The organism is Brucella sp. 22210, assembly GCF_052045675.1.
Taxonomy (GTDB): Bacteria; Pseudomonadota; Alphaproteobacteria; order Rhizobiales; family Rhizobiaceae; genus Brucella.
In genome coordinates this window covers 1-41,411 of the sequence record NZ_JBQEPD010000029.1, presented here as the reverse complement: position 1 = coordinate 41,411, position 41,411 = coordinate 1, and the positions used below count along the sequence as shown (strand labels likewise).

Genomic DNA, 41,411 nt, shown 5'->3' with positions numbered 1-41,411 from the left:
GCGGTGGCAACCAAGGCACCCTGCGATGCAAGCTTGCGCCACGCGAACAGCTGGTTAGGCGCAATGCCATGACGACGGGCGACCAGACTGACCGTCGCGCCCCCCTCGTAGGTTTCGTGGACAATCGCAAGCTTCTCCGCTGTACTCCAGCGTCGACGCCGCTCAGGGCCGGAAAGAATTTCCATCTTAATGCTATTACCAGTCATAATGTGAACAGTAGTCCTATCACTTATTTAAGTGGCAGAAACTGTCCGGGCAATTAGGGGGCTATTCCACGGTGGCAATGCAGGCTCCCATCTTATTTGAAATGCCTCGTAAGAGGAGTGAGCGATGTCTATACGGCACGCCCAAAGTAGACGAGTTTATAGCAAAACAATATTCAGGACCTGGCAGATATCTTCCGGGTCCTGAAAAGCACTCAAATTAGTTGGCCAACATCGATGCGGTTACCATCCGGATCCTCAAATACAAAGGCCCGCAAGCCATAATCCTTATCTTGCAGGCCCTTTATAATCCGTACGCGGTGCTCCTTGCACCGGACAAATAACGCGTCAATATTATCGACAAGAAGGTGAGCGACGTTGAAGTTCGCTGCCTTGTGGTTCGGCTGCCAAGTCAGATGCAACTCCCCGGAGTCTCGCTTTAAGATGACAAAGCCCACAGGGTTTCCATTTTCGAAAATCTTCGTAAAGCCCATTACCCCGACGTAAAAAGTCAACGCTCGTGACATGTCAGTGACTGGAAGCGTCGTGGCAATCCGTCCAAACCGGACACCATGATCTGCGATTTCATTCATCGTCAAATCTCCATCTTGGAAAACGCTATTACCGATGGACGATGCCAAGAGGTGCAAAGCGCTTTCGTTGTTCGAAAAGGATGGACGGTGCCAGTAAGGTTAGCTTTTAAGACAAATCAGAACCACGTTCAATACGTTTGAAAATCTGTAGCCAAAGACTGCTTTGATTGCCCGTCAGCGTACTGCCGAATTGCAGAGACAACACTCTTCCGGCAACCCGGTGGATCTATTTTACTTGTTGCGCACGCAGCTTGCCGCCCATCCTAACTCGCACAGCAGATATACTGGCCGACAACGAGCTGGGATGTATCAAGCGGTTTGATAGTTCAAGCGCCGACGACGTCACCAAGCTGCTTTGTAAATCGCCAGTGCGTCGGCTTCACACATCTCTCTTGGATTGTTCACCAACAGCCTTGTTTGTTTCATGGCGTCACGGGCCATCGTGCGCAGGTGAGCTTCCTCGATACCGACCTCTCGCAATCGGGATGGCAGACCGAGTTTCACGGAAAGCGCAGAAAGTCGTTCGATGAATGCATCGCAGCGTTTTTCTTCATCCCACTCGGCGCTGATATCCGGAAAGGCATTGGCTGCAATCTCTGCATAATCCGAAACTGCTTTCTGAGCGTTGAATTGCATGACATGCGGCAATACCAGTGCATTTGAAAGTCCGTGAGGAACGTGAAAGGTCCCGCCTATCGGATAAGCAAGCGCGTGCACGGCTGCGACGGGAGAATTCGCAAATGCCTGACCAGCCAGCATCGACCCCAGCAGCATCGCGCCCCTTGCTTGCCTGTCTGTCCCATTGAATACGGCCTTTTCAATATTCGCCCCCAAAAGCTGCAAAGCCTGTCTGGCGAGCATTCTTGACAACGGATTATTGTTCGCATTTTGCGATGTATAAGCTTCGATTGCATGCACCATAGCATCGATGCCTGTAGCGGCAGTGATATGCGGTGGTAGACCCAGAGTGAGGTCTGCATCGAGAATTGCCACATCAGGCAGGATGATCGGCGACGAAACGCCGCGCTTTTCATTATCGCCAACGGTGATGATGGAAACCGGTGTCACTTCCGACCCGGTGCCAGCCGTTGTGGGCACAAGAATCAGCGGCAATCTCGGTCCTTTGGCTTTACCCACTCCCCAGATTGCATCGACATCTTCGCCCGAACCGCAAAGAAGAGCGACCACCTTCGCAACATCCAGCGAAGAGCCGCCGCCAAACCCGACGACGCTTGTTACGTTCTTGGCTCTCGCTTCCTCTGTCGCTGCCAGAACGGTTGCAAGCGAAGGATCGGCCTCGACACGATCGAAAACCACTATTTCAACGCCGGAAGCTGCCAAGGATTGAAGTGCAGGATCGCATAGACCAAGTTTAAGCAGACCAGGATCGGTTACGAACAAAACCCGTTCACCCAATCTGTCTTGCACCAGTGCGCCCATTTCGGCAGACGCACCGAGACGAAAGATGATCTGGGCGGTGGTGTTGAACGTGAAAGGTGTCATGCGATTTTCCTTGGTAGCACGCCAGAATTCCCGATCTGCGCGTCAGGTGCGAATGTTGAAAACAGCCTTCAAGCAAAGCTATCGCTTGTAATCCCAAAGCGACTTATTGCTTGAAGAAACGGCAATGGCACCCTGTTTCATTGCCGTAGCAACATCGGCCTCATTGCAAATAAAGCCGGAAGCCACGATAGGCGGGAGGCGTCGCTTGTCCTCTGCAGACAAGTACCCCAGCATCGGCGACGGCATGATCTGCACCAGATTGGGTGCGCTTTGCGAAATTGCCTTCAGACTACGGGGCCATGTGGAACGGTCGGTCACAAAGACCTTCTGCATGGTCAGAAGGCCGCATTGCGCAGCCTTCTGGATTGTTGGAACGCGGGTCGATAGCAAAACTGAAATGCCTATCTCGGCAAGGAACTCAATAGCTCCCTTATCCTGTGACAGGCCTTCGCAACTGTCGATGTTCAGAACGATCAGCTTGTTGCTTTTCTTCAGCGCATTCAGCACTTCAGCCACATGGCGCAGGGCAATATTGGCAACAATGCCAACTTGCGCCTTGCTATCCAGGAAAGCCTGAAGATTGTCCACGCCGTAGAGCGTTGCCATGACTGGCGCCCGCAAAAGCCGCTCACCGATCGTTCTGTCCAATGTCATTCCATCATTTTCCGTCTCTTGGCATGTCGAGCGAAAGTCCGAGCTTGCCGGGGTTAAGCAGATTGTCTGGATCGAGCGCCTTCTTCACTGTTTCCAGCAGCGGAAATGCTGATCCCAGAGCGTCCTTCATGTAAGGCGCACGGAGCAGCCCGACACCATGATGATGGCTCAAGGCCGCACCATACTTGATTAGAACGGCATTGGCAGCATCCCATGCAGCACGATACCACTCTGCGCGCTTTTCTACGTCCACGTCACCGCGCAGCGAGAAATAAAGGCAGGCGCCGTCGACATAGGCATGCGACTGATGCGCCGATCCCGCCAGTGTACCCGGCACGGCATTGATGGCAGCCACGACTTCATCGTAGATCGCAGGCAGATCGCGCCAGCATCCAGTCATTTCCAGCGTATCGGCGACAAAGCCGGGGCTGCGTTTGAAGCCCTCGGCGCTCTTGCCGGTCAGATAACGCGTATCGAGCCACTTCTCGAAAATCGTATCACCATCAAGCTTGTCACCGAGTTCAGCGCAAACCTTCTCGCTGATCGCCATCACGGCATCGACTATTTCCTGCGCGCCTTCGTCGGCAATCAGCAGCACGTTGCTTTCCGGCAGACCGAACTGCACGCCGCTTTCCAGCTCATCGTAGAGACGAAGCGCAGCCGGATTGGCACCGCCTTGCATGATGCGACGGCAAGCTTCCAGACCGATGGCAAAGCTTTTGAAGCCATAGGCAATCGCGCGCGCATAGTCTGGAAGGCGATGCAGTTTCAGGCGCGCCTTTACGATAATGCCGAGCGTGCCTTCCGAGCCGATAAAGATCTGCTGCAAATCAGGCCCGATTGCTGCGCGGGCATAGTTTCCAACCGTCACCAGCGAACCGTCGGCCAGCACGACTTCCATGCCGTAGACCATATCCTCAATCTTGCCGTAGCGCGTCGAAAGCTGACCCGCACCGCGGCAGGCAATCCAGCCGCCCACCGTGCTGATACCGAATGAAGACGGCCAATGCCCCATGGTCATGCCAAAGTCGCGCTGGATCATTTCCTCAAAAATATCACCAAACATGCCCGCTTCAACTTCAACGATCTGGCTGTCCGCATCGAAGCTGACAAAACGGTTGAGATTGCAGACATCAAGCACGATACCGCCGCGCAGTGGCAGCGCCGCGCCAGTAACATTGGAGCGCCCGGCAGAGACCGTGACCGGAACCTTGGCTTCATGCGCAAGGCGCATAACGGCCTGAACCTGCTCCACCGTCGAAACGCGAACGAATACACCGTCAACCGTTGCAGGCTTTCCGCCCGTTTCCGCTACCATCGTGCGCGCCCACCAATCGCGTGTGTTCACGACGAAATCTTCACGCGAGGTCAGAACTTCATCTGCAACGCCCTGCAGTTTCTCAACGAGAGCTGCGTCCACCGAAACGGCGTTCTGAGCCAGATCGGCCTTGGTGCCGATTTCGTTGATGCTGCCAGCATAGTGCGGCTGTGTCGGGGCGCCGACGACATAATTTCCACGATTGTAACCGCGCTTAATGGCTTCCTTGCTGATCATGTTCAGTTCGCTCCTATGAGAATGGATTTTTCTTTTTCGGTCGCGGCCACATAGGCGGCGACCTGACGGTCGATTTCGGCCTGGGGGAGACCGAGTTCATCACCCAGTAAGGCGCCAACCCTTGCCGCAGCACGGGCAGAGGCATCGCGCGCCATCAGACGGGCGCGCATACGACGCGACAGCACGTCGTCAATGGTTCGGGCTAGTTCGTGCCGTGCGGCATAGACGACTTCACCAGCAGTATATGGCAGTCCCTCGACCAGCGGTTCGGCGAGTTCAGGACGTGCGGCCATCAGATCACTGACAAAGCGCGATTCCGTACCGTAACGCTCACCCAGATGCGCCTCCATACCGCCGGAGGCCACGATTGCCTGCGCGTCGTATCCGGCAGCACCCAGCAGAAATGCCTTCTTCGTGATGCAGCGACGACGATCGCCGAGAACTTTCGCCGCAGCATCTACAGTCTGTTCAGCCATATGGCGCGAAGTCGTCAGCTTGCCCCCCACAATCGTGACGAGGCCGTCAGGCGCGACATGCACGGAATGATCACGTTTGACATCCATGGTGCTGCCACCTGACGAAGCGGCCACCAGCGGGCGACAGCCCGCAATGCTGCCGACGACATCATCGGGTGTCAGGTCGATATTGAGTGCGCTGCACGCGCCCTCGATCAGAAAATCGAGCTCGCGACGCGTGCAATGCACATCATCGAGATCGCCCTGATAATCCTCGTCGGTTGTGCCGAGATAGGAGACGTTGCCCCAGCGCGTAATGGTTGCGCGGCGGCTACGCCCCGGTACGGGCACCGTCACCGTGCAGTCGTTGCGGATTTTCAACCAGGGGATAGCGACGTGAACCCCCTTGGCGGGACGGACGTGCAACGGTTTTTCGCCATTCTTGCCAAGCCCCATCCAGTCTCGCAGCCATACCCCAGTCGCCATGATGACGGTCTTGGCGCGCACCCGGATTTCCTTGCCCTCGACGGTATGAACGATAGCGCCATCGACCCGGCCGGAGCTGCGGGTAATCTCGGCGACCTTCGAATGATTGAGGACCGTGGCCCCGTAAAAGCCAGCAGAACGGGCCAATGCCAGCGTCAAGCGCGCATCATCGACGCGGGCATCGAAATACATGAGGCCGCCGCGCAAATATTCGTCCTTGAAGGTCGGACAATGCGCCAGCACTTCCGCAGCAGTCAGTTTCTGATGCAGGATGCCTTCCCGCCAGCCGCCAGCCAGATCATATGTCCAGAGCAAGCCTTCAAACGCCTTGGCGAAGCGTGCATCGAACACACCGTCCCGCTCCAGAATGGGAAACAGGAAAGGCAGACGCTGCACAAGATGACCGGCATTGCGGCGCAGGCGCTGGCGTTCCAGCAGGGAATGGCGAACCAGGCCAAGATTGCCCTGTTCGATGTAACGCAAACCGCCATGCACCATCTTCGACGATTTCGATGACGTGCCGGATGCAAAATCATCTTTCTCGACCAGCGCAACACGAAAACCGCGCAGACTGGCATCGAAGGCGCAGTAAGCACCGGTCACGCCGCCGCCTACGATCAAAATATCGTAAGTTTCAGTGGCAAGACGGTCTTCCTGTTCCGACCGGTTTAGCCGCAGCGGCTCGGTGCGGATCATCCGGGCGCGATCCTTGTCCGCGCGCCGGGAGCGCAGATTCAGCATTTCAACTCCTGTTTAATGATAGTGACCCGACTGAACGCGTGCGACTTCCTCATCAGTGAGGGAGTGCCATCGCGCTCTACGGTCCTGTCTTTCCGCGTCGCTGGTCCTGGGGATAAATAGATTGCCCTCTGGCAGCGTGGCACGAGCTTCCGAAAGATCGCTCCAGAGCAATCCATCGCTGCCTGCCAGAAATGCTGTGCCCCGCAGGCTCGCACGATCCTGATCCGCCATGCGCCGCACCGGCACACCACTGAGATCAGCCTGCAACTGCAGCAGCGTATCGCTGGAGGAAAGCCCACCGCCTGCCACGACTTCCCGCACAGAGACGCCAGCCACTTCCGCACTCGCCTCCGCACAGGAAACGACCGAGTTTGCGATGCCCTCCAGAATGGCATGAGCAAGATGCGCTCGACTATGCGCCATCGAAAGCCCGGTCAGAGATGCGCGGCCATCCGGAACGATGTTCGGCTGGCGCAATCCCGTGAGCGTCGGCATAAAGAAAAGACCATCGGAAGACGGCACTGTTGCAGCCAGTTCGCTGATCTCTTTTGCATTCTCGAACCAGCGCATTTCATTGCAGAGCCAGTTGAGTGCCGAACCCGTTGTAGCGGCATAGGTTTCGACCGCGAAATGCGAGATATTTTCGCTCCGCCAGGCCGTCATGGTGAAAGTCGCTTCATAAAGGCCAGGATTTTTGGGCGTCTGCTTTCCGATCACAAGATCGACAAAGCTGCCCGTACCATGCACGCACATGGCCTGCCCCGCATCATGACAGCCAAGACCAACAAGACCGCCCAGCTGATCGCCGCATGATGCCTTGATCGGCACGCGGATACCCAGAATATCGTGGCGTGTATAACCGAAATCGTCCGCGTCCTGTTTCAGTTCGGGCAAAAGTTCCAGCGGAAAATCCTGCGCCTCGATCCAGTCCGTGAAATAGCGGTTCTCGCCGAGAATATAGGCCCCCGCAGAAGTGGCATTCGTCGGCGTGGTGACGGCTTTGCGTTCTTCGGACAAGTTCCACAACAGCCAGCTGTCTACTGTACCAAAAGCAAGCCGCTTCGCCTTCCATGCCTCGCGCACAGCAGGCGTTTCCTGCATATGACGTGCAGCCCAAAGATAGATCGCTCTTCCGCCAACCGGGCGGCCAGCAAGCGGAACGAGTTTCGCGTTCCATTTGGCCGCGAGCGGTTTCAACTCATCAGCATAACGCGAATCCTGCCAGACCATAGCCGGAACCAGCGCCTGTCCCGTTTCCGTATCCCAAAGAACACCGGTTGCGCGTTGCGTGGCGATTGCCATTGCAACGATCTCCACTCCCGCATCGCGCGCTGCGGCAATCGTCTTGCCGCACACTTCGATGGTCTTCTGCAAAAGAACATCGGCGTCCTGTTCCACCACGTTGTGTCGCGGTGAAGAGACGGCAAGTGCCGTGTAATTGACCGCGGAGACCGAACCGTCGGCCGCGACAAGCGCGGCCCGGGTTCCGGACGTTCCTTCATCAATGGCCAGAATGGCCTGTCTGCGTCCGTTCACATTATCCTCCGTTGTTACCGGTCGCCTTCGAACTGCGGCGCGTTCGGCTCGTCATCCGGGCTGATCTTTGTGCGGGTCGGATCCCATTGGATGACCGAGCAGATGATGCAAGCAATCAGCGGTACCACCGACAGGATCAGGAAGGTCGTGCCGAGACCGTAGTTCTCACGGAAGATCGGGAAAACCAGCAAGCCGAGAGCAGCACCCATGGCACCAAGCGCACCGATGATACCGTTGGCGCCTGCACGCAGTTCGCTGCGGAATGACAGTGACGAAAGACTCTTGCCGTTGGCCCCCGGACCACCAGAGTGAAACAGGATGAACAGCGAAGGAACGATCACCGCAAGCCAGGTCGGCATGGTGTCATGGAACAGCCCCATGATGACCAGCATGACGAAAACTGCACCAAAGCCGATGGCCGAAGCCCGACGCAAGCCAAGTACCCGGCCAATCACAGGCGAAGAGAAGCCGCCAATAATACCAAACACATTGAATACGAGCGTACCCAGCATCGCGTAGAGAAAGTCCTTGCCAAAAAGGGCCGCACTGATGAGCGGCAGGTACCAGCCCACTGCAAAATACTGGATTGACTGTCCGATCTGCACGGTCGCGGCAAGAATCGTGCGCGGCAGATAGATGCCGCGGAAAATCAGGGCAACATTGGCGATACCGCGACGGGCCTGATTGAGAACCGGCAAACGGTCTTCCGGCAGAGCGGCAACGAAGTCACGATGATAGATGCGGGTCATCGCACGGGCAGCGTCTTCCAGCTTTTCCTTGCGGGCAAGCCAGATCGGGCTCTCAACCATGAACATTGCCTGAAGCGCCATAATGACGAAGGCAAAGACACCAGTGGCAGCAACGGAATAGCGCCAGATCGAGTCACCCACGTCCCAGCTATAGAACAGCATGGCCAGTAGCACATTGGTACAAACTGCGGTGTACCAGATGCCCTGCCAGGTATTGAGGCGGCTGCGCAGGCGTGCAGGTGTAAACTCGGCAAGCACCGCCATGGCAATTGCAAAGTCGATACCGTAGGCAGCACCGACAAAAAAGCGTCCCATGAGGATAACTTCATAGGAATGGGCCGTCATCACAAGCACCGCTCCGATAAGAGCAAGAAGCTTTGCGAAGATCAGCGGGCGCATACGACCCCAGCGGTCGGCGATCCAACCACCGATTGGATTGAACGCAATCGACACCCACGAAGCGAAGGATGTCATCAGCGCGACCTGCGCTGCGTCCAGCCCCAGATCGCGGGTCATTGGCCCAAGCCCCGCGCTCAGCGCCGAATTGGCGAAGGCATCCAGGAACAGGCCACCAAGCGCCAACCACCAGATAATGCCGGCGCGGCCTCGAATACCGTCATTTGCATCAATGTAGGAAATAATATCCGGCACGCCCCTAAGGGCTATTTTGCTTCCGTGCATTACGGCGTCCTCCCAACGTCGCTATGACATCTGCAAGAGGACTTATCCGGATTCCAGACGCAATAAGACCAACCTTGCAGATGGTCTTAAATCTTCAGTCTGCATTTGCGGTTATAGCCAATTTTTAAGAGGAGTCAATGCGCCAGTTGATCACTGAAAAACAATGACTGGATAGCTGTATCCAGCGCTTGCCTCAATTTTGCACTGTACTGAAACGCCAAGGATGCCAGTGTTTTGTCACGGAATGAGAGCTTTCTGCCTCGCGCCATCGTCCTGATACAAGACCGCAAGTAAAGTGATAGGCCACAAATCCAAAAACGTTTCAGCACCTGCGCCAACCATCAGTTTCCGGCAAGCATTTTTGCAAGCATGAAGCCCGAGCCCGCCCCCGTACCAGCGCCGGGCCAAGTGGAGGCTCCGCACATATAAAGCGAGCGGATGGGCGTCTTGTAGCGCGAGTAGCCCGCAATGGGACGGAACAGAAAATTTTGGTCGAGATGGTGTGAGCCACTTAGATTATCACCACCGATAAGATTGGCATTCTCACGCTCAAGGTCTGCGGGAGAGAAGACCGCGCGAGCCCGGATCATGTCACTAATGCCCGGCGCATAGCGCTCGAGGATTCCTATCACCCTATCGGCATAGGCATCCTTCACACTGTTCCAATCCCTGCCCGTAATCTCGCCGACAGCGTCGCCTTTGATCTCCGCCGGGAGGACACGCACCTGAACCCAAAGAACATGCTTGCCCTCAGGTGCGCGCGTTGGATCAATCGCTGTGGGCTGGCCAACGACAAGCGCCGGCTCTCCCGGCAACAATCCATTCATCGCTTCGGCGTAGACGCGTGCCATCATGGCGAGGTCGGGGGCAACATGGACATAAGCGAAACGCTTGAGTTCCGCGCCCGCAGTCCAGTTTGGCAGTTCGTCCATAGCAAGATGGATCATCATCGTGCCAGGTCCGGCACGAAAGGCATCTGTCGCCTTATGAACCTTCTGCGGGATGGCGGACGGGGGCAGCATATCACCGCCAAACAGCACTTTGGGGTTAAGGTTTGCTATCACCGCCCGTTTAGCATTCAATGCACGCCCATCGGACAAAACCACACCTGTAGCCCTTCCAGCTTTATCGAGGCTGATCTTTTCGACAGGTTGACCGAGAATGAGTTGGCCACCATTCTTCTGAAGAAGCCCGACCATGGCATGAATGATCGTATCCGCTCCCCCTTTGCCTATGACCATGCCGAATGCCTGATTGGCCATTGATTCAAGATAGGGAAACAACGCTCCGCCAGCAACGTCAGGCGCGAAGTCAAGATGCAGACCCCAAGCGGCCATCATGGCTTTGAGTTTGGGGCTTTCGAAATTCGCATCGAGAAAATCACGTGGTGTCGCCAGCAGAAGCTGTCCGATGCGCCACAGATTATCCATGCCGAGAGAGCGATAGGCCTTCCAAGCCGTCTTTGCTGCGGCCAGTGACGGCATCGGCGAGCCCAGCAAGCCGAAAATATGCGGCGCGTTGCGCTCGAAATCAGACAGCATCTCTGCCCACGCCTTGGCATCGGCAGGTGACAGTTCTGCAATCTTGGCGTTTGTTACGGTCACGTCGCTGGAAACGCCCAGGTGGGTGCCGTCGCGAAAGACACTGGCAAAGCAATTTTGTGCGGGTACGAATTCGAGACCTTGCGCGGCGAGATCTGCGGCATAGGTTGCGTGGAAGGCCGAACCAGCGAACATCGACAAGTTCATGGCAGCCCAATCATGACGGAAGCCCGGCTCCGTCAGCTCCAGGGTTTTCACCGCCCCGCCGGGAGAAGCCGCGGCCTCCACAACAGCAACGCGCCAGCCTTTTGATGCCAGATGCACCGCTGCCGCAAGACCATTATGCCCTGCACCTACGACGACAGCATCAAACTCCAAGTCGTTGCCACTCATTTAGCCCCCCCCATTATTTTCAAATGCATACAACTGCGTAAGTCGATAGCGGCCGCATCTCTGACGTCTCAGACCTAAATCAAGCGATGACCGCGAGCGTTTAAGGCTCGTGAAGTCACGATACGTCGGAAAGTTCGACTTTGAGCCCAGGCATTTCATTGCATTCACATATGATATCTTTTAAGCTTCAAGAAAATTCATATCAAGCTTTTTAAAGAAGCGAATGAGGGGGAAGTCCATGTCAGAGATTTCTTTGTTGGACTTCAGGGAACAGGCCTGCCGATACTCGCACTGCTGACGAAGCAATCGATAAAGAAACGACGTGGCGCTGACCAACGGCCAATTTCAGGGGAGCGACGAAACATGGTGACACATGACTATATCGTGGTCGGTAGCGGCATAAATGCACTGGTAGCTGCTGCCATGCTCGGCAAGAAGGGCAAGAAGGTTCTGCTGCTCGAGCGTAATGACCGGCTCGGCGGCTGCCTGCGCACCGAAGAGATCACCGTGCCGGGCTTCCACCACGATGTCATGGCAACGACAATGGTGCTCTTCCTGACCTCGCCTGCTTATGGCACACTTGGCAAAGACCTGGAGGCCCGCGGCCTCGAATTTGCCCATGCCGACCTGCCGACCGGCGTCGTGCTGGCCGATGGCCGTCATGCGATCCTCTCCAAAGACCGCAACGCCAATATCGCTGCCTTCGATGCGCTGGCTGATGGCGACGGTATGGCCTTTTCCCGTGAGATGGACCGGATGGGTGCCGATGCACCGTTCATGTTTTCGCTGCTTGGCGGCTCACTTTGGTCCGGCGGTATCTTCAAGACAGTTTTGAAGGAAGCGTGGAAGCGCGGCCCCCGCAATCTTGCCGCCTGGTTCGGCGAGGCGCTTGTCAACGGTCGCCATCATCTCGAAACCACCTATCGGTCCGATGTGATGCGCGGGCTCTTTGCGCCCTGGGTACTTCATTGTGGCCTCAATCCGGAAAGCACCTATTCCGCAGCAATGCTGCGTGTCATCGGCTTTGCCATCGAACTCGCTGGCTGCCCGATTGTCAAAGGCGGCGCCAACAATCTCGTCAAGGCGTTCGCACAGCTCATTACGGATCAGGGCGGCACCATCCGTATCGGCGCGGATGTGGAGACGATAATCGAGGGCCAAAACGGTCAGGCAACAGGTGTCCGGCTTGCCAGCGGTGAGGTTCTGCAGGCAAGCAAAGGCGTCATTGCCTCTGTCACACCCAACCAGCTCTATGGCCGCCTTCTGAAAAATTGCAGCAGACCGCTGCCCTCAGCCGTTGCCGATGGGCTGCAAACCTATCGCTATGGCAAAGGTAATATGCAGATTCACTATGCGCTGAAGTCGCCGCCACGCTGGAAAGGCGGCGATGACCTGTCGAAAGTGGCGCTCTTGCACCTTACGCCCGGTCTCAATGGCGTATCCCGCGCAGCCAATGAGTGTGACCGCGACATGTTGCCAGCGGTGCCAACCATCTGTGTCGGCCAGCCGACCGCGCTTGACCCCTCGCGCGCGCCAGAAGGTCAGGCGATCCTCTGGCTGCAATTGCCCGAAGCCCCGCGACATATCGAAGGTGATGCTGCAGGAGAACTCACCACGCCTGCCGACGGGCGCTGGACCGACGAATTGCGCGAACAATATGCCGACCGTGTTGAGCGAATCCTCGCCCAGCACATTGAAGGCTTTGCCGAGACCATCATCGCCCGTAAGACCTATTCACCAGCGGATCTTGAAGCGATGAATATGAACCTCGTCGGCGGCGACCCCTATGGCGGTTTTTGCGGCGTCGATCAATTTTTCATCTGGCGTCCATTCAAGTCGTCGGTCAACCACCGCACTCATGTGCCCGGTCTTTATCACATCGGAGCATCGACCCATCCGGGCCCGGGATTGGGAGGTGGCTCCGGCATGTTGCTCGCGTCCTCGCTGAAATAGGATGCAATATGGCTGATGGCGAGTTGGCGTATGTGTCAGTCTCACATGCGCCGGCCCCTCGAACCCATGCAGAATCATATTTCTTTATCTGCATATTCGTGAAACCGCGAATACCAGCACTCAGAGCCAACACTCTCAACGATCTACGGGCGAAGCTGATAGAGTAACAATATGCATAGGCATATGATTCGCCTTAAAATTGCTGTCAGAGTATACAATTCGCTTGCCAGCCAATCGGTGCTATTTTAAGATTAAAGTATTCCGAACAATAAATACCTTGGCGAGTGGGGGAACACTCAAAAAAGCCGAGGATCAGGGGAACGCGGAGCAAATCATGACTGAATTCACCCGTCGCCAGACGCTGGGTATGGGCGCTGCTGCCTTTTTTTCAAGCATACTGGCAGGGCGTGTACCGGTGCAGGCAGCAGAAGCCGACACGCTCACCATCGCTTTCAATGTCAATCTCCCGTCCTTCGACCCGACCGTCGGTCCATCGGCGGTTAATCCGACCATCCAGGCAATCTATCGCTCGATCTTCGACCAGTATATCGGGCAGGATCCCAACCTCAAATTTGTCCCGGGCCTGCTGACCGCATGGGGCTGGAACGACGACAAAACCAAGGTCTGGATGGATGTTCGCGAAGGCGTGACCTGGCATGACGGCTCGCCGTTCACCCCGGAAGACGTTGTCTGGGCGCTGGAACGCGCCGCCAACGGCAAAACCGGCAACCCGATCCAGTTCGTCTGGTCCACGGCTGGCAACTACAAGATCGAAGGCAACAAGATCACGGGCGACGTGCTGCGCTTCGAACCCACCTATTTCATGTGGATGGCTTTCCTCACCGGTTACATCCTGCCCAAAGCCTATTACGAAAAGGTCGGCGCCGAAGGTTTTGAGAAAAAGCCCATTGGTACCGGCCCCTATATGGTTGACGCCTACGAAGGCAATGCCTTCCTGCGGCTCAAGGCTAATCCCAACTACTGGGGCGGCAAACCGGCTTTCGAAACAGTGATCTTCAAATTCGTTCCCGATGGCACCAGCCGCGTTGCCGAGATCGAATCCGGCTCGTCCGATGTCACGCTGGAAATCCCCTATGAGGAGTTTGACCGCCTGAAAGAAAAGGCAGGTCTGGCAGGCGTTGCGACCCCGATCTCCGATATTGGCATGATCTTCATCAACAATATCGAGGTAATGAACGACAAGAACGTGCGCTTGGCCGCCTGCCACGCGGTTGACAAGGAAGCCATCGTCAAGCGTCTGCTGCGCGGCTATGGCGTGCCAATCGATACGCTCGAGGCGCCGGAATATTCGGCCTACGATCCGTCTATCAAGGTTCCCTACGACCCTGCCCTCGCCAAGAAACTGCTGGCCGATTCCGGCTATTCGACCGACAAGCCCGTAAAGTTCAAGATCCAGACCACGCGGGGCCTGAAGCCGAAAGACTACGAAATGGTTCAGGCCATCGTGGGCATGTGGCGCAAGGTCGGCATTGAAGCGGAGATCGAAGTCTACGAGATCGCCAAGCATTATGAGCTGCGCGCGGCAGACCAACTCGCGCCCGCAGCCTTCTATAACTGGGGCAATGCAATCGGTGATCCGACCACCTCTACAGGATTTGCCATGTTTGGCCCCTCCCCGCACTCGGTGTGGAACACAGATGACCTTGACAACATGATCGCACCGCTATGGGGTGAGAAAGACGAGGCAAAGCGCATCGCCGGTTGGAAAGCCGTCTGCAAATATATTGCGGAACAGGGTTACGTGCTGCCGTTGCTGCAATACGCACAGCCCATCATCTACAAGTCTGCGCTGAAGGTCATTCCGAACGTTTCGGGTGCGTTGCAGCCAACCCTCATTTCGAAGGCTTGATTGCACATCGGCCTGGCACCAACTGTGCCAGCCTCCCACTGCTTGATTTGTGTCCGGCTTATTCAGCCGGACACGCTCGCATAGCATCTTCGTCTGCCTGCGTGAGGCTCCATACCCATGCAACTGCTTGCTCTTTCAATCCTGAACCGTCTGGTTCTCGCGGCGGTGACCCTGTTCGGGGTTGCGGTTGTGGTTTTTGTCCTCCTGCGCGTCGTTCCTGGCGACCCGATCGCTATGATGATTTCCCCGGGCGCTACCCCCGAACAGATCGCACAGCTTCGCGCGAACTATGGGCTGGACGGCAGCATCTTCAGCCAATTCATTATCTGGCTAAAGTCACTGCTTTCAGGTGATTTCGGCACATCCATCTCGCTGCGCCGTAATGTTCTGGAACTGCTTTCAGAACGCCTTCCAGCAACCCTCGAGCTAGCATTTGTCGCGCTGCTGTTCGCCATATTGCTTGGCACCACCGTCGCCGTTGTCGGCACCCTTGTGCGCCGCACGCCAGCCGAACCTGTCATCGATACGGTCAATGGCGTGGTACTCGCCGTGCCCGACTTCGTCTGGGCATTGGCGCTTGTGCTGTTATTGGGTGTGTTCTTCCCGGTCTTGCCTTTATCCGGGCGCATCGATCCAAGCGCGCAGAGCGATTTCGCAACTTCTTTCTATCTTTTTGAAAGCTTGCTGCGCCTGCGTTTTGCCCAGTTCGCTGACATTGCCTCGCATATGACCATGCCCGTGCTGGCGCTTGGCTTACCGCTTGCAGCGATTATCGCCCGTGTGCTGAAGGAGGCGCTTCTCGAAGCCATGGTGCAGGACTATATCTTGCTCGCCAAGCTCAAGGGCATGTCCTCGCTACGACTGGTGCTACAAGAAGCACTGCGCAATGCCGTTGGCCCAACCATCGCACTAACCGGGGTCCAGTTCACCTTCCTGATTGGCGGCACCGTCATCGTCGAGCGCATTTTCGCTTATCCCGGTATCGGTAATATGGCCATCGACGCCGTCATCAATCGCGACCTGCCGCTCATCCAAGGCCTTGTTCTGGTCTTCGGTGCGCTGTTCATCATTATCAATATTCTGGTGGACGCGCTCGTCGCGGCATTCAATCCGAGGCTGCGCCATGGCTAAGTCACTGCGCGCTGCGCTTTCCGAACCCAAGGTGATCCTCGGCGGCGGCTTTGTCCTCTGTCTGATACTGGTCGCCATCTTCGCGCCATGGCTCGCTCCAAAGGACCCGCTCGAACAGGACCTGATGCTCGCCACTCTGCCCCCGGCAGGCTATGCGGGCGCCGAACCCGGTTACTGGTTTGGCACCGACGATCTTGGCCGTGACGTGCTTTCACGCCTGATACACGGCACGCGCATCGCCCTGCTCGTTGCCTTCGTCGCCGCAGGTCTTTCAGCACTGGTCGGCACCACGCTTGGACTTCTGGCCGGTTGGTATCGCGGTTGGGTGGATGCCATCATCTCCCGCCTGGTCGACATCTGGATGGCCTTCCCGCCGGTCCTGCTATCGATCCTTCTGGTTGCAGTCTTCGGCGCGGGCGTTCATTCCGTAATCGCAGCCATCGTTATAATCGACTGGACGCGGTTTTGTCGCGTCGTTCGTTCGGAAACCATGGCGCAAGCGCAGATGGACTATGTGACGGCAGCGAAGGTTCTCGGCTTCTCTCGCTTCAAGATCCTGATCGGCCAGATCCTGCCGAATGTTGGCCCGGTCCTGATCGCGCTCACCAGTCTGGAAATGGGCATTGCCGTAATCGTCGAAGCTATTCTCTCCTTCGTCGGCCTTTCAGTCTCCTCGGACACACCGACTTGGGGCGGTATGATCGCGCAGGGTCGACAGATCATCTATCAGGGCTGGTGGGTGCTGGTAGCACCTCTCATAATGCTTTTTCTGACAGTTCTTGCCTTCAATCAACTTGGCGACGGCCTTCGCCGCGCCCTTGACCCGATGATGCGCCGATGACCGCACCCCTTCTTTCCATCAATAACCTGTCAGCGGTCTCGGATCGGGATGGCGGCGCAGCCGTTCTTCGCGACGTCGCCTTGACGCTCGAGCGCGGAGAGGTGCGCGGCCTCGTCGGAGAAAGCGGAGCCGGTAAGTCGACAATAGCCAAGGCACTGCTGGGCATTCTGCCGCGCACGGTCCGCATCACCGGTGGTGCCATCAATTTTGAAGGCCGTGACCTGCTCACCATGCCTGCACCGCTATTGCGCCAGATCATGGGCAGCGAGATTTCGTTGATCCCCCAAGACCCGCAGACAGCGCTCAATCCCGGTCGTCGCATTGAGGCACAACTAACCGACGGCTTGCGCCTCAAGCGCGGCCTATCGAGCAAAGCCGCCCGCGAGCGTGCGCTCGCCTTGCTGGAAGAAGTGCATATCCGCGACCCCGAACGCGTTTTGCGCGCTTACCCGCACGAGCTTTCGGGCGGCATGCGCCAGCGCGTACTGATCGCATCGGCCTTTGCGCTCGAACCCAAGCTCGTGATTGCCGACGAACCGACAACCGCGCTCGACGTGACCGTTCAAAAGCAGATCCTGCGCCTTATCCGCGGCATGCAGCGCGCTCATGGGACGGGCGTGATATTCGTGACGCATGATCTCGGCGTCGTCGCCCAAATTTGCGACAGCATAACGCTGCTCTACTCCGGCAAGGTCATTGAGCAGGGCAGCACTGCGGACGTCCTGCAGCATCCCAAACACATTTACACGAAAGCCCTGTTAGCAGCAGGCCCGCGCTACGACCGCCCCGATGCTGGCCTGGAGCCTGTGCCGCAATCGGTGTTCGAACAACTGCGCGCCGAGATCGGAATAACTCGATGAGCAATACGCTTCTCACAGCTCGCGGCATTGAGGTCGCTTACGGTGCAGGCGGACTTTTCAGCAAATCGGCTGGCCATAAAGTGCTGCATGGCATCGATATCGACATCGAACGTGGCGAGACGATTGGCATTGTCGGCGAATCCGGCTCAGGGAAGACAACGCTTGGCCGGGCGCTGTTGCGTCTCGTCGACACCTCTGCGGGCGAGATCCGGTTTGACGGACAGGATATCACCCACTTGCCCGATAGCAGGATGCGACCGCTACGTCGACGCATGCAGATGATCTTCCAGGACCCGATGGCGTCACTCAATCCACGCCATTCCATTCGCCGCATTCTGATAGAGCCAATGCTGCTGCACGGCTTGGCTGCCAACGCGACCGAGGCCGAGGTCAAGGTCCTCAGGATTCTCGACCGTTTCACTCTGCCCAAGGCTGTGCTCGGCCGCAACGCCCACGAACTGTCAGGCGGCCAACGTCAGCGGATAGGCATCGCCCGTGCCGCCCTTCTTGAACCGGACTTCGTTCTGGCCGACGAGATTGTCTCGGGTCTGGATGTCTCGACGCAAGCGCAGGTTCTCAACCTGTTGAAGGACCTGTCGCGGGACATGGGCTTGTCCATGGCCTTCATCAGTCACGATCTCAGCGTCATCCGCGCCATCTGCGATCGCGTCTATGTGCTTCGTTTCGGCAAGGTAGTCGAGGCGGGGGCCTGTGAACAGGTCTTCGCTAACCCGAAATCGGCCTATACGCGCGCTTTGCTCGACGCAATTCCGTTACCGGAAATCGACCCGGATTGGCTCGAAGCGGAGGCATTGCCCCCGACCCCGTAATGCTCGATCAGCTGTGTGAATAACCGTATCCGCTCCGGTAAGCCCTTCTGTGGTCGTGATGGAACCGTTTGTATACGGGGCATGACCGACGCAAATCCGATGCACCAGATTAATAACAGCGAATTGCCTTCAATCCCGAATTGATGTCAGTACCCGGTCGAAGTGAGCGATCTCTTCCATCGTATTGTAGTGCACCAGGGTTGACCGAAGCGCGCCGCTATCCATGCTGAGCCCGAGCCTCGTCATCAGCCGCGGCGCAAACAGGTGGCCGTCGCGGATCATGATACCTGCATCTGCCATGGCCTGAGCGACGTCGGCGGGCTGCTTGCCCGGCACGTTGAAGCAGAAGGTCGGCACACGTTCGGCAATGCGTGCCTCGTCTGACACCCCATAGATGACGGCACCATGCGATTTCAGCACCTTCAGAAGAGAAAGCGACAGCGTCGTCTCATAGGCCCTGATAGCTGCCATGCCAGCCACCAGATCAGCGCGACGCGACTGCCCGGACGATGCCTTAAAGTTACGGCCAAGCGCTTCCAGATAGTCAACTGCTGCACCCATACCCACGGCATTTTCATAGGTGAAAGTGCCCACTTCGATCTTGTGTGGTGGCACGTCAGGTATGAAATCTTCCTTGAAAGTCGGCAAAGCTCTGAGCAGCTCAAACCGACCCCAGAGAAAGCCCATATGCGGAGAGAAATTCTTGTAGCCTGAGCAGACAAGATAGTCGCAATCCCAAGCCTGCACGTCGATCAGGCCATGCGGTCCATAATGGACGGCATCGAGAAAAACTTCCGCACCCGCCGCATGCGCCAATTCCGCAACGCTACGGACATCGACAAGCGACCCGATGGAATGCGAGGCAACCGTGACGGCTACCAGGCGTGTGCGTTGGTTCAGCAGCGGCTTCAGGTCATCGACATGCAGGTTGCCGTCCTCGCGCATCCTCCACCAGACGCATTTCACGCCCTGACTTTCAAGCGCCAGCCAGGTCGAGATGTTGGCGTCATGATCCATGTCGGTAATGACAATCTCGTTGCGTTGCTCGATCATTCTGGCGATGCCCAGACTGACGAGCCGGATGAAAGAGGTAGCATTCATGCCGAAAGAAATCTCGGCTGGATCATAGGCGTTGACGAGAATGGCAACGCTCTGGCGCGCCTCAGCTATCGCCAGATCCACCGCGCGGCTCGATGCATACCGCCCTCCCCGCTGCACCATGCGGTGCAGCATGTGGTTGCTGACGGCATCGATAACGCCTTGAGGCACCTGCGCGCCTGCACCATTATCAAAGAAGACCGGATTGCCCGGCAGGGATAAAGCCGGAAAATGCGCGCGCGCGCGGTCGACCGGAAACGCTCCGGCGCTTTCAAAAGCTGTAGGCATCGAGATACTCTCCCAAACGAATGTCGGTGCTGCTTTCGCGGCTAGTGCATGATCTGCTGGAGGAAGGCTGCAGCTCGCTCGCTCTTCGGCGCAGTGAAGAAATCCTGCGGTTTGGCTTCCTCACAGATCGCGCCGTGATCCATGAAGATCACCCGGTCAGCAACGCGCCGTGCAAAGCCCATTTCATGGGTCACGACCAGCATGGTCATGCCGTCTTCGGCGAACGAGATCATGGTATCGAGGACTTCGCCCACTGTTTCCGGATCGAGCGCCGAGGTCGGCTCGTCAAACAACATCACCTTGGGCTGCATACAAAGCGACCGCGAAATTGCCGCGCGCTGTTGCTGGCCGCCCGAAAGCTGCGAAGGGTAGCGATCCGCCAGATGGCCGATGCGCACACGCTCGAGATATTTGCGGGCAAGCTCCTCGGCTTCTTTTTGCTGGATTTTCTTCACCGTCATAGGAGCGATGGTGCAGTTCTCCAAGATCGTCAGATGCGGAAACAGATTGAAATGCTGGAACACCATGCCAACCTCGCGGCGGATTGCGTCCAGCTGTGGACCCTTGCCGTTAAGCTCTATACCGTCAACGACGATTGAGCCGCTTTCGTGCTTTTCCAGTTGATTGATGCAGCGGATAGTGGTCGATTTTCCCGAGCCTGACGGCCCGCAAATGACGATACGCTCGCCCTTCGCGACGGAAAGGTTCACATCGCGAAGCGCGTGATAATCACCGTACCACTTGTTGATGCCACGCATCATGATGGCTGGTCGGTTGGTCGATTTTGCGGAGATCTTATTGGTCATCGTAAAAGCCAGTTTTGTCGGCGTCAGCGCGCAGTCTTTGCGGTAGCGCTGCGCTTTTCGAGATAGCCGACCAGACGAACCATCGGCCAGAGGAAAGCGAAATAGATGATTGCGGCGCCGATCAAAGGCGTTGGGTTGGCCATCAACGCTTGCGTATCGTTGGCCTGCTTGAGTAGGTCAGGCATGGCAACCACAGAGGCCAGCGCCGTATCCTTGAAGGTGGAGATACAATTGGAGGTCAATGGGGGCACCATGACCTTGAGCGCCTGAGGCAGGATGATTTTACGCATTGCCTGCCAGAACGGCAGGCCCAGCGAAACCGCCGCCTCGAACTGTCCCTTTGGCACATTCTCAATGCCAGCACGACAGACTTCGGCCGTAAAGGCGGCCAACACCATGGATAGCGCCAGCGTCGCCGAGGTAAAGGACGAGAACGAAATGCCGACGAAAGGCAGTGCGTAATAGATCAGGATCAGAACCACCAGAACCGGCAGTGCTCGAAAGATATCGATATAACCAATGGCGATATATTGAAACGGCTTAGGCGCATAGAGGCGCACAAAACAGAGAAGCAGGCCGAAAAGGCTACCGAAGAAAATTGCGGTTATGCCCAGCAGCAGCGTGTTACCCAGCCCGAGCAGCAAGATCGGAAAGGACCGGACGAGAATGTCCCAATTGAAAAACGTTTCGATCAGACCCATGGCGTCAATCCGGAAATCCTGAGGTGGTTTGAGAGGCGGCTGCACCAGTGAACCTGAAGCAGCCGCTTGTGTTTACTGCGCGGATGGAACCGGCATCGGCTTGACGGTCGAGGTGCCAGCATCCGGTTCGACACCGAACCACTTCTTGTGGATGGCGGCCAGAGTGCCGTCTTCCTTCATTTTGGAAATCTCGTCATTGACCTTTGGCAGGATTTCAAGGTCCTTCTTGGCCATCATGGCAAAGCGTTCACCCGTCGGGATACGCACGAGAACCTTCAAGGCTGGCATTTTCTGGATCGCGTACTGGAAACCGGCCAGTTCACCGGCGCCACCCACAATTCGACCGGTCTGCACGTCGAGCAGCAGGTCCTGTTGAGCCGCATAGCTTTTGACATCAGCAATGCCAAGCTTTTCGGCATTTTCCTTTGCCCAGCTCTCACCGGTGGTGCCAGCGACAACGCCGATCACCTTGCCCTTGAGGTCTTCCAATGTCTTGACCGAGGAATCGGCCTTGCCGACGATAGTGCCGTCGCTGTCATAATAGGGCTGCGTGAAGGATTGCGTCTTCAGGCGTTCGTTCGTGACCGAAATCGACGAAATGGCAAAATCGACGCGACCCGAACTTGTGGCGGCAAACAGTGCCTGAAAGCCGAGAGGCTGGAATTCAACATCCATGCCGAGGCGCTTTGCGGCTTCGGTAGCCACATCGACCTCAAAGCCCTCGAAGACGCCCTTCTCGTTCTTGAATTCCCATGGCGGGTTGGCGGCATAGGAGCCGACAACAATCTTGCCGTCCGCGAATGCGGACGAAACCATCAACGACAGTGCTGCAGCTGTCAGAATAGCGACTTTCTTAAACATGGTTCCTCTCCGGACTTCTTGTCTCTGATTATGATCGATAGTTATCTGTGCCTGTCACCTGCATCAGACAGCTTGTTTGGGTACGATGCGTTCCAGCGCAGTAAAGAGGTGATCGACCGCATCGGCTGACGTAACCCAACCCGGCGAAAGCCGCATCGTGCTACCGCGCGCATCGCAATAGATCTTCTGCTCGCGCAACGCTGAGATCACCGCTGCCGGAACAACTTCGGCTGGCAGGGTCAGCATCACGCTGCCGCCGCGTCGCTCATCGTCAACAGAGGAAACGAGCTTCCAACCAAGATTCTGTGCCCGTGCGATGATGGCATGAGCGCTAACCAGATTATTCGCACGAATGTTATCGACGCCCTGTTCCATCGCCCATTGGATACCCGGCAGAGACGCGACGGACGCTAGTATCGCGGGCGTACCGTGATCCAGACGTCGCGCATCGTCCGCAAAGCTAAACCCGTCGAGATCCCAGGAAAACGGGTTCTCCTGGCTGAACCAGCCGCGAAGCTCTGGCCGCAGATCAGCTAGCAATGACGGCCTGACCTGTACGATCCCCGCACCCGAAGCGCCGCATAACCATTTCAGCGAGGTGGAAACGACGAAATCCGGCTCAACTGTCTTGACTGAGAACGGCAGAACGCCGACACCTTGCGTGATATCGACACCGACCAATGTTCCCATCGCCCGACCATGCGCACAAAGGGCTTCAACATCGACCTTATGTGATGTGGTGGATGAAACGAATGTCAGCAGCGCAACACCCACATCATCCTGCCAGCGCGCAATGAAATCCTCATCGCGTACCCAAGCTTCGCCGGGACGCATAGGCACCGTGTCCAATGTGAAACCAAAGCGCTCTGCGATACCGGCCAGCATGAAATGCAGACTGGGAAAACAATCGGCGGCAACAAGCAACCGCTTCCCACGCAATCGCTCTTCCGGTAGTCCGCCGATGATACTGTAAAGCGCCGTCGTCACATTCTCGGCCGTGGTCAGCGAGCCTTCCGGCGCATCGATCACACCGCGCCACGCATCAATGAAAGTCTGACGGGCCGCAAGCGCGGCAGGCCATTGGCCATCATCCTCCGCAGACCAAACAGCGGAGAAAGCGGACAAGGCTTCCCCCATCTTTTCCGCCTTGCCGGGGAAAGTGCCGATCGAATGATAGAGGAAATAGTCAGACATTTTAGCCCTCAAATATTTTGATCAAAAGATCACAGTATTCGGACGACGTCAATCCGGCTACTTGAGCGAACCGCAAAATTGCATTCTGCGCTACGCTGAATCCATATTAAATAATTGACTTATTTACATTATTTAGAAAAGGCTTGTGAAGCTCGGAAGCTACATCAGAGGCACTATTCCGCGATCAACGTGCGCAAAAGATCCTGCGTATCACGTATATCCGACACCATGGCTTCGCGGGCACGGCCAGCGTCACGCGATTTCATCGCCGCTACGATACGACGGTGATTCCGTGTATAAGCCTTGTCGCCTTCTGCCTTCATGCGCGGCTGCACATAGGCCGACAACATGCGCATATACGGACCATACCGCAACCATAGCGTGTCTATAAGCTGCATGAGAACTTCGGAATGGGACGCCTTATAGATCAGATAATGAAACTCGCGATTGCGATCGAGCATTGCGTAAACCTGTTCCTCGCCAGCGCAAGCTTCGTGAAGGACGATGTTGGCCTCCAGCGCCTCGATTTCCTCCGCAGTGATCGCTTGCACCGCCAATTCAGTGGCAAGACCCTCCACCGTGGCTCGCGCCTGACACAGGTCATCAAGCCTGGCGACGCTGACCGGCGGGACCCGCGCCGAACCATTGCGCGCCACTTCAAGAGCCTTCTCCGCTGCAAGCCGCCGCAATGCTTCGCGCACTGGCATATGGCTGGTATCGAATGTCTGCGACAGCGACGCGATGGTCAGCACCTGACCGGGATCAAAACGACCGATCAGTAGCGCCTCGCGCAACTGCAGGTAGACAGCGTCCTGTACGGTCACTCGGCCGGAAACGGGACCAAATCCTTCGTCGAGTGACAACAAACGGACTCCTTGTTGATTGGCGAACAATACCATGCCGAACTTTTACATGCCGCAGAGGCGAAAACAAGCCGATATATCATTTGATCAAACGCTCAAAACTCGATAAGAAGTCTGCACCAACGGCCCGGAACCCTAACCCGGATCAAGATAGACCAGTACAGGAATGATCAGATGGCACGTTTTGCGCGGCGGATTACCCAAACCTCTCCCAAAAGTTTCGGCATGTTCCAGAAGGCTGCCGCGCTGACTTCCTCCGGCGTTGACCTCATTCATCTTGAACTCGGCCGCCCCTTCCATGACACGCCTGCGCACATCAAGGACGCCGCAATCAAGGCCTTGCGCGACGGTCACGTGCATTACAGCGACATGCGCGGCGAGACAAAGTTACGCAACGCTCTGCAGAAGAAGCTTGCCGATTACAACAAGATCGATGTGACACCCGATGAAATTCTCATGGTCAACGGTCTTACCCAGGCATCTTTCGTTGCTTTCATGGCTCTTCTCGACGAAGGCGATGAAGCAATCCTGCTAGACCCCTATTATCCGCAGCACATCAACAAGATCGAGATGACCGGAGCACGCGTCGTGCTGGCACCTCTCGATCCCAAGACAAATTTCGGCATTAGCAGCGAGTTGATTGAACCGTTGATTACAGCACGTACACGTATGATCGTGCTGGTAAACCCCTCTAACCCGACCGGCCGTGTCTATAGTCGCGCCGAACTGGAAATTCTGGCCGATCTGGCTATCAAGCATGATCTCGTCATCGTCTCGGACGAAGTCTACGAGCAGATTCTGTTCGACGGCGCTGAACATATCTCCATCGCCGCACTGCCGGGCATGAAAGAACGCACCATCTCGATGTTCGCCTTCACCAAGGCCTATGCGATGGATGGATGGCGGCTGGGCTATCTCGTCGCTGATGCATCCCTGATGCCAGCCTTCCTCAAGCTAACGGCCAACGAGATCACTCACGTCAACACCTTTATTCAGTATGGTGCTCTGGCAGCCGTCACAGGCCCGGCGGATATTCTGGACGATATGGTCGCGGACGACCGCCGCAAACGAGACCTCGTTGTGAGCCGCCTCAACCAGATGCCTGGCGTGACATGCGAGAGCCCGGAAGGCACAATCTATGCCTTTCCAGACATTAGCGGCACGGGCCTCACCTCCCAACAGGCTGCCAACATGATCCTTGAGAAAGCCGGCGTCGTTGTGGAGGCTGGCGGCTTTTACGGCAAATCGGGTGACAGCCACTTGCGAGTCTGCTTCGGCTCGGAAAGCTACGAACGGCTCGAACAGGCGATGGATCGGCTGAGTACATTCTTCAACAGCCTCTGACGGGGCCTTTTGCTGACTGGTGGCCCTCACCCAGCTGCTCCCAACGCACCTATCTTTATTAGGCGTGCCTTGCTATCACACTTCGACTGGCACAGCTCACAGTACGATATTTCGATTAATAGAGAGGTACTTTAGATTGCCAGTTAAGGTTCTTTGAGGCTTGCCATCATCAAAAGCAATATGTTTCCTCGCCTTGAACCATTTGAAGCTCAGGCAACCTGCACGAAATGCCCGTCAGAAACCTCATGGTACTTTCTCACAGTCACGATATAATCGACCGGCCGGATCGGGCTTTTGATCTCGTCGATGGAGATGTTGCGACGGATCGACCGTCGAGCAGGATCGGGCACCGGAACAGCAGCTATCAACTTTTGTGTATAGGTATGCTGAGGGTGCTCGAACACCGACGCTCTTGGCCCGATTTCGACGATTTCGCCAAGATGCATCACCGCCACACGATGACTGACCCGTTCCACGACCGCCATATCATGTGAAATGAACAGAAACGCGAGCTTGAGGCTCTGTTGTAAATCCAGCAACAGATTACAGACTTGCGCTTTGATTGACACGTCCAGTGCCGACACCGCTTCGTCGGCCACAATGATTTTAGGGTTCAGCATCAACGCACGTGCAATGGCGATCCGTTGGCGCTGACCACCCGAGAACTCGTGCGGGTATCGTCGCATCATATCAGGCGATAGCCCAACCCTGGTTAGAAGATCCGCCGCTTTATCACGCGCCTGGGCTTTCGTTCCGAGTTTATGCTCAAGAAATGGCTCGCTTACCGCTGAACCGATGCTCATACGAGGATTAAGCGAAGCAAAAGGGTCCTGAAAGATCATCTGAACAGACCGGCGCATATTCCGCATACCGGGTCGGTCAAGCTGCATCACTTCGTAACCGTCAAGTGTCACCTCACCTTCAGTCGGCTCGATCAATCGTGTCAGTGAGCGCCCGGTTGTCGACTTGCCACATCCTGACTCTCCGACAAGTGACAAAGTCTCGCCTGCAAACAACTGAAATGACACATTTTCTACAGCATGAACGACGCCGGCTTACGCGAGAAAAAGCCGGAACGGATATCAAAGCGCGTTGTCAGCCCCCTGACATCAAGAATTGGTGTTTTGGTCTTCTCCACAGTATCCGAGACGTCACCCTGCGACTGCTGTTCTCCCGTTCGTGTATCGATTACCGGAAAACGGAGCGGCAGTTTCCGGTCGCCCATCGAGCCTAATCGCGGCACAGCCGACAAAAGCGCTCGCGTATAGGGCTTCGCACCGCGATAAAAAATATCATCGGTTGCGCCGGTCTCGACCTGCTCGCCGCGATACATGACGATTGTACGATCAGAAACTTCTGCCACGACCCCCATATCATGGGTGATGAATAGCACCGACATGTCTTCCTCTTCCTGCAAAAGCTTGATGAGGTCGAGTATCTGCCCCTGAACAGTGACGTCGAGTGATGTCGTTGGCTCATCCGCTATCAGGAGTTTTGGTCTGGTGGCCAGCGCCATGGCGATCATCACGCGTTGCCGCATTCCACCGGAGAACTGATACGGATATTCATCAAAGCGGCCCTTCGCATTGGGAATGCGAACTTTGTCGAGAAGGCGAATGACTTCCGCTTTGGCTGCGGAAGTGGAGATGTCCCGATGCACGGTCAAGGCTTCCGCGATCTGCTTTCCGATTGGAAAAATCGGGTTGAGCGACGTCATCGGCTCTTGAAAAATCATAGCAATGTCATTGCCGCGCACGCGTCGCATCTGTTCTTCCGGCAACGACAAAAGTTCTTTATCCCCCAGCAATATCCTGCCTTCAATATTGCTCGTCGCCTTGGGCAGAAGCCTCATGATCGATAGTGAAGTGACGGATTTGCCAGACCCGGACTCCCCCACAATTGCAACAGTCTCGCGCGGCGCCACCTCGAAACTAATGTTGCGTATGACCGGCTTCCACGCACTATCTGCGCGGAAAGACGTTGTCAGATTCTCAACTGTAAGGACAGGTGAACTCAGCTCTTTCCCGCTTGAGCCCGGCATCAGAGGCTGCATCCCGATCTCCCTCAGTTCAGTGCGGAAGCTTGTGGCTGATTGACCACAATGGGCAGTGCAGTTTCGGCCAGCGTCACCCAATAGCTGATGCCATACCCAAGCGCTTCGTCGTTAAAATCATAGGCCGCATTGTGCAGATTGGCTGTGTCACCATTTCCTATGAAGAGAAACGCGCCCGGTCGTTCTTCCAGCATATATGAAAAATCTTCCGCTCCCATATGGGGTGGCATGCTGGCATTGACTGCTTTATCCCCAGCCACTTTACGAGCAATGTCTTCGGCAAAGTCTGTTTCCAGATCGTGATTGAACGTCACAGGATAACCACGCTGGTAAGTAACCTCCGCTGTTGCATTATGAGCAGTTGCGGTTGCCTGCGCGACTTCGTTTAACCGCTTCTCGGCAAAATCACGGATCTGTGGCAAAAGCGTCCGTACGGTGCCAGTCATCCTCACAAAGTCAGGAATAACATTGTTCGCATCACCACCATTTGTGGACGCCACCGTTATGACGAGTGAGTTTAGCGGATCAGTTTCGCGGGAGACGATGGACTGCAAGGCGATAACAATATGTGCTGCCGCCAGAACCGGATCAACAGAACGGTGAGGCTGTGCAGCGTGACCGCCGCGGCCCCGCACCGTAATCTCAAAACTGTCTGCCGCTGCCATAACCGGACCTTTGCGAATTGCAAACTGGCCAATTGGCAATTTGGGCTCATTGTGCATGCCATAGACTTCTTTGATGCTGTATTTGTCCATGAAACCGTCATTGATCATGGCGAGGGCACCGCCTCCACCTTCCTCGGCTGGTTGGAAGATCAAAGCTATAGAGCCATTGAAATTGCGGGTTTCAGCCAGATATTGTGCAGCGCCAAGAAGCATGGCTGTGTGCCCGTCATGCCCACAGGAGTGGGCTTTGCCGGGTACTTTGGATGCCCAGGGCTTGCCGCTCGTTTCAAAGATCGGAAGCGCGTCCATATCTGCTCGCAAGCCGATCACCGGACCGTCATTGAGCTTGCCTTTGATGATGCCCACTACGCCAGTTCTTCCAATTCCGGTTTCAACAACATCACAGCCAAAGGATTGCAGTTTTTGGGCAACAAAATCAGCGGTCTTATGAACATCGTACAGTAGTTCTGGATTTTCATGAAGATAACGTCGCCATTCAGCAACGGTTTCCTGCATTTCAGCAACACGATTTATTACAGGCATTCCACACACCTCGGAATTTCAATGTTGTCTTTCGGATTCCGTCAATAATGTGATGCAACGGCTTTTCATTGCAAGCATCAAATTTGATTTTGATCAAAAAATGAACTTGCGATTTTTATGATCAAATATTAATCAATATCACTCATGGAAATTTGGTTGCATATAGCAGATGAAAATATGTTTATTGCCAAATCGAAGGAAAATTAAAGAAATTTAATAAATAAATCTGGATTTTAATTTGAAATTCAAAATAGAGTTTTAATTCTAATAAAGAATAAAAGGGGAATGGCACATGATAAATTATAAAAAGCTTCTACCGGCAATTGTTGCGGTACAAGTTCTGATCAGCGGCACGGCCCATGCAGAGCGCGGCACAGATGGCGATCTGAAAATTCTGTTCTGGCAAGCCGTCTCGACGATGAACCCGTTTCTCTCGGCCGGCACCAAGGAGGTCTTTGCATCATCAATCGTCATTGAACCGCTGGGGCGTTACAATGAGAAAGGTGAATTGGTGCCCTGGCTGGCGAGTGAGATACCCACAATTGAAAACGGTGGCGTTTCCAAAGACCTGCTAACCATGACGTGGAAATTGAAAACGGACGTCAAATGGTCTGATGGCACTCCCTTCACTGCGGATGACGTCGTCTTCACATGGAAATATTGTACGGCACCGGACGGTGGTTGCGCCCAGCGTGCACAGTATGAGGGTATCAAGAACGTTGAGGCTCTCGACCCATATACTGTCAAGATTACCTTTAGTGACATGAAACCCTATCCCTACAGCGCCTTCGCGGGAGCACAATCCCCGATCATTCAGGCGGCGCAGTTCAAGGATTGTATTGGCGCAAAGGCTCCCGGTTGCACCTCGGCGAACTTCGCGCCGGTTGGAACTGGTGCCTTCGTCGTCAAGGATTTCAAACCGAATGACGTCATTAAGCTTGAAGCAAATCCCTATTATCGTGATGCGACCAAGCCGTCTTTCGCCTCAATCACGCTGAAAGGTGGAGGTGACGCTGCCTCTGCTGCCAGGGCCGTGCTCGAAACCGGCGAATATGATTACGCCTGGAACGTGCAGGTAGAGCCGGAAGTGCTGGATGTTATGATGGCTGCAGGCAGAGGCCGGTTGGAAACTTCATTCGGAGCCCAGGTTGAACGTATCAACCTCAATTGGACCAATCCTGATCCATCACTGGGCGACAAACGCTCCACAACGGAAGCAGGCCCACACCCAGCATTGAAAGATCCCGCCGTCCGTCGCGCCCTGTCGTTAGCAATCGACCGCGACATCCTCGTTGAAGCAGGGTACGGCCAATCGGGAAAGCCAACCTGCAATATCGTTCCAGGTCCTGAAGCTTTTGCGTCCACCAAGAACGACAGTTGGTGCCTCAAACAGGATATTGAAGGAGCAAACAAATTGCTCGACGACGCCGGCTGGCAAAAAGGCAGTGATGGCATCCGTACCAAGGATGGCGTGAGGCTATCCTTCCTCTTCTCAACCTCGACCAACTCCGTACGGCAGGCCACGCAGGAACTGGTTAAGGCCATGTGGACAGAAATAGGCGTCGATACAGAACTGAGAAATGCTTCCGCCGCAGTTTTTTTTGGTGGCGACCCAGCCAGCCCGGACACCTTTCAGAAATTCTATGCTGACGTGATCATGTATACGAACACCTTCGACGGCACCGACCCCGAAAAATATCTGGCCACATGGCTATGTGACAAGATGCCAAACCCGGCAAATGGCTGGCAGGGCCAGAATATTCCGCGCTATTGCAATCCAGAATTCGATAGGCTGGTCGGTACTTTGTCAAAAACTTCCGGACTCGAAAAGCGCTCCGAATTCGCCAAACAATTGAATGACATGCTTACAGAAGAAGGCGCACATATACCGCTCGTATATCGCGGCGACCAATCTGCATTTTCTGCCACTCTCGATGGTATCAAGATGAATTCCTGGGATACACAGGTCTGGAACATCGCCGACTGGCATCGCAAGAAATGACCGTCCTTGGACGATTGGAGCACCCTCAACCCGGGTGTATTCGTTGAAGCTTTAGCGGCCACAAATGCCGCATCTCCGTAGATCCATACGGTGGATTTACGGCTGGAGTCTGTGGATGTTCATATATACTTTGCGACGACTATTGTTCGCGATTCCAACGCTGCTGATCATCAGTTTTGTGATTTTTGCGCTGCTTGACCTCGCGCCAAATGACCCAACTGGCGATCTGCCATTGACGATACCGCCGGAAGTGCGAGAACAGATCCGCGCATCGCTGGGCCTCGACCAACCCTTTATTGTTCGATACCTCAAATGGCTGCAACAATTCTTCGTCAATGAGCCGCTCAATATATTTGAAAGCCTGACAGGATGGCAGTTCGGCGATGGAGAACGCTTGCGTGTTCTTTCCTGGGCTACCCGCAGCCCGGTTGTTGATCTGATTGTCCAGCGTTTGCCACAGACGCTTTGGGTCGTCGGACTTGCCTATCTCTTCGGTATTTTACTGGCGGTTCCAATTGGCGTTATATCTGCCTATCGTCAGTATTCGATCTTCGACCAGATCGGCACTTTCATATCGATGGTCGGTTACTCTGTACCGACGTTTTTTACCGGCGTACTGCTCATCGTTGTTTTCTCGTCCTATCTGCAATGGTTTCCATCGATTTATGATACCAACCTCCGCGTGACGGATTTCTCAAGCTTTGTGGCGCAGATAAAACAAATGGTTCTGCCGGTGGCAGTACTCTCCCTCTATAACGCATCGCAAATTACCCGTTTTGTGCGAGCCTCAATGCTCGATAATCTACATCAGGATTATGTTCGCACAGCCCGCGCCAAAGGTGTCCGGGAGAAATCTGTTTTGTTGGTCCATGTGTTGCGCAACAGCTTGATTCCCGTCGTGACCGTGATCGCACTCGGCGTGCCAACAGTATTCTCCGGTGCCATCATCACAGAACAGATTTTTCGTGTGAATGGATTGGGGCAACTGTTGATCACCGCTGTGCAAGGCGCCGACATGCCCCTCGTACAAACCCTAACCTTCATTTTCGCCGTCCTGATCGTGCTCTTCAACCTGATTGCCGACGTTCTCTATGGTATTCTTGATCCGAGGATCCGCTATGACTGACACAACTCTTGTTGTCGCACCACCCAAGGCAACGCGTTCCGCAATAGGAGAAATATGGCATCAGTTCAGTGCCCATAAAGGCGGTGTCATTGGATTGGCTGTCTTCACCACCGTCGTGCTGGCTGTTTATGTTGGCCCGCTCATCCATTCCGTGGCACCAAACGCTATCAACGTACGTGCAAGGAACCAGTGGCCATCTCTGGCACATCCGTTTGGAACGGATAACCTCGGCAAAGACATGTTGGCGCAAGTGCTCGCCGGCGGGCGTATTTCGCTCGCAGTTGGCTTTACGGCTATGCTTCTAGCGTTGTTTGTCGGCACCTTAGTTGGCCTGCTATCCGGCTATTTCCGGCGACTCGATGGGCCACTGATGCGCCTTGCCGATCTTTTTCTTGCCCTGCCATTGCTGCCGTTGCTGCTTGTCGTCATCATGCTTTTCCGTGACACGTTACGCTCGGCCTTCGGACCGGAAACCGGCATATTTCTTCTGGTTGTGTTCGTCATCGGCATCACCAGCTGGATGCACACTGCTCGCATTGTGCGCGGCGACGTGTTGGCTGTGAAAAGTCAGGAGTTTGTGCTCGCGGCGAAATCCGGCGGTACTCGCGAATATCGCATCATCATGCGTCACATTCTTCCGAACGTGCTGTCATCCATCATGGTATCCGCAACCTTGGGCATCGCCTCGGCAATCATCACCGAATCCGCGTTGAGCTTTTTTGGGCTTGGCTTCCCTTCCGATTTCCCCACCTGGGGGCGCCTTCTATTCGATGGCGCCAACTTCCTCCAGCTCACACCATCACGCGTCTTTTGGCCCGGACTGGCAATTTCTCTAACCGTTCTAAGTGTCAACTACATTGGAGACGCCATCCGGGATGCGCTCGATCCTCATTCTGTCAAACGTTAAGACCGTGAATGTGTTGATTTGTAGAACGTATCGACCACTGCTCCATTCGAAGATGAGACAACAAGCAGTATTCAACTTCTCGAAAATTCATCATTATTGGTGATTGAGTGAGGTTAAGACGAAATCAAGAACTGGTTCAAACTCTCTTGAAACTAACCGGAACCAATAGACCAGACATAGCATCTCGCCGTTGTACGCTATCATCCATTCTCAATTCTCAATTGTTCAAAGGAACGGAATGTCACATTTTGATTTTTTCTCCGGTCGCCGTCCCTCGACCTTTGCTACCGAAGCGATGATAGCGACCTCGCATCCACTTTCGACAGCAGCGGGATTGGAAATCCTTCAAGATGGCGGCAATGCTGTGGACGCAGCCATTGCCGCCGTAGCGGTCCAATGCGTCGTCGATCCGTTGATGACGGGTATTGGCGGTGATTGTTTTGCCCTTTATGCGCCTGCAGGCGGGAAGGTCAAGGCCCTTAACGGCTCCGGGCGAGCGCCGGCAGCTGCAAGTGTATCGGCGTTAGCGGAACGGGGCCTCTCTGGAGAAATACCACAGACGAGCCCCCATGCGATAACCGTCCCCGGGGCGATCGCCGCATGGTGTCGCCTTCATGCAGACTTTGGTACGCTCCCGATGGAACGGCTTTTCATCAAGGCGATTGGTTACGCCCAAGATGGCTTTGCCGTGACCCCGCGCGTTGCCATGGATTGGGCGAATAACGCGAATATCGTCTCCGCGGATGAGCATGCAGCTAACATTTTCCTTCCCGGAGGCAAGGCACCAAAAGCCGGTCAGATTATCAAACAGCCCCTTCTCGCTTGTCGACTGGAGGAAATTGCCAGAATAGGTGCTGCAGGCTTTTATGAAGGTGAAACCGCTCGGAAAATGGTGGCGCATCTTCGTTCCCTCGGAGGATTGCACACAGAGGAAGACTTTTCTTCCGCCGCGAACGGTGCGAACTGGGTTGAGCCAATTAGCGCCAGCTATCGAGGCTATGACGTCCACGAATGTCCACCCAATGGTCAGGGCCTGGCTGCGCTTCTGATTTTAAAGATTCTTGAAGGGTTTGACGTCGCTGCCCTCGGTGAAGCTGATCGCATCCACCTCCAGGTGGAGGCGACCAAGATCGCCTATCACCATCGTGACGAACTGATTGCCGATCCCCAACATTGCCCGCATGTCGCCCAACAACTCTTGTCGGACGAGGTCATCGCAATCTTGCGCGCACGTATCGACATGAAGAGGGCGCACTCACCTGTCTTGTGGAATGAGCCGGAACACAAGGATACCATCTATCTCTGTGTCGTGGATGCCCAGGGAAATGCACTATCGTTCATCAACTCGATCTTCCATGCGTTTGGATCGACCCGCCTTGATCCTGCGACTGGAATATTGTTTCACAGCCGAGGCGCATCGTTCCGGCTCATCGAGGGGCATCCGAATGCAATTGGCCCTCGAAAGCGGCCCATGCACACGATAATTCCAGGCATGGTAACCAGAAATGGTAAGACGTTGATGCCCTTTGGCGTCATGGGAGGGCATTATCAGGCCGCCGGACATGCAGCTTTCTTGTCAGGGGTCATAGATCACGGCCTCAGCTTACAAGCTTCGATGGACGAACCACGTTATTTTGGCTTTGGGGGAATACTGGAAGTTGAGCCGACAATGCCGCTTGAAGTCCGGGAGGACCTTGAAAGTCGTGGTCACATTCTCAAAGTTGCAGCCAGACCGATCGGCGGTAGTCAGGCGATCAGAATTAAAAACGGTGTACTTGAGGGTGGTTCAGACAGCCGTAAGGATGGTATCGCTCTGGGCTTTTAAATGTTTCATTGCTGATTTGCGGCACCAGTTGACTCCCTATTCCTTTGGGACGTGGTCCGGCAAGCTGAGTTTAAGTTCCTGAAAATTCGTTCATATCAGTGATGGATTGGGGATAAGCGAAATGAAAAACTAGTTCAAACTCTCATGAAACTCCACACTCCGGCGTTTTGATGCAGGGTTTTCATACCGCTGGCCCTGATGCTATCCGTCTGATCAGGTCCCTATCAGCTTAGCGCGTTTTAACGTGCGATACAGCACCGCGAGTTTTACCGCCCCCGCCAAGTACCGACTTATCGCGCTTCATTCTCTCACCACGCCACGAGGCTCTCATCAAAAAGGCAGAGGCTGAAACCCCTGCCTTTTTTGCATTCAAACTGTGTGGCGAACTTATTTCGCCGACCGCAAGGCTGCGCTCAACTCATTCGCACTGATGGTGAGCGCATCGATGCCGGCTCCCACCTGATACCAGAGCTTGGGGTTGAGAAAGACGACATGCCCCTGCTGCCAAGCCCGGGTTTTCGTCACCTCTGGCATTGCTCCCAAACGCGCAGCGAGAGTGCTCGGCTCGCTGCCAACCGCAGCACTGCGGTCGAGAATGAACAACCAGTCGGGATCGGCTGCGAGCGCATTTTGCAGCAGCTTTTCCTGCTTCACGCGGCGCGCCTCTGCTTCAGGCGAGCCGGGTTTCGGACGCGGGCCGCCTTCCGACGCATCGGATTGCGGCATGACGGATTTGATCCCAACAAAATCATAGACCACGCCAAAGCGCGAGCCGGGTGGTTGCGCCGAAACATTTCGGCCCGCCGAAAACAGCACAAGCCCTGTGCCAGCCGCTTTGCCCTGAGTCCTCAAATCCGTCAGGGCGGCTTTCAGCGTTTCAATGCGCTTGGCCGCTGCATCTTCCGCACCAAAGACCTTTGCCAGCTTCTCCGTATTGTCGATGGCGATCTGCGCGATATCGTTTCCGCTCTCGGTGATATCGATCGATGGTGCGATTTTTGCTACTGCATCGAACTTGGTGCGAGAACGCCCCCCGACGATAATCAGGTCTGGCTTCAATGCTTGCAGCGCTGCCTCATCAGGTTCAAACAGGGTGCCAACCGCGGCGTAAGACGATCCCGCATAGTCACCAAGGTAAGCGGGAAAATTCGCGGGCTTATCTTTGGTCTTCGGAACGCCTGCCACGGCCTTAACGCCCAGCGAATGCAGAATATCCAATGCCGCCAGATCGAAGACGGCCACTTTCTGTGGCACGGTCGAAAGTTTGGTTTCGCCGTGCGCATGATGAATGACAGTCTCTTGTGCGGCAACATAGGTCGGCGCCATTGCAATGCTCAACAACGGCAGTACAAGCAGATTTCTGATGAATGTCTTTTGATACATGGTTTCAATTCTTCAGGCACATTCCGAAATCTTTTCACGGCCGCGGAATGTGCGTTGGCCCAAGTCAGAATTTGGAGGTCAGGGAAACGAAATAGCTTCTGCCGTTTTCAGAATACCTGGACTCGGCTTCAGGCTGCTCGTCAAAGATGTTGTTCACGCCAGCACGCAGCGTGAAATTCTCGCTCGGATCATATTTGAACGACGCATTGACCATATTGTAGGCTGATACGTTCTGAGCGGTTACTGTGGTTGCGTCCATGACGTAGTCCACCTGCTTGCCATAGAAATCCATCGAACCGATGACGCTGAAATTCTCGCGTACCCGCCAGGCAAGTTCCGTATGGATGGAATATTCCGGATCGGCGGCAAGCGGTTCGCCTGTTTCCAGATTGATGGATTCGATCAAGTAGGTGAAGGAGTTGCTCCAGGTCACATCCGGATGCAGCTGAACCTTGAGATTGCCTTCAAAACCTTGCGTGCGTGCGCGGTCGACATTGATCTGCTGAACGTACTTCGTACCATCGTCCAGAATCAGCGAGGCCTCACGCGCAGAAGTGATCTTGTCTTTGATATCATTATAGAAATAAGACAGTCCCGCTTCCCAGATATCCTGTGTATAGGCGGCGCCGATTTCGAAACTATTGCTGGTTTCCGGCTGCAAATCCGGATTGCCAACCATTTCGCAGGGACCACCCACTGCGCCGCAGCCTTGACCGCGCGAGGTCTGGACCCAGTTCGGGTTCAACTGGCGCAGATTTGGCGCCTTGAAAGCCTGCGCCCAGCCTGCCTTGAATGACAGATCGTCGTTCAGATCATAATTCAGGTAGATGCGCGGGCTGGCATGGGTGCCGAATTCCTCATGCTGGTCGATACGCAACCCGGCAGTCAGTTTCAGATCGTCCCGGAGCCTGATCTGGTCTTCCATGAAAACGGCAGCCGACCACATACTCGTTTGCGTAGAGCCGGACGTTCCGGTGACGGAATTGGCGATACCGAGATTTTCCGGATCGTTCATATCCTCATAACGGAACTCGCTACCCACCGTCAGATTCTGTTCGAACCAGAAATCCAGCGGCATGGAAACCTTGCCGTCGAGCGTATAGGTGTCGACGGTGATCGCGGTGCCGTCGTCGGGCAAACCATTGGCGTCTGCAGTTGTGTGAAAGTTCTCCGCATGTTCGATCATGCCGGTGATTGTCGAGGTACCAAACTCCCAGTCACCGACATGGCGCAGCGATCCGGTCGTTCTCGTAATCTCGGTGTTGCTGGTATCGATTTCGCCATCCGCCAGGTAAGGGCGATATTTTTCACGTCCGGTGCCGCCTTCAAGCTCGAAAAGCTGTCCTTTGACCGGCGTCCAGGACAATTTTGCATTGATATCGTAATCATCAATGCCGGTCGGCACGGTGATATCGCCGAGCTTTGCCGAATTGCCGGGGTCCTTGCTGCCAATGCTGCCATAGGCTGTCATGGTCAGTTCGTTCGGCACAATCGGGCCGCTGACATAGGCGCTGACCCTCTTGGAAACACCGGTTGCATCGCTTTCAGGCTGGATCCACTCGGTCGTCAACGAGCCGGACCACTTATCACTCGACTTCTTGGTGATAATGTTGACCACACCGCCAAGTGCATCGGAACCATAAAGCGTGGACATCGGACCGCGCACCACTTCGATACGCTCGATGGCATCAACCGGAATCCAGCTGAGGTCGCCATTATAATCGCGAAGCGTGGTCAGGCCCGCATTGATCCGCTTTCCGTCTACCATAAGGAGGGTATAAGCGCTGCCCATACCGCGAATGCTGATGCCGCGTGTGCCGCTGCTGTCAAATCCAACATTGACGCCCGGCACGGTGCGCAGAGCTTCGGTAATGTCCGGCGCACCACGCTGCTGAAGCTGATCCTGATCGACGACAGAGATGCTCGCCGGCGCCTCTTTCAAAGTCGTAGCAATCGACGACGCCGTCAGGACGATCTGATCAAGAACAATCGTATCCGCTTCGGCCTGTTGTTCCTGTTCGGATATGGTTTGGGCCATCGAAGCTGCACCGCTCACAATAAGAGCAGTTGAAAAGCAAGTACTGGCGAGAAGCGCTTTTGAAGCTGATATCCAGCTTTGCTCGTCCCGATGCTTTCGCATAACGCGCTGCGATGAATAGAGCATCATCATCATTCCCATTTAAAGTTGATATCAAAAGTCTTCTTTAAATGGCAATAACAATACGTCAATAATGATATTTTACAATCATTCCAATTTTCGTTTTCTGGAATTATCGATGGATAATTACTATAGTATATCAAAGTTTAAAATGAATTCGATTTCATTTATATTTCTTTATTATTTTCTCCAATCGATCCCAAACAGAAACTATAGAGAATATTTTATGAGTTTATGAACATTAATTATTCTTGATTGCGTAAATCATGTTTTTCCATCGCCAGTGGGCAATTTTCCACAACCGCCAATCACAAAACAAAGCAGTCCATCTTGCTTTGTGGCAAAAAGTCATTCGTAACAAGTGACCGGAAAGACTACAGCTTGGAATGAAAACGGGAGGCGTCGAAGGTTCGGATACCAGACGCCTCCCGTATGAACCATGCACAGATGAGGGAGTACATAGTTCAAGACTTGTTCTTTGATTAGATCAGTATTGCCTGATCTAATTTAGAAAAATATACATATTCGAAATCTAATCAATTGGTTTATTGTAATGAATTATGTCTGAATGTGGCGTTATCTATTTTCATATTTCAAATATTTTTGAGTCTTTTTCAACTTGCGGAGTTCATTGTATTTCGATCGTTCGTCTGTTTAAGCCACTTCTAGCGCGCATCTCCAAATCAAATTGAAACGCGCTCTAGAACTTGGTTGAAACACCGAAATTGAAGTTCTGAACCTCGTCGCTATCAGCTTTCGCGACCGGGAATGCATAGTCAAAACGCAACGGACCAAAAGGAGAAGCCCACATCAGGCTGATGCCAACGGAAGCCCGAAGCGTTTTGTCGTCGCCCTGGGCGCCGGCCGTTTCGTTGCCATAAAGTGTTGCCGCATCGGCGAAGAAAGCCCCACGAATACCAAGGCTCTCCGGCACAGCGGGCATCGGAAACTGAACTTCGGCTGTAGCACTGAAATAGGTTGTACCGCCAAGCCAATACCGCTCGCCACTGGCTGAATCCTGATAGGCGCCAATCCCATTATACTGGAACCCGCGAATGATATCGCTGCTGCCCTTGAAGAGATCGAAAATGCGAACGCCGTCGCCATCATAATCATAGATGTAGCCACCACCGACACCCAACATACCGACGATGTCGGCTTCCTGAGCAAGCGTCTTATAGTAGTTGCCCTTGAAGGTTGTCTTTACATACTTGGCATCGCCACCGAGACCTGCAAACTCCTGCATGAACTTGCCATAAAGGCCATCATGGGGGTTCTTCATATCATCAATGGAATTATAGGTCAGTGAATAGCTAACAGAAGAGCGAACCCAAGGGCTGTTCTCCACCGCGTCAATGATTGCTGGAGCATAATAGCTTGACGGATCAGCAACATCGTCGTCAAATTCATACTTGTCTTGGACAAGATTATACGCCAAGCCCAGAGAAAGATTGTCAGATATGGGCAAGCCAGCGCGGATGGTGCCACCAGTCTGTTCGACATAATAATCATCGTTTACAGTGTAGGTTCGACGGAAGACATCGAAGCCTACCGACATACGCGACCCTAGAAAATAAGGCTCGGTAAAGGACAGGCCGTAATTTTGAACATCGTCAGTACCAAGGCCGGCGCTCAATTTGACGTACTGGCCACGACCAAGGAAATTGCGCTCCGTAACGGCTGCCTCTACTGATGGCCCCGGCGTTTCACCGCCGGTGGTGTAGCCGCCGCCGATGGAGAATTCACCGGTAGACTTTTCCACAACATCAACAACCAGGATCACCTGATCCGGCTCGGAGCCCGGAGCGGTCGAGATATTGACCGTCTGGAAGAAATCCAGAGCTTCAAGACGACGCTTGGCGCGCTGCACCATGACCTGATTGAAGGCATCGCCTTCGTTCATGTCGAACTCACGACGAATCACGTAGTCGCGCGTCTTGTCGTTGCCGCGGATTTCAATGCGCTGAATGTAAGCGCGCGGACCCTGATCGACACTGTAAACGACCGAGATCGTGCGGTTTTCGAAGTTACGATCGCCGCGCGGCTCAACCTTGGCAAAAGCATAACCGCTACCGGCAACGCTTTCGGTCACAGCCAGAACGGAATCTTCAACTTCCTTGGCGCTATAAGCGCGACCCGAACGGGTCTTCACGAGACCGCCGAGCGCGTTGGTATCAACGCCATCAACGGTGCTTTCAACGCTCACATCACCAAAGGTATAACGCTGACCTTCATCGACCGTGATGGTGATCGTGTATTCATTGGTCGACGGATCAAGAACCGCATTCGACGAAACAACGCGGAAATCCGCGTAGCCGCGATTGTAATAGAAGCGACGCAGCGTTTCTTCGTCAGCCTGCAAACGGCCTTCGTCGTAAACGTCATTACGGGTCAGCCACGACAGCGGGTTCGAACGCTTGGTGGAGATGACATCGCGCAGACGACGGCCGCTATAGGCCTGATTGCCGACGAATTCGATATTGGAAATCTTGGTGCGCGAGCCTTCGTTGACTTCATAGACAACGTTGACGCGACCCTGACCGAGATCGACGGTGCGTGCATTCACGGTCGCATCGCTGCGTCCGATATGTGCATAGGCAGCCTTGATGGCTTCCTTGTCCGATTCCATCGTCGCCGCATCGTAAGGCGAACGCGGCTTCAGCTGGACGGCGCGCGTCAGATCAGGATCCTTGATCTTCTTGTTGCCCTGGAACAGGACATTATTGACCACGGAACGTTCGTTCACGGTCACGACGAGCGTGCTGCCGGACTGATTGATGCGAACATCCGAAAACAGGCCCATGGCGAAAAGACGCTTCACCGCAGCATCAATATCAGCGCTGGTGAAGGCCTTACCCGGACGAATGTCGATATTGTCGCGAATGGACTGCGCATCAACACGCGTATTGCCGCGAACGTCGATACGGCTCACAACGGCAGCTTCCGCGACATTCACGGATGCCAGCGAGAGCGCTGCAGTACCCGAAGCCACTAGAGCCACCGACATGGCGAGCGCAGA

General features: G+C 54.9%; 30 protein-coding genes and 1 pseudogene. 11 read left to right on the top strand and 20 right to left on the bottom strand.

Annotated elements, in window-relative coordinates; genetic code table 11:
- From ACTJKP_RS22315 to ACTJKP_RS22275, 9 genes are all read right to left on the bottom strand, one after another.
- On the bottom strand, positions 1 to 206 hold a 206-nt coding region (locus ACTJKP_RS22315; protein ID WP_440631852.1), incomplete at its 3' end, for a transposase.
- Positions 207 to 418: 212 nt separating this feature from the next.
- Entirely contained in the window at positions 419 to 796 is a 378-nt protein-coding gene (locus tag ACTJKP_RS22310) for a VOC family protein (protein WP_113534110.1), read from the bottom strand.
- Between the two features lie 342 nt (positions 797 to 1,138).
- Entirely contained in the window at positions 1,139 to 2,299 is a 1,161-nt protein-coding gene (locus ACTJKP_RS22305; RefSeq protein WP_440632217.1) for an iron-containing alcohol dehydrogenase, read from the bottom strand.
- Between the two features lie 78 nt (positions 2,300 to 2,377).
- Positions 2,378 to 2,953, bottom strand: coding sequence for a glycerol-3-phosphate responsive antiterminator (locus tag ACTJKP_RS22300; RefSeq protein ID WP_440632215.1), 576 nt, complete (start codon positions 2,951 to 2,953; stop codon positions 2,378 to 2,380).
- A 4-nt stretch (positions 2,954 to 2,957) separates the two neighbouring features.
- Complete coding sequence (locus tag ACTJKP_RS22295; protein ID WP_440632214.1) at positions 2,958 to 4,508, bottom strand: FAD-binding oxidoreductase; 1,551 nt, start codon at positions 4,506 to 4,508, stop codon at positions 2,958 to 2,960.
- A 2-nt stretch (positions 4,509 to 4,510) separates the two neighbouring features.
- Positions 4,511 to 6,190 (bottom strand): FAD-dependent oxidoreductase, encoded by a 1,680-nt coding sequence (locus ACTJKP_RS22290; RefSeq protein ID WP_440632213.1) that lies wholly within the window; start codon positions 6,188 to 6,190, stop codon positions 4,511 to 4,513.
- 12 nt (positions 6,191 to 6,202) lie between these two features.
- Positions 6,203 to 7,726, bottom strand: a complete 1,524-nt coding sequence (locus tag ACTJKP_RS22285) for an FGGY family carbohydrate kinase (protein WP_440632212.1) — start codon at positions 7,724 to 7,726, stop codon at positions 6,203 to 6,205.
- Between the two features lie 14 nt (positions 7,727 to 7,740).
- On the bottom strand, positions 7,741 to 9,156 hold the full coding sequence (locus ACTJKP_RS22280) for an MFS transporter (protein WP_440632211.1): 1,416 nt from the start codon (positions 9,154 to 9,156) through the stop codon (positions 7,741 to 7,743).
- A 341-nt stretch (positions 9,157 to 9,497) separates the two neighbouring features.
- Positions 9,498 to 11,090 (bottom strand): phytoene desaturase family protein, encoded by a 1,593-nt coding sequence (locus ACTJKP_RS22275; protein WP_440632210.1) that lies wholly within the window; start codon positions 11,088 to 11,090, stop codon positions 9,498 to 9,500.
- Between the two features lie 363 nt (positions 11,091 to 11,453).
- Here ACTJKP_RS22275 and ACTJKP_RS22270 point away from each other — a divergent pair, with 363 nt between their 5' ends.
- From ACTJKP_RS22270 to ACTJKP_RS22245, 6 genes are all read left to right on the top strand, one after another.
- Positions 11,454 to 13,043, top strand: a complete 1,590-nt coding sequence (locus ACTJKP_RS22270; protein WP_440632209.1) for a phytoene desaturase family protein — start codon at positions 11,454 to 11,456, stop codon at positions 13,041 to 13,043.
- Positions 13,044 to 13,377: 334 nt separating this feature from the next.
- Positions 13,378 to 14,913 (top strand): ABC transporter substrate-binding protein, encoded by a 1,536-nt coding sequence (locus ACTJKP_RS22265; RefSeq protein ID WP_440632208.1) that lies wholly within the window; start codon positions 13,378 to 13,380, stop codon positions 14,911 to 14,913.
- A gap of 123 nt (positions 14,914 to 15,036) precedes the next feature.
- Positions 15,037 to 16,044: an ABC transporter permease gene (locus ACTJKP_RS22260; protein WP_440632218.1), complete on the top strand. Its 1,008-nt coding sequence runs from the start codon at positions 15,037 to 15,039 to the stop codon at positions 16,042 to 16,044.
- The gene (locus ACTJKP_RS22255; protein ID WP_440632207.1) at positions 16,037 to 16,885 is read left to right on the top strand and encodes an ABC transporter permease; all 849 of its coding nucleotides are present in this window, start codon (positions 16,037 to 16,039) and stop codon (positions 16,883 to 16,885) included. The genes ACTJKP_RS22260 and ACTJKP_RS22255 overlap by 8 nt, the downstream gene beginning before the upstream one ends.
- Complete coding sequence (locus ACTJKP_RS22250) at positions 16,882 to 17,745, top strand: ABC transporter ATP-binding protein (RefSeq protein WP_440632206.1); 864 nt, start codon at positions 16,882 to 16,884, stop codon at positions 17,743 to 17,745. The genes ACTJKP_RS22255 and ACTJKP_RS22250 overlap by 4 nt, the downstream gene beginning before the upstream one ends.
- On the top strand, positions 17,742 to 18,575 hold the full coding sequence (locus tag ACTJKP_RS22245) for an ATP-binding cassette domain-containing protein (protein ID WP_440632205.1): 834 nt from the start codon (positions 17,742 to 17,744) through the stop codon (positions 18,573 to 18,575). The genes ACTJKP_RS22250 and ACTJKP_RS22245 overlap by 4 nt, the downstream gene beginning before the upstream one ends.
- 129 nt (positions 18,576 to 18,704) lie before the next feature.
- On the opposite strand, the gene ACTJKP_RS22240 is transcribed toward ACTJKP_RS22245, so the two are convergent.
- From ACTJKP_RS22240 to ACTJKP_RS22215, 6 genes are all read right to left on the bottom strand, one after another.
- A complete protein-coding gene (locus ACTJKP_RS22240) occupies positions 18,705 to 19,961 on the bottom strand; it encodes a cysteine desulfurase-like protein (protein WP_440632204.1) in 1,257 nt (418 codons plus the stop codon).
- Between the two features lie 41 nt (positions 19,962 to 20,002).
- Positions 20,003 to 20,767 carry an amino acid ABC transporter ATP-binding protein gene (locus ACTJKP_RS22235; RefSeq protein ID WP_440632203.1) on the bottom strand — a complete coding sequence of 255 codons (765 nt, stop codon included), beginning with the start codon at positions 20,765 to 20,767 and terminating at the stop codon, positions 20,003 to 20,005.
- Between the two features lie 23 nt (positions 20,768 to 20,790).
- A complete protein-coding gene (locus tag ACTJKP_RS22230) occupies positions 20,791 to 21,468 on the bottom strand; it encodes an amino acid ABC transporter permease (RefSeq protein WP_113534096.1) in 678 nt (225 codons plus the stop codon).
- Between the two features lie 72 nt (positions 21,469 to 21,540).
- Positions 21,541 to 22,329 (bottom strand): ABC transporter substrate-binding protein, encoded by a 789-nt coding sequence (locus tag ACTJKP_RS22225; protein ID WP_113534095.1) that lies wholly within the window; start codon positions 22,327 to 22,329, stop codon positions 21,541 to 21,543.
- A gap of 63 nt (positions 22,330 to 22,392) precedes the next feature.
- Positions 22,393 to 23,523, bottom strand: coding sequence for an aminotransferase class V-fold PLP-dependent enzyme (locus ACTJKP_RS22220; RefSeq protein WP_440632202.1), 1,131 nt, complete (start codon positions 23,521 to 23,523; stop codon positions 22,393 to 22,395).
- A gap of 173 nt (positions 23,524 to 23,696) precedes the next feature.
- Entirely contained in the window at positions 23,697 to 24,386 is a 690-nt protein-coding gene (locus ACTJKP_RS22215) for a GntR family transcriptional regulator (RefSeq protein WP_440632201.1), read from the bottom strand.
- A gap of 174 nt (positions 24,387 to 24,560) precedes the next feature.
- Here ACTJKP_RS22215 and ACTJKP_RS22210 point away from each other — a divergent pair, with 174 nt between their 5' ends.
- Positions 24,561 to 25,730, top strand: coding sequence for a pyridoxal phosphate-dependent aminotransferase (locus ACTJKP_RS22210; RefSeq protein WP_440632200.1), 1,170 nt, complete (start codon positions 24,561 to 24,563; stop codon positions 25,728 to 25,730).
- A gap of 209 nt (positions 25,731 to 25,939) precedes the next feature.
- Here the strand turns inward: ACTJKP_RS22210 and ACTJKP_RS22205 are convergent.
- Positions 25,940 to 27,771, bottom strand: a pseudogene (locus tag ACTJKP_RS22205) (ABC transporter ATP-binding protein).
- A 23-nt stretch (positions 27,772 to 27,794) separates the two neighbouring features.
- The gene (locus ACTJKP_RS22200; RefSeq protein ID WP_440632199.1) at positions 27,795 to 28,991 is read right to left on the bottom strand and encodes a M20 aminoacylase family protein; all 1,197 of its coding nucleotides are present in this window, start codon (positions 28,989 to 28,991) and stop codon (positions 27,795 to 27,797) included.
- 292 nt (positions 28,992 to 29,283) lie between these two features.
- Between ACTJKP_RS22200 and ACTJKP_RS22195 the strand changes: the two genes are divergently transcribed.
- From ACTJKP_RS22195 to ACTJKP_RS22180, 4 genes are all read left to right on the top strand, one after another.
- A complete protein-coding gene (locus ACTJKP_RS22195; protein ID WP_440632198.1) occupies positions 29,284 to 30,993 on the top strand; it encodes a peptide ABC transporter substrate-binding protein in 1,710 nt (569 codons plus the stop codon).
- 115 nt (positions 30,994 to 31,108) lie between these two features.
- On the top strand, positions 31,109 to 32,119 hold the full coding sequence (locus ACTJKP_RS22190; protein ID WP_440632197.1) for an ABC transporter permease: 1,011 nt from the start codon (positions 31,109 to 31,111) through the stop codon (positions 32,117 to 32,119).
- On the top strand, positions 32,112 to 33,026 hold the full coding sequence (locus ACTJKP_RS22185) for an ABC transporter permease (protein WP_440632196.1): 915 nt from the start codon (positions 32,112 to 32,114) through the stop codon (positions 33,024 to 33,026). Before ACTJKP_RS22190 ends, ACTJKP_RS22185 begins: the two co-directional genes overlap by 8 nt.
- 238 nt (positions 33,027 to 33,264) lie before the next feature.
- Entirely contained in the window at positions 33,265 to 34,851 is a 1,587-nt protein-coding gene (locus ACTJKP_RS22180; RefSeq protein ID WP_440632195.1) for a gamma-glutamyltransferase family protein, read from the top strand.
- A 387-nt stretch (positions 34,852 to 35,238) separates the two neighbouring features.
- Here the strand turns inward: ACTJKP_RS22180 and ACTJKP_RS22175 are convergent, their stop codons facing one another.
- The 3 genes from ACTJKP_RS22175 to bamA all read right to left on the bottom strand — a co-directional run.
- Positions 35,239 to 36,234 carry a siderophore ABC transporter substrate-binding protein gene (locus ACTJKP_RS22175; protein ID WP_440632194.1) on the bottom strand — a complete coding sequence of 332 codons (996 nt, stop codon included), beginning with the start codon at positions 36,232 to 36,234 and terminating at the stop codon, positions 35,239 to 35,241.
- Positions 36,235 to 36,298: 64 nt separating this feature from the next.
- Positions 36,299 to 38,272: a TonB-dependent receptor domain-containing protein gene (locus ACTJKP_RS22170; protein WP_440632193.1), complete on the bottom strand. Its 1,974-nt coding sequence runs from the start codon at positions 38,270 to 38,272 to the stop codon at positions 36,299 to 36,301.
- 820 nt (positions 38,273 to 39,092) lie between these two features.
- Positions 39,093 to 41,411, bottom strand: a 2,319-nt coding sequence (gene bamA / locus ACTJKP_RS22165; protein ID WP_440632192.1) for an outer membrane protein assembly factor BamA, incomplete at its 5' end; no start/stop codon positions are given.

Excerpts from the sequence above, each read along its gene's own strand:
- ACTJKP_RS22225 (WP_113534095.1), bottom strand. The coding sequence starts at position 22,329 with ATGTTTAAGAAAGTCGCTATTCTGACAGCTGCAGCACTGTCGTTGATG.
- ACTJKP_RS22195 (WP_440632198.1), top strand. The coding sequence starts at position 29,284 with ATGATAAATTATAAAAAGCTTCTACCGGCAATTGTTGCGGTACAAGTT.
- ACTJKP_RS22295 (WP_440632214.1), bottom strand. The coding sequence starts at position 4,508 with ATGATCAGCAAGGAAGCCATTAAGCGCGGTTACAATCGTGGAAATTAT.
- ACTJKP_RS22220 (WP_440632202.1), bottom strand. The coding sequence starts at position 23,523 with ATGTCTGACTATTTCCTCTATCATTCGATCGGCACTTTCCCCGGCAAG.
- ACTJKP_RS22175 (WP_440632194.1), bottom strand. The coding sequence starts at position 36,234 with ATGTATCAAAAGACATTCATCAGAAATCTGCTTGTACTGCCGTTGTTG.
- ACTJKP_RS22245 (WP_440632205.1), top strand. The coding sequence starts at position 17,742 with ATGAGCAATACGCTTCTCACAGCTCGCGGCATTGAGGTCGCTTACGGT.
- ACTJKP_RS22300 (WP_440632215.1), bottom strand. The coding sequence starts at position 2,953 with ATGACATTGGACAGAACGATCGGTGAGCGGCTTTTGCGGGCGCCAGTC.
- ACTJKP_RS22305 (WP_440632217.1), bottom strand. The coding sequence starts at position 2,299 with ATGACACCTTTCACGTTCAACACCACCGCCCAGATCATCTTTCGTCTC.
- ACTJKP_RS22290 (WP_440632213.1), bottom strand. The coding sequence starts at position 6,190 with ATGCTGAATCTGCGCTCCCGGCGCGCGGACAAGGATCGCGCCCGGATG.
- ACTJKP_RS22280 (WP_440632211.1), bottom strand. The coding sequence starts at position 9,156 with ATGCACGGAAGCAAAATAGCCCTTAGGGGCGTGCCGGATATTATTTCC.
- ACTJKP_RS22235 (WP_440632203.1), bottom strand. The coding sequence starts at position 20,767 with ATGACCAATAAGATCTCCGCAAAATCGACCAACCGACCAGCCATCATG.
- ACTJKP_RS22210 (WP_440632200.1), top strand. The coding sequence starts at position 24,561 with ATGGCACGTTTTGCGCGGCGGATTACCCAAACCTCTCCCAAAAGTTTC.
- ACTJKP_RS22180 (WP_440632195.1), top strand. The coding sequence starts at position 33,265 with ATGTCACATTTTGATTTTTTCTCCGGTCGCCGTCCCTCGACCTTTGCT.
- ACTJKP_RS22255 (WP_440632207.1), top strand. The coding sequence starts at position 16,037 with ATGGCTAAGTCACTGCGCGCTGCGCTTTCCGAACCCAAGGTGATCCTC.
- ACTJKP_RS22185 (WP_440632196.1), top strand. The coding sequence starts at position 32,112 with ATGACTGACACAACTCTTGTTGTCGCACCACCCAAGGCAACGCGTTCC.
- ACTJKP_RS22240 (WP_440632204.1), bottom strand. The coding sequence starts at position 19,961 with ATGCCTACAGCTTTTGAAAGCGCCGGAGCGTTTCCGGTCGACCGCGCG.
- ACTJKP_RS22170 (WP_440632193.1), bottom strand. The coding sequence starts at position 38,272 with ATGGCCCAAACCATATCCGAACAGGAACAACAGGCCGAAGCGGATACG.
- ACTJKP_RS22270 (WP_440632209.1), top strand. The coding sequence starts at position 11,454 with ATGGTGACACATGACTATATCGTGGTCGGTAGCGGCATAAATGCACTG.
- ACTJKP_RS22230 (WP_113534096.1), bottom strand. The coding sequence starts at position 21,468 with ATGGGTCTGATCGAAACGTTTTTCAATTGGGACATTCTCGTCCGGTCC.
- ACTJKP_RS22190 (WP_440632197.1), top strand. The coding sequence starts at position 31,109 with ATGTTCATATATACTTTGCGACGACTATTGTTCGCGATTCCAACGCTG.
- ACTJKP_RS22200 (WP_440632199.1), bottom strand. The coding sequence starts at position 28,991 with ATGCCTGTAATAAATCGTGTTGCTGAAATGCAGGAAACCGTTGCTGAA.
- ACTJKP_RS22250 (WP_440632206.1), top strand. The coding sequence starts at position 16,882 with ATGACCGCACCCCTTCTTTCCATCAATAACCTGTCAGCGGTCTCGGAT.
- ACTJKP_RS22265 (WP_440632208.1), top strand. The coding sequence starts at position 13,378 with ATGACTGAATTCACCCGTCGCCAGACGCTGGGTATGGGCGCTGCTGCC.
- ACTJKP_RS22275 (WP_440632210.1), bottom strand. The coding sequence starts at position 11,090 with ATGAGTGGCAACGACTTGGAGTTTGATGCTGTCGTCGTAGGTGCAGGG.
- ACTJKP_RS22310 (WP_113534110.1), bottom strand. The coding sequence starts at position 796 with ATGAATGAAATCGCAGATCATGGTGTCCGGTTTGGACGGATTGCCACG.